The sequence below is a fragment of the Paracoccus jiaweipingae genome (assembly GCF_044335505.1).
GTDB lineage: Bacteria > Pseudomonadota > Alphaproteobacteria > Rhodobacterales > Rhodobacteraceae > Paracoccus.
In genome coordinates, this window is record NZ_JBISBS010000002.1 from 449,991 (window position 1) to 507,661 (window position 57,671).

Genomic DNA, 57,671 nt, shown 5'->3' on the forward strand with positions numbered 1-57,671 from the left:
CCCGCGCCCAAGGCGCGCGACCCGCGCAGCCGCGCCGTGGCGGGCCGCGCCCGTGCCATTGCCGATGGTGCCGCCACCATTGCCCGCGATGGCCGCGACGATTGCCTGCGCCCCTGAACCGGGGCTGCAATCGTGGCCACCAGCGGTTGAAACCGGTCGCGCAGGCGCGTATCACCGCCCCCATTCCCAAGCATGGTTACGGATATGAACACGCCCCCGGTTACCCGTCTTTACCACGTTCCGCTGTCGCCCTATTGCCGCAAGGTGCGGCTGGTGCTGGCCGAAAAGAAGATCGAGGTCGAGCTGGTCGAGGACCGGTTCTGGGAATCGAATGCCGAACTGTATCGCCGCAACCCGGCGGGCAAGCTGCCGGTGCTGCGCCATGACGGGCGGCTGATGGGCGAAAGTCAGGCGATCTGTGAGTATCTGGACGAAACCGTCCCGGACCCGTCGCTGGTGCCCGCCAGCCCCGCCGACCGATACGAAATGCGCCGCCTGTGCGCGTGGTTCGACGACAAGTTCAACGCCGAGGTCACCCGCCCCATCATGTATGAACGGGTGTGGAAAAAGGTGATGAAGGCGGGCTATCCCGATGCGCAGATGGTCAAGTCGGGCCTGCGGGCGATCAAGTATCACATCGACTATCTGACATCGCTGCTGGAACAGCGCCGCTGGCTGGCCGGGTCCAGCCTGAGCCTTGCCGATTTCACCGCTGCGGCGCATTTTTCCTGTCTGGATTATATCTCGGACGTGGACTGGGACCGCAGCCATACGCTGCGCGACTGGTATGCGACGGTCAAGTCGCGCCCGGCTTTCCGCAGCCTGCTGGCCGATCAGGTGCCGGGGATTCCACCGGCGCGCCATTATGCCGTGCTTGACTTCTGACGCCGCGACGGCGGCCGGTCCGCAGGGTATTTGGGCAACGAAGAAAACCCTGCTGGCGGATCGCGCCAGATTCGAGGGCTTTGCCAAGATGGGCGTGACCACGCCCGGTTCAGTGCCCCAGATCGCCGCGCGGCTGGCGGATTATGTCGCCAGGGAACGGCATGGCCAGATGGCGTGGATGGCCGAGCGGATGCACTGGCGCGGCGATCCGTCGGCGCTGTGGCCGCAGGCGCGGGCGGTGATCATGCTGGCCGAGCCATACACCCCCCGCCATGACCCGCGCGCAGTGCTGGCCCATCCCGATCGCGGGGCAATCAGCGTTTACGCACAGGGGCGCGATTACCACGATCTGGTGAAAAAGCGGCTCAAGCGGCTGGGGCGGTGGTTTCTGGAAACCCAGGCGCCGGACGAAGAAATCAAGGTTTTCGTCGACACCGCGCCGGTGATGGAAAAGCCTTTGGCGCAGGCAGCGGGGCTGGGGTGGCAGGGCAAGCATACCAACCTGTTGGGGCGCGATCTGGGGTCGTGGTTCTTTCTGGGGTCGATCTTTACCACCGCGCCGCTTCCCCCCGACCACCCCGAGCCTGACCGCTGCGGGTCGTGCCGCGCCTGTCTGGATGCCTGCCCGACCGATGCCTTCCCGGCGCCGTTCCAGCTGGATGCGCGGCGCTGCATTTCCTATCTGACGATCGAGCATCACGGCCCGGTGCCGCTGGAATTGCGCGAACGTATGGGCAATCACATCTTTGGCTGCGACGATTGTCTGGCCGCCTGCCCGTGGAACAAATTCGCGCAGGCCGCGCATGAAATGCGGTATCTGGCCGATGACCCCACCGCGCCCTTGCTGGCGGAACTGGCGGCGCTGGATGACGCGGCTTTCCGGGCGCGCTTTGCCGGCACGCCGGTCAAGCGGCTGGGGCGGGACCGGTTCATCCGCAACGTGTTATATGCAATCGGCAACAGCGGCCTGACCGCACTGCGCCCCGTCGCGCTGGGGCTGACTGACGACCCCGACCCGACTGTGGCCGAGGCGGCGCAATGGGCGGCGGCGCGGCTGGCCTAGGCCGGGTCGTCAAAGCCGAACATGACGTAATCGCGCAGATAAGCCTCGCGCGCGGCTTTGATCAGTGACGGGTCGGACAGGAAGGCGGGAAAGACCTCGGGGGTGTAGCCCGCGGCCACATCGCCGGACAGGCCGGCACTTTCGGCCAGCCAGCCCAGATCGCGGGACAGCGCGCCTTCGCGCAGCACCATATCGGGGGACGAGAAGCGGCCAAAGCCGGAAATGATCTCGGACTGGCTGGCCCAGATTGGGTGGACGGGCAGCGTTGTCTGGCCGTGCAGGTTGCGTTTCAGAAAATCCAGAAAGGCCAGAAACAGCCCCGCATGGTCACCGTCGGTCAGCCTGAACAGCGCCGCATCGGGCGGCAACGGCACCCGGTGGACATCACGCAGGGTCTGGCGCAGATCGGCACCGCGCGGGGCGGCCAGCATCTGGCCATAGGCGGCCCAGGCCCGGCGCAGCGGGTGGCGCAGGACGGTAAAGCTGCGGTGGTTGGGGTGGTCGCGCTTCCACTGGCGCAGGCGGTTCTGGGTCAGCCCGCTATCGGTGTTGCCAAGCCCCTGCAACCAGCGCCGCACCGCCGCGTCGGGACCGCCGCGCACCGGCATGAACAGCAGGCCGGCGCCGGCCTCGGTCGTCAGGTAAGAGGGCACGGCAGGCCCGCGCGCGGGTTCGAAACCGGGAATACGGCCCAGATCGAACGGGTCCAGCTGGGACAGATCGGCGCACATCTGGTCGTAATTGGCGACCTTTTCCGCCATCTGGCGCGGGTTTTGCGGCACCTGATCGCTGGCCGGTTCGACCCGGTCCAGATCGGTGCGCCCCAGCCAGTGCAGCAGCCCGGTCATCACCCCGCCATCACGCAGATCGTCATAGGACAGCCAGAAGGCCGACTGGCCGCTGGTTTGCAGCCGGTGCTGGATGCGGGCCAGAAAGGCGGCGTTATCGTCCAGCGTCTGGCGAAATTCGGCGCCGTCATAGGTGATGGCCGCGGGTTTGGGGACCTCGGTCTCGTTCAGTTTCCACTGGTTGGTTTCCCATGCCAGCCGGGTCGAGACATAGCTGTCCAGCGGGTTGCGCGTCAGCACGATCTTGGCGCAGTCGCGGTCATCCATGATCGCATCGAACACCCGCGGGTCGTGGTCAAAGAAATAGCGGAACCCCGGCAAATGGTTGGGCTTGTCAAAGATCGCCGCCAACAGCCGCTGCGGGTCGGCATCGCGTTCGGCGCGGGTCACGCCCTTCAGTTCGTCCTTGTCGGGCCAGCCCATCATATAGGGGTTGAACGCCTCGCCAAAGCAGGTGACGCGGCGCACCGCGTTCAGCGTCGCCTCAAGCAGGTTCGACCCGGTGCGCATCCCCGCAAAGATGACAAAGCGCGAAAAACCCATCACATGCCCCGAAATTCATCTGTCATATCAAGCGGCAGATTACCCATGGTCCGGGGATAAAGGCCAGCATTGCGCAATTTCTGGACGAAACGTCCCAGCCCGTGCAGGTCGCGCATCGGCGGCAGGTCATGGGTGTAAAGCTGGCGATGCGGATCCAGCAGTTCCAGCATGGTATTGGTGTGTTCCAGCGGGTCTGACAGAAATTCCGCCAGCGTCCAGACCGTCAGCCGCGCCTTGACCCAGACGGAGCGCAGGATCTTGACCTGCGCGGCCTCGGCGCGTTCCAGCCGGGCGGCCATGCGGCGGATGTCGTCAAAGGGCATTCCCGACCCCATCAGCGGCACCATCCACGCCCCGGTGATCACCACCATCGTGGCGTTCGGGTCTGTGCAGGTGAACCAGTTCAGGTCCTGCATGTCACGCGGCGAATACTGGAACACCACGGTCCGGCTGCTGCTGCGGATCAGCGAGGTCAGAAACCCCTGCGGGTCCATATCGCGCAGCGCCGCCGAATTGGTCAGCGCACCGGGGCCAACACGGGTGCGGCCCAGAAATTCGACCCGGTCACGGGCCAGAATATGCCCATGCACGTCGTAATCGACCTGTTCCCACAGCCAGTCCTCGAACCCGTCAAACAAGTCAGAAAAGCCCTGTACGATGCCGTAACGGGCGCTGGTCTTGCCGTTTTCGCAATCCTTCCGGGGAAAGCGGCTTTGCATATACAGGCCCGGACGGCCAAGCTGGCGGCGGGTCACGGCCTGGTCGATCAGCGCGTCGATACGCAGCGGGTCGGGTTCGCGCAGCGGGTCCTGGCCGTCAGGCGTGGGGGCCGGAAATTCCAGATACAGCCCCACCGCCCTGGGCCAGATCTTGCGGGCGATGAAGCAGCCCGAATCACGCAGCATATCGGCGTGATCATCGTAAAACGTATAGGGCTTGCCCTGCATGTCGAATTTGGACACCGTCAGCGACCGGCTTTCGATATTGACCGAATGGCGGCGGGCCAGCGTCTGGAAATAGCTTTCATCCGCGATCCATGAATGGCGGAAGAAGCGGTCATGGGCGGCCCGGTCCGGGTCGTCCAGAATTGCGGATAAGGTGCGCCGCGTCAGGCACCACCATTGCGACCCGATATGGGGATAGATGCCGTCAGGCCGCCGCCGCCGCACCCGCAGCGCGCGTTGCAGGTCAACCAGCCGGTCGAATGACCGGCGATACTTGCGAAATGACAGCGGAAAGTAATAGCGGAAACGTTCCTTTCCCAGCCCGCCGATGATCCAGTCCGAGGCCTCGGTCGAAACGCTTTGAATGAAGTCGCGGTCGCGGTGCTTGTCCAGATAGGCGCACAGTTCCGGGACCGGGCGCAGCGGCAGGCATGACCCCGACACAAGGCAGACATGGGTCACATCGTCGAAATGGCCCAGCAGCGCGGTCGCGGCGTCCTGCGTGGCCTGCACCAGCGAAAACATCCCCCATTCACAGGAATGCCGGCGGGTAAAGATCAGGTCGGCACAGTCGGACAGATCCTGTTGCAGTTGGGCGGCCTCGGCCGGGGATACCTTGGCATCGACATGGATCGCCACCGCCGCGCCGCCGTCATGCCAGATCCGCGCCAGATGCGCGGCCAGCCCCAGCTGGTCATGGCACAGCAGGATGATACCCAGACGCACGGGGGCCGCTTGTGTCATGCCCAGTTCCCCATCGACATCAGCCCGACATCCTGAAAATCGCGCCAGTCCCCGACCTCGCGCGAGGTTTCGCACCACAGGTCCAGATCGGCATCCTTCAGGCCGCTGTGATAGGCGGTATATTCGCGGCTTTCGGCATAATGCTGGCGCCGGTCCAGTTCCTCGGCGGCCTTGTCGATAAAGGTCGACAGGAACTTGGTGTGCAGCAACAGCCCAGAAGCCTTTTCGCCCCCGGCCTCGTCATAGACCAGATTCAGCGAGCGTGGCAGCAGCATATGGGTCGAACTGACATAGGTATAGTTCCGCTGCCAGCGCACCAGCGGGATCTTGTTCAGCGCCGGCGCATTCTCGGGCTGGTCGGCAAAGAAGGCGCGGGCCCGCGGGCCGCCCTGAATCCACAGATTCCCCAGCCGGCCATTCTTGCGGATGGTGTAATTGGCGGGGTCATACCACCGCGCGATCTCGAACGGGTTCTGACCCTCGGCATAGGGCTGCTGGCCGATCGGGCCCTTGGGATAGACATCCAGCAGCATCGCCGGAAAGGACCGCGCGGCGGAATTGTCCAGCCAGTCGGTCAGCGCCCGCAGGGGGCGGCGGTCGCAATGCGGATAGATGAAAAATTCGTCGGGATCGACGGTCAGGCACCAATGCCCGCTGCCGTGGCGAAACAGCAGCCAGTTCAGCCAATCCATGCCGAACCGCGATTTTTTATAGCTGGCCTGCGTGAACCACAGCGACACATCGGGCTGCGCCGCCAGCCACCCGCCCGACCCGTCATCAGATCCGTTATCGACCACCAGAAAATGGTCGATGCCCATTTCGCGATAATAATCAAAGAAATAAGGCAGGCGGATACGTTCGTTGTGCAGGGTGACAAAGCATAAAAGCGCCCCCTTGCCGATCAGCCGGGTGCGGTCCTGGACCGACATCAGCGCCTGCCGGCGATTGATGGCACGCCCCAGCAGCCATTGCCGATGCGCCCGCAGTCGCAGCAGGTTGCGATCTCGCGCCAGCCAGCCCGCCATGGTCAGCCCCCATGCCCGGACCGCGCCTGCCTTTGCCGCGCGATGTGACGGCGCGCTGTGGCAAAGTGGTCAGACCATTGCGGCAACGGTATGATTTGCAATCTTTTCATCCCCTTTGCCGCGCAGTTTATCACCTCGTCTTCCCAAATGCACGACAGGTCTGCCGACAAATAAAGCGCATGATCGCCCAGAATTTCGCGCCCCGAGGGCAGCGGCGCGGCCAGCACAGGCACGCCGCGGGCCGCGGCCTCGGCCATGGGCAGGCCAAACCCCTCGGCATGGCTTGGCATCAGCAGGGCGTGGCACCCCTCAAGCAGGGCAGCGACGGCGCCATCACCAAGGCCCGACAGTTCCTGCACAGCCGAATCAGCGGGCAGCGCGTCCAGCCGGGCAAAGACATCGCGGTTCATCCAGCCCCGCCGCCCGACGATGAACAGGCGCGGCATCCGGTCGGCAGGCAGGCGCTGCGACAGGCCCTGCCAGACATCCAGCAACAGCGCGTGATTCTTGCGTGGCTCAATCGTGCCAAGGGTGACGAAATAGGGCCGCGACAGGTCCAGACCCGCAGGCAGGTCCTGCGGCGCCGGGGGGCACAGGCGAATGCCGATGGGGGCGGCATGAACCGGCGCTGCCTGCGGCAGGTCCAGCCGCCGCCGCGCCGCCAGCACGCAATCGCGGCTGTGGCCCGACACCGTCAGCACCAGATCCGCCCGGCGCATGGCGGTGACAAAGCGGTTCTGGAAATTGCGGCGCTGGTCGGGGCGGGTGAATTGCGGGTAATCCAGCGGGATGGTGTCGTGGATCAGCACCGCGCGCAGCAGCCCCGGCACCCGCCCCAGCCGCCGCCACAGCCAGTCGCGCAGATTGGCGTGGCCAAGGTTCAGATATACCCCGCCCCGCAAATGCCGTCGCAAAAACCGCAGCAGCCCCTGCCCGTCACGCCCGCCCCATGCAACCGCCTGTTGCCGCAGCAAACTGTCTGCGCGTCGGCGCGGGTCGTTACGCGTTGGGCCGCGTCGCCGCAACCGGGCCAGCAACGGTCCCAGAACAGGCCCCAGGACCGGCACAGGCACAGGCTCCAGCCCACGCAGATCGCCCGCCGCCCAACGCAGAATCTGTGACCCGGCGGACCCCGGCAACAGCAATTGCCGCCCGCCGCTGCGACACAGCAGCCACAGCCGCCCCGGCGCAACCGCAACCAGATGCGCCAGCCATTCGGCCTCAACCCGGTCAATGCCGGTCAGCGGGCCTTGCCCCAGACGCGACAGCAAGCGGCTGACATCCAGCAGGATCGGCCACGGCCAGTCGGCATCCGCTGTCGGAGCCGGGGCGACCGCCCCTGCCCGCGCCCCAGCCTCAGCCGGCATAACCGCCGGTCTGGTGCCAGCGCCAGGCGTCACCGATCATCTGTTTCAGGGTCGACCGCCGCGGCTGCCAGCCCAGATCGGCCATGGCGCGCGCACTGCCCGAGACCAGCCGCACGGCATCGCCGGGGCGGCGCGGGCCTTCGGTCAGGGGGACAGGGCGGTTGGTGCTGGCGCGGGCGGCCTCGATCACCTCGCGGACGGAAAAGCCGTCGCCGGTGCCAAGGCAGAACACATCCACCCCGCCATCCGCCGCGACCTTGCCGTCGCGCAGCCATTGCAGCCCCAGCAGATGCGCATCGACCAGGTCCATGACATGGACATAGTCGCGGATGCAGGTGCCATCCGGCGTCGGATAGTCGGTGCCGTGAATGGTCAGCGCCGGGCGCCGCCCCTCGACCGCGTCCAGAATCAGCGGGATCAGATGGGTTTCAGGCCGATGAAATTCCCCCACCTGCGCATCCGGGTCGGCCCCGGCGACATTGAAATAGCGGAAAATCACGCTGCGCAGACCGTCGCTGGCGGCGAAATCGGCCAGCATATCCTCGATCGCGCGCTTGCTGGCGCCATAGGCGTTCAGCGGCGTCTGCGGGGTGTGTTCGTCCAGCACCACCCCGTCATGGTCGCCATAGGTCGCGCAGGTCGAGGAAAACACGAAATCGCGCACCCCGGCGGCCAGCGTGGCCTCGATCAGCGACAGGCTGGCGCAGACATTGCCGCGCCAGTATTTGCCGGGCTGCGTCATTGCCTCGCCCACCTGGCTGAGGGCGGCGAAATGCATCACCGCAACCGGGCGGTGGCGCGCGAAGACCGCGTCCAGACGGTCGCGATCCATCAGGTCGCCCTGTTCAAAAGGGCCGAACTGAACCGCCTCGCGCCAGCCGGTGCACAGGTTGTCATAGGTGACCGGGACAAAGCCCTCGCCCGCCAGAACCTTGCAGGCATGGGACCCGATATAACCCGCGCCCCCGGTGACCAGAACCGCCTGCGCCATGGCTTATTGCGCCGCGTTGCGCATGGCCACGACCTGCGCCAGATAATCGGCGAATTCGTCGCGCAGATCGTCGCGGGCCAGACCATAGGCCACGGTCGCCTGCAAGAACCCCGCTTTCGAGCCGCAATCATAGCGCTGGCCACGGAACCGCAGGCCGAACACGTCGCGCCCGGCGGCAATGTCATCGGCAATCGCGTCGGTCAGCTGAATTTCGCCACCCGACCCCTGACGCAGCTTGTTGAGGTTCTGCATCACCGTCGGCGCCAGAATATAGCGCCCGATCACCGCCAGATTGGACGGCGCGGTCCCCGGCGCGGGTTTTTCGACCATGCCCTTGGCGCGGACGATGGCGCCCATATCCTCGGCCACGTCCAGCACGCCATAGGCGCTGGCTTTTTCGGGGGCGACCTCCATCGTGGCGACCATGCTGCCGCCGGTGTCCTGATGCGCCTCGATCATCTGTTGCAGACAGGGCGGTTCGCCCATGATCACGTCATCGGTCAGGATCACGGCAAAGGATTCGTCCTGGTTGATCAGGCGGCGCGCACACCACACGGCGTGACCCAGCCCCAGCGCCTTGTGCTGGCGGATATAGGCGATGGCCCCCGATTCCATATTGGTCTGGCGCAGGACATCCAGCAGGTCGTCCTTGCCCTGCTGGCGCAGATTGGCCTCCAGCTCGTGGGCGTGGTCGAAATAATCCTCGAGCGCGCCTTTCCCGCGCGAGGTGACGAAGATGAATTCCTTGATCCCTGCGGCGCGGGCCTCGTCGATCGCGTATTGGATCAGCGGGCGGTCGACCAGTGTCATGATCTCTTTCGGGATGCTTTTGGTGGCCGGCAGGAAACGCGTTCCCAGACCGGCAACCGGGAAAATCGCTTTGGTGACTTTGCGCTGCATGGATGCAAACCTTTCACTTACAAACGGCTTTGCGGCTGGGGCCGCATATATACCGACCCGGCCAAGAGGCAAATACTTATTCAGTTTTTGGTGTAAACTTCGTGAATCGCGTGTGGCTGTGCCAGCGCTGTGGCCGGCAGGTCGCTGATGCCGTTTTCCCCTCTCAATTGCACCGCCTCGGCGGCAATCAGGGCGTGAAACGTTGCGGCGCGGCGAAAAGTTGCAGCCGCGTCCCGCGCCGTCGCGCCCCAAAGGCCGCCCTGACGTTCCCACCAGCCGCCGGGCGTCAGGCGCTGGCGATGCGGCACCACCGAAGGGCTGAGCAGAATCACGCTGACGCGGATGCCCTGCGCCACCAGCGCCGCCGCCTGCCGCCGCAGCGCCGGGGCCTGCCACAGCCAGCCTTGCAGCACGGTATGGCCGCGGAACCGCCCCCGCAGGGGCCGAAAGCCGGGGGGCGGACCGAAGGCCCGGTCCGGGGCGGTCAGCGGCACCGCGCGCCCCGCCACCAGCCCGGCCTGAAGCGACCGCATCGCCCCGGCAACGGCGCATGGCCCCAGCCGCCCGGCCAGCATCTCACGCAGCAGGCGTCGGCGCTGTGCCGCCATGACCCAGCCGTCACTGCCGCGATGTTTGCGCGCCAGAATCGCATGGGACCGCCCGATCACGGCCAGATCCGGCGCCCCCCGCACAACAGGTCGCCCGGTGCCGGGGGCAAGCCCGTGGATCACCTGTGCCATCGGCACCACCGCCGTCAGCGCCTGCGCAAACCGGGTGGCCATGCGCAAATTCACGTCGGTTTCGTCCAGATGAAAGCGGAAATCCGGGTCAAAACCGCCAATCGCCACCAGCGCCGCGCGGCGGAAGGCGCAATTGGTGCCAATCGTGCTGACCGGCAGCGGATTGGCGCTGTGCAGTTGCGGGGCATCGCCAGTCACGGACAGCGGGCGCGGCTGGCCATCGGGACCAATTCGTTCGGCCCGGACCTGCCAGCAGATGCCGTCCGGCCCGCGTGTGAACCCCGCCGCCGACAGCACCCCTGGCCCCGCCAGCGCCGCCGCCAGCCGCGACAGCCATGTCGGTTCGGCCACGGCGTCATCGTCGATAAAGGCCACCACCCGCCCCGCCGCGCGCGACAGGCCGATATTACGGGCGCGGGAAATATTGGCGATGTCAAAGACGATCCGTCGCAGCGGCAGGTCCGGGCGGATCAGCACCGATGCGGGATCTGCAACCAGAATCACCTCGAAATCGGGGTGGTCCTGTTGGGCCAGCGATTCAAGACACAGGGCCAGATGGCCGGGCCGGTGCCGCGACACCACCACCACCGAGGCGCGCGGCACCGTGGCTTGACCCAAGGGCGCAGCCGTAGCCGTGGCCGTGGCCGTGACGCACGGCGCGGGCGGCACCGTCAGTCCAGCCCCATCGCGGCCATCATCTGTTCCAGCCGTGCCACGTCACCGGGGTTGTTCAGTTCCCAGAACTGGCGGCCACGGGCCTGCACCTCGACGCACAGGACCCGGCGGCCGCGTTCGATAAAGCGCAGCTGTTCCAGACCTTCCAGCCTTTCCAGCACCCCCTCGCCCCAGCCGGGATAGGCGGCCAGCGCCGCGGGCCGATAGGCATAGACGCCGACATGGTGAAACACCGGGCTGGGGGCGTCTGGCGCGATGTCATGACCCACAAACGGGATCACCTCTTTCGAGAAATACAGCCCCTGATGGTCATGGCCGAACACCGCCGTGGTGCCGCCCACACGCCCCGCCGCCCGGTCGGCCAGCAGGTCGGCGCGCATCGCCCCGGTGCAGCGCAGCACCGGCGTGGCGATATCTGCATCGGGGTCGGCGCGCAGCCCGGCGATCAGGTCCTCGACGAACCAGGCAGGCGTCAGCGGCGCATCGCCTTGCAGGTTCACCACGATCTGCGGCGTCAGGGACAGGTTGGCGATGGCCTCGGCCACGCGCTCGGTTCCGTTGCGGGCCTCGGGGCTGGTCATCGCGACCTCGGCGCCAAAGCCGCGCGCGTGATCCGCGATACGGTCGTCATCGGTGGCGACAATCACCCGGTCGATGCCCTGAACCGCCATCGCCGCATCCCAGCTGCGCCGGATCAGGCTGCGCGATTGCCCGGTTGCGCCGCGCAGTTCCACCAGCGGCTTGCCCGGATATCGGGTCGAGGCATAGCGGGCGGGAATGACGATCACACAGCCCATGATCACGCCTGCTGCAACAAAACGCCGGGGGCATAGGCGATGAAGAACGGGTTTTCAAAGCCCGGCTTGCCATAGGTCAGCGCGCTGTGATCGTCAAAGCGCACGACCTCGCCGCCGGCGCCGCGCAGCACGGCATCGCCCGCCGCCGTGTCCCATTCCATCGTGCGGCCAAGCCGGGGGTAAAGGTCGGCCTCGCCAGTGGCGACCAGACAGAATTTCAGCGACGACCCGGCGCTGGTCATGTCGCGCACCCCGTATTTGCCGATATAATCGTCAGTGGCCTGATCGCGGTGCGATTTCGAGGCCACCACCATCAGCGCCCGGTTGTCGGGCATGGCGTTCACGCCGATCGGCGCGGCCTCGCCGGGCTGGTCGGTGAAGGGGGCTTTTTCCTCGACCGAGCGGCCATCGGCGGTGGTATAAAACAGCCGCCCGCGCGCCGGGGCATAGACCACGCCGCGCATCGGCACCCCGTCCTGAACATAGGCGATATTGACCGTGAAATCGCCGCGACGATTGACGAATTCCTTGGTGCCATCCAGCGGATCGACGATCAGGAAGGTGCTGACCTGCTGGCCGTGACTGTCGGCCTGTTCCTCGGTCACAAGGGGAATGTCGGGAAACGCGGCGCGCAGACCGGCGGCGATCAGCGCATCGGCGGCCTCGTCAGCGGCGGTGACGGGGGAATCATCCGATTTCGACCGCACTTCGAAATCGTCGCGGCCATAGATTTCCATGATCTTTTCACCGGCTTGCAGGGCCAGACGGCGCATCTCGGCGGTCAATCGGTCGAAATCCATCGCATTTTCCTTATTCCATCGGGCAAAAGCCGGATATTATGCGGCCCAGGACCGGGGTCGTAGATTGATTGTTAACCTGTCTCTCTTATGATCGCGCAGGCCGCAAACGGCAAGCGACCTCTGGTCCGGGGAACCGGGCCGCAGCCACAAGGATGACCGCATGTTCGGCGGACGATCAAACAAGACGCTGATCGGCGCGACCTTCACGACACTGGCGCTGATCCATGTCGTGACCGTGCATAACCTGCGCAAGGCCAACCGCAGCCCGATCTGGGGCCTGCTGCAAAGCATGATGCAGGCCGCGATGATGATCCTGTTCTTTGTCGGCATGTACAGCTTTATGAAACAGCGGTCTTCGCCCATTCGCGGCGATTTCCTGATGTTTCTGATGTCAGGCGTAGCGCTGTTCATGATTCACGTCCAGACAGTGGGCGCCATGAATGCCGGCAGTTCGCTTAGCGCAATGAACAAGCACGACCCGATCAACCCTTTCATCATGATCTGCGCCAGCGCCCTGTCGGCGCTTTACACGCAGACCCTCAGCATTGCGGTCATGCTGTTTCTGTATGACACCCTGATTGGCGAGGTAAAGATCGACCAGCCGGTCCCGGCCATGGGCATGTTCATGCTGGCCTGGTTCAGCGGCATCTGCGTTGGCATGGTGTTCATGGCGGCCAAGCCATGGTGGCCCAAGGGGGTCAATGTCATCTCGATGGTGTATCGGCGCGGCAGCATGATCGCCTCGGGCAAGATGTTCGCGGCCAATTCGCTGCCGGCGATGGTGCTGCCGATGTTCAGCTGGCACCCGCTGTTTCACATCATCGACCAGAACCGGGGCTATGTGTTCATCAATTATAACCCGCATAATTCCAACCTGACCTATCCGGTCGCGCTGTCGCTGTCGCTGCTGGCCATCGGCCTGATGGCCGAATTCGTCACCCGGCGCAGCGAATCGCTAAGCTGGACGGCAGGGAAATAAGCATGATCATGGCAGGCCATCACCGCCTTGAAGGGGGCAACACCCCCACTTATATAGCTGCCGAAGCCGGTTCGGGTCGGGCGATGCCCCGCGCGGACCATCAACCAAGGGATCGGGCTGTGGGGGCCTGAACGGACCCGCCGCCCATTATATCGCCGCAAGAAAGGTTATACGCACCATGTCGAAAGTCATTGGTATCGACCTCGGGACCACCAACAGCTGCGTCGCCATCATGGATGGCAGCCAGCCCAAGGTGATCGAGAATTCGGAAGGCGCGCGCACGACGCCCTCGATCGTCGGGTTCACCGACAGCGAACGTCTGGTTGGCCAGCCCGCCAAGCGTCAGGCCGTGACCAACCCGACCAACACCGTCTTTGCCGTCAAGCGCCTGATCGGGCGGCGCACCGACGACCCCGCCGTGGAAAAAGACCGCAAGCTGGTGCCCTATTCCATCGTGGATGGCGGCAATGGCGACGCCTGGGTCGAGGTCCGGGGCGAGAAATATTCCCCCGCGCAGGTCAGCGCGATGATTCTGGGCAAGATGAAGGAAACCGCCGAAAGCTATCTCGGCGAAGAGGTGACGCAGGCCGTCATCACCGTCCCCGCCTATTTCAACGACGCACAGCGTCAGGCCACCAAGGATGCCGGCAAGATCGCCGGTCTGGACGTGCTGCGCATCATCAACGAGCCGACGGCGGCCGCGCTGGCCTATGGTCTGGACAAGAAGGAATCGAAAACCATCGCGGTCTATGACCTTGGCGGCGGCACCTTCGACATCACCATTCTGGAAATCGACGACGGCCTGTTCGAGGTGAAATCGACCAACGGGGACACGTTCCTTGGTGGTGAAGATTTCGACATGAAGATCGTCAACTATCTGGCGGACGAGTTCAAGAAAGAGCACGGCGTCGACCTGACCAAGGACAAGATGGCCCTTCAGCGCCTGAAAGAGGCGGCGGAAAAGGCCAAGATCGAGCTTTCCAGCTCGTCCCAGACCGAGATCAACCAGCCCTTCATCAGCATGGACAAGGACAGCGGCACGCCCCTGCACATGGTCGTCAAGCTGACCCGCGCCAAGCTGGAATCGCTGGTGGGCGAACTGATCAAGCGCACCATGAAACCGGTGCAAGAGGCCCTGAAAGATGCCGGCCTGTCCAAGTCCGACATTGACGAGGTCGTTCTGGTCGGCGGCATGACCCGGATGCCGAAAGTCGTGTCCGAAGTGACCGAATTCTTCGGCAAGGAACCCCACAAGGGCGTGAACCCTGACGAGGTTGTGGCGCTGGGTGCGGCCATTCAGGCCGGCGTGCTGCAAGGCGACGTCAAGGATGTCGTGCTGCTGGACGTGACCCCGCTGTCGCTGGGGATTGAAACCCTTGGCGGCGTGTTCACCCGCCTGATCGACCGCAACACCACCATCCCGACCAAGAAATCGCAGATCTTCTCGACCGCCGAGGATAACCAGAACGCCGTCACGATCCGCGTCTTCCAAGGCGAGCGCGAGATGGCCGCCGACAACAAGCTGCTGGGTCAGTTCAACCTCGAGGACATCCCCCCCGCACCGCGCGGGATGCCCCAGATCGAGGTGACGTTCGACATCGACGCCAACGGCATCGTGTCGGTCAGCGCCAAGGACAAGGGCACCGGCAAAGAACAGAACATCACCATTCAGGCCTCGGGCGGTTTGTCTGATGAGGATATCGAACGGATGGTGAAGGACGCCGAAGCCAATGCCGAGGCCGACAAAGGCCGCCGCGAACTGGTCGAGGCCCGCAATCAGGCCGAAAGCCTGATCCACACCACCCGCAAATCGCTGGAAGAGCATGGCGACAAGGTGGACGAATCGACCGTCGAGGCGATCGAACTGGCGATCGGCGCGCTGGAAGACACGCTGAAAGGCGAAGATGCCGGCAAGATCAAGGGCGGCATCCAGAACCTGATGGACGCGTCGATGAAACTGGGCGAGGCGATCTATAAGGCGCAACAGGATGGTGGCGATGCCGATGCCGCCCCCGACCACGACGCCCCGCGCGGATCGGATGACGATATCGTCGATGCCGATTTCGAGGATCTTGGCGAAGACAAGCGCAAATAAGCGCCCCACATCACCGGGCCGGTCCGCGCTGTCGTGGACCGGCCTTTTCTGTGGCGGGACCGCCCGCCAAAAGGGAACCAGATGTCAAAGCGTGACTATTATCAGATCCTGGGGGTGACGCGGGGGGCCTCGGCCGACGAAATCAAGAAAGCCTATCGCGGCAAGGCCAAGGAACTGCACCCCGACCGCAACAAGGACAACCCCGCCGCCGAGGCCGCCTTCAAAGAGGCGAACGAGGCCTATGAAGTCCTGAAAGACCCGCAAAAGAAAGCCGCTTACGACCGCTTCGGCCATGCCGCATTCGAGGGCGGCATGGGGGGCTTTGGCGGCGGTCGCGGCGGGCATCCCGGCGGCGATTTCGGATCGGCCTTTGCCGATGTGTTCGAGGACCTGTTCGGCGATTTCATGGGCCAGCGCGGTGGCAGCGGCCCGCGCTCGCGCGCTGCGCGCGGCCAGGACCTGCGCTATAACCTGCGGGTGTCGCTGGAAGACGCCTTTACCGGCATTCAGAAAACCATCACCGTCCCCGGCTCGGTGGCCTGCGAGGCCTGCAACGGTACCGGCGCCGAAGGCGCGGTCGAACCGACCACCTGTCCGACCTGTGGCGGGATGGGTAAAGTTCGGGCGCAACAGGGCTTTTTCACGGTCGAACGCACCTGCCCGACCTGTAATGGCGCCGGGCAGATCGTCAAGAACCCCTGCAAGGTCTGCGGCGGTCAGGGCCGGGTCGAGAAAGAGCGCTCTCTTTCCGTCAACATCCCCGCCGGCGTCGAAACCGGCACCCGCATCCGCCTTGCCGGCGAGGGCGAGGCCGGGATGCGCGGCGGTCCCCCCGGTGATCTGTATATCTTTATCGAGGTGCCGCAGCATCCGATCTTTATCCGCGATGGCCGGACTCTGGCTTGTCAGGTGCCGGTCGACATGGTCAAAGCCGCTCTTGGCGGCGAGGTCGAGGTGCCCACCATCGACGGCGGCCGGTCACGCGTGAAAATTCCCGCAGGCAGCCAGTCAGGCCGACAGATGCGCCTGCGCGGCAAGGGGATGCCCCCGCTGCGCCACGGCAATGCCCGCCACGCCGAAAATGGCGATATGCTGATCGAACTGCTGGTCGAAACCCCGGTGAACCTGACCAGCCGCCAAAAGGAATTGCTGCGCGAATTCAACCAGATAGAGGCTAATAACAGCCCGCAAAGCAGCGGTTTCTTCGACAAGGTCAAGCATTTCTGGGAAGGCATGACCGGCTGACACGGGCCGATTTTTTGCAGCCGCGTTAACGGTTTATTCAGGGGTCATGGGGCAGGATTGCCCTATGACACATGCGAATCACGCCTTCTCGGACATCTCGCTGCCCCTGTTTTCCGGGGGCGGCCCCGTCCTGCCCCCATCTTGTGACGAGGTTCCGTCCGATTCGGGCGGTCCGGTGCGGGTCGGCGCGCGCAAGCCGCCCTCGTATCTGGCCGATCACCGCAGCCGGTTGCGGGACCGTTTCATGCAGGGTGGCGCGGCTGCCATGCCCGACTATGAATTGCTGGAACTGGTGCTGTTTCGCGCGGTGCCACGACAGGATATGAAGCCGCTGGCCCGCCACCTGATCGAGGTTTTTGGCGACTTCAACCGGGTGCTTTCGGCCAGCCCCACCCGGCTGATGGCTGTTCCGGGCGTCGGCCCCGCCGTAATTACCGAGCTTAAAATCATCGCCGCCGCCGCGCAGCGCATGGCGCGGTCCAAGGTGATCAACCGCCCGGTTCTGTCGGGTTGGGACGCCTTGCTGGACTATTGCCACACCGCCATGGCCCATGCCGAGGTCGAGCAATTCCGGGTGCTGTTTCTGGACCGCAAGAATGTGCTGATCGCAGATGAAGAACAGGCCCGCGGCACCGTTGACCATGTGCCGGTATATCCGCGCGAAATCATCCGCCGCGCGCTGGAGCTGAATGCCAGCGCGCTGATTCTGGTCCACAACCACCCGTCGGGCGACCCCAGCCCCTCGCAACCGGATATCGAGATGACCGCCGCGATCGACCGTGCCGCACGGGTTATGGGGCTGGTCCTGCATGACCATCTTGTTCTGGGAAAGGAGGCCGAGACCAGTTTCCGCGCCCAAGGCCTGTTATAGATCGCGCATCGCGTCCCGAATGCCACGCTGCGGCTTTTTGCGCCAGCAGGTTGCACGGTGAATGCTGGACTGACAGGATTTTGATCGCTAGAACCGCACTGGCGAGGGCTGCGGGGTTTGCGGCCCGATCTGTCGTATGGCCTGCCCGTCAGGCCCGAATTGGAGAATGACCCGTGTCCCACGCAGAAGAACACGCAGGCACCCGGAGGGACTTCCTCTACTATGCCACGGCCGGGGCTGGTGCGGTGGCCGCCGGGGCCGCCGGCTGGACCCTGATCAACCAGATGAACCCGTCCGCCGATGTCCAGGCGCTGTCGTCGATCCATGTCGACATCAGCGGCGTTGAAACCGGCACCCAACTGACCGTCAAGTGGTTGGGCAAGCCCGTTTTCATCCGCCGCCGCACCGAGGCCGAGATCAACGCCGCCCGCGAGGTTCCGCTGTCGGATCTGGTCGACACCCATTCCGAGAACCCCAACAAGCCCGATACCGATGCGGCTGACCAGAACCGCTCGCTGGACGAAGCCGGCGAATGGCTGGTAATGATCGGCGTGTGCACCCATCTGGGCTGCGTGCCGATCGGTGACGGTGCCGGCGATTTCGGTGGCTGGTTCTGCCCCTGCCACGGTTCGCACTATGATACTGCTGGCCGCATTCGCAAAGGTCCGGCGCCGCAGAACCTTCACATCCCGGTCGCCGAATTCGTCGACGATAGCACCATCAAACTGGGTTGAGGAGGCGCGCAATGTCCGGTATCCCGCACGATCATTACGAACCCAAAACCCGGTTCGAACGCTGGCTTGACCGCCGCCTGCCGATTGTCGGCCTTGTCTATGACACGCTGATGATCCCGACCCCGAAAAACCTGAACTGGTGGTGGATCTGGGGCATCGTTCTGGCTTTCTGCCTTGTTCTGCAAATCGCCACCGGCATCGTGCTGGTGATGCACTATACCCCGCATGTCGATCTGGCCTTCGCCAGCGTCGAACACATCATGCGCGACGTGAACGGCGGCTATATGCTGCGCTATCTGCACGCCAACGGCGCCTCGCTGTTCTTCCTTGCCGTTTACATCCACATCTTCCGCGGCCTGTATTACGGCAGCTACAAGGCCCCGCGTGAAATCACGTGGATCGTCGGGATGCTGATTTATCTGTGCATGATGGGCACGGCCTTCATGGGCTATGTGTTGCCCTGGGGGCAGATGTCCTTCTGGGGCGCGACCGTGATCACCGGCCTGTTCGGCGCCATCCCCGGCATCGGCGAGCCGATCCAGACCTGGCTGCTTGGCGGGCCGGCGGTTGATAACGCGACGCTTAACCGCTTCTTCTCGCTGCATTATCTTCTGCCCTTCGTTATTGCCGCGCTGGTCGTGGTCCATATCTGGGCCTTCCACACCACCGGCAACAATAACCCCACCGGGATCGAGGTGCGCCGCAGCTCGAAAGAAGAGGCAGAGGCCGACACCCTGCCCTTCTGGCCCTATTTCGTCATCAAGGACCTGTTCGCGCTGGCCGTGATTCTGGTCGTCTTCTTTGCCGTCGTCGGCTTCATGCCCAACTATCTGGGCCACCCCGACAACTATATCGAGGCCAACCCGCTCTCGACCCCCGCGCATATCGTGCCGGAATGGTATTTCCTGCCCTTCTATGCCATCCTGCGCGCCTTCACCGCCGATGTCTGGGCCGTGATTCTGGTCAACAAGCTGACTTTCGGCATTATCGACGCCAAGTTCTTTGGTGTGCTGGCAATGTTCGGTGCCATTCTGGTCATGGCGCTGGTGCCGTGGCTGGATACGTCGCGCATCCGCTCGGGCCGGTTCCGTCCCCAGTTCAAATGGTGGTTCTGGCTGCTGGCCATCGACTTTGTCGTCCTGATGTGGGTTGGCGCGATGCCTGCGGAAGGGATCTATCCCTATATCGCCCTGGCTGGTGCCGCCTATTGGTTCGCCTATTTCCTCATCATTCTGCCGCTGCTTGGGATCATCGAAAAACCTGAACCCATGCCGCAAACCATCGAGGAAGACTTTAACGCGCATTACGGCCCCAAAGCCGTTGACGCCGAGTAAGGAGACGCACCAATGACCCTGAGGATCAAGACGCTCACGGCCGTTGCCGCGCTGACGCTCGGCGCTGCGGGGGCCTATGCGCAAACCAGCCAGCCCACGGACGATCAGGTGATCGTCCCGGCTGCACCGGTCGCCACGACCGATACCGCTGTCAGCGTGGAATCCGCGACCGAAGCCCGCGATCAGGCGGGTGAGGCCCCGGAAACCGAACAGCCCGCGGCAGAGGTTCCGACCGAGGCCGCGCCGGCTGAAACCGCGCCGGCACAAGAGGCCGTGACCACCGAGCCTGAAGCCGCCCCCGAGGCAGCACCTGCGCAAGAGCCTGCGCAAGCAGCAGAACCCGAAGCGACCGAACCCGCAAGCGCCCCCGAGGCCGACGCGGAACCGGTCGCCGAGGAAACCCCCGCTGCGGAGCCGGCAGCGGAACCCGCAGCGGAGGAGCCCGCGGCCGAAACCGACGCTGCTGCCATGGCCGAGCCGGAAGCCGCGCATGAAGAAGCGGCAGCCGAGGAACATGCGGCGGCCTCGCACGAGTCGCATGTCGAAGACGTGTCCTTCAGCTTCGAAGGGCCTTTTGGCACCTATGACCAGTTCCAGCTTCAGCGCGGCCTGCAAGTCTATACCGAGGTGTGCAGCGCTTGCCACGGCATGAAGCAGGTGTCGATCCGCACCCTTGGCGACAAGGGCGGGCCGGAACTGCCGGCTGATCAGGTGCGCGCTTATGCAGCACAGTTCGACATTACCGACCGCGAAACCGGCGAGGACCGTCCGCGCATTCCGACCGACAAATTCCCGACCGTGACCGGTGAGGGGATGGGGCCGGACCTGTCGCTGATGGCCAAGGCCCGCGCCGCCTTCCACGGGCCCCAGGGCACCGGTGTGAACCAATTCTTCCGCGGCATTGGCGGGCCGGAATATATTCACGCCATTCTGACCGGCTATACCGGCGAAACCAAGGAAGAGGCCGGGTCGACCTTCTATGAAAACACCGCCTTCCCCGGCGGCTGGATTCAGATGCCGCCCCCGCTGTCGGACGATCTGGTCACCTATGAGGACGGGACCGCAGCGACGCTGGACCAGGAATCCATGGACATTGCGGCCTTCCTGATGTGGGCGGCGGAACCGAAAATGATGGATCGCAAACAGGTTGGCTTTGCCAGCGTTCTGTTCCTGATCCTGCTGTCGGCGCTGCTGTATCTGACCAACAAGCGCCTGTGGTGGCCGATCAAGCACCGCCACGACTGATCGCGGTCACGACGACCACAAAACGCGCCCTTTGGGGCGCGTTTTTTATGCGCACCGGTTTGAAACGGGCGCATTTGGCGGGGCGGAAATCACACCACATGATGTGCCGGAAATTTCGCGGGCCCTCGCGCAAGCATAGCCTGAGGGCTGAGGGCTGAGGGCTGAGGGCTGAGGGCTGAGGGCTGAGGGCTGAGAAAGCCCATCCTGTTTGGCTGTCCGCTTCAACAGATCAGACGCGCCGCACCACCAAGCCGCGCCATGATTGGCCGCCATATCGACCTGCCTTGCCGCGACAGGTCACAGGCATGACTTTGCCGCCGGTCAGCAGATGAACCCGCCAGCACCTGCCCATGATCGACCGCCTGCCACCGATGGCGGGCGCGGCGCCGTCATGATGGCTGGACCGGACCGGGCCTTGATGATTTCGAACGGGTCGGACAACCTCTCGGCCCTGTCGGTCTGGACGCAAGGTCATCAACGATACGCAGGCTGAACCGCACCATTTGACCCTTGATGCCGGTTGCCGCACCCAAGCAGGCCCCGGCATCGCGGCCATTTACGGCTCTGCGCACGACCCATGTTGCAAAGGCTGTTATCGGGGGCACGCAAACGGCCATGGCAACGCAGTTTCTGAAAGTCTTTTCAACCTGCTAAAGCATAAGCAGATCAGACCACAGACATACCGAACACCCCAAGACGCCGGTCAGAATATGCGCGACGACATTGAGATAGTCTGCAACCCGAAGCGCAGGCACGCCCGGAACGGAATACTGTCCTCTGCCGGGTTCAGGAAAGTGCAGAAGCTGAGGCCGGAAAAGGCCTCCAGGGAGCGAAGGGACAGTCACAAAAACCCCATGCCGCATGGCATGGGGTGGGCTTGGAACGGCAGACAGTGCCCGGCTTACCGCGCAAAGCGGTCAGTCATAGCTGCGCTGATCCTCGATCACCTTGCCATCATTGGGCAGGCTGCCGGGCGCGACCAGTTCGATCCGGCCTTTCAGTTTCAGCGCCTCAAGGACCGAACCCTGATACAGTGCCCGGTCAGTGCCGGTGGTTTCCAGCTGCACCAGCATGGCGTCCATTTCGCCGTCGCGCTGTGCGATGACGCGGGCGCGGGTGACCTCGGGGTGGCGGGCGACCAGCGCCGCAACCTGTTCCGGGCGCACGAACATGCCCTTGATCTTGGTGGTCTGATCGGCGCGGCCCATCCACCCCTTGATGCGCATATTGGTCCGGCCACAAGGGCTGGTGCCCGGCAGCACCGCCGACAGATCGCCCGTCGCAAAGCGGATCAGCGGGTAATCGGGGTTCAGCGAGGTCACCACGACCTCGCCCACCTCGCCATCGGCCACGGGGTCGCCGGTGCCGGGGCGGACGATCTCGACGATGACGCCTTCGTCGACGATCATCCCCTCCATCGCCTCGGATTCATAGGCGATATTGCCCAGATCGGCGGTGGCATAGCATTGCCGCGTGGTGATGCCGCGATCCGCGTATTCCTGCCGCAGCGACGGGAACAGCGCCCCGCCCCCCACCGCCGCGCGGGTGATCGACAGGCGTTCGCCCATCTCGTCGGCGCGGTCCAGAATGACCTTCAGATAATCGGGCGTGCCGGCATAGACAGTGCTGCCGATATCCGCCGCAGCGCGGACCTGAAGCTCGGTCTGGCCGGTGCCGGCGGGCAGCACGGCGGCATCGACCGCGCGGGCGCCGGATTCGAACATCATCCCCGCAGGCGTCAGGTGATAGCCGAAACAGTTCTGAACGATATCGCCCCGGCCCACGCCACAGGCGAACAGGAACCGCCCCAGCCGCCACCAGTCGCCCTCGCGACGGCCCGGCTCATAGATGGGTCCGGGGCTTTGGAAAATATGGTCGAATTCGCTGGCCTTGCGGGTGGCGAAACCGCCAAAGGGCGGGTGCTTTTTCTGCGCCTCGGACAGTTCGGATTTGCGGATCACCGGCAGCGCCGCCAGCGCCGCGCGCGATGTCACCGCCTCGGCATCGACATCGCGCAGCAGCCGCGCCAGTGCCGGGGCGGTCCTGGCCCGGCCGATCGCCACCGGCAGCGCCGCCGCCAGCGCATCGGCGCGCTGATCGGCAGAGCGGGTTTCCATCTCGTCGTAATAGGCCATCGGATTACCTTGCAAAAAGTGACAATCGGGCGGTGCGGCGTCAGGCCAGCCAGCGCTTGCGGCGGCGATAGGACCGCACGTCGCGGAAGGATTTGCGGCCTTCGTCCGACATCCCCAGATAGAATTCCTTGACGTCCGGGTTCTCGCGCAGATCGCGCGCGGTGCCGTCCATCACCACCCGGCCATTTTCCAGAATATAGCCGTAATGGGCGTAACGCAGCGCGACATTGGTGTTCTGTTCGGCCAGCAGGAAGGTGGTGCCTTCGCCCTCGTTCACGGCCTTGACGATCTCGAAGATCTGTTCGACCAGCTGCGGGGCCAGACCCATGCTGGGTTCGTCCAGCAGAATGGTTTCGGGGCGGCTCATCAGGGCGCGGCCCATCGCGACCATCTGCTGTTCCCCGCCCGAGGTATAGCCCGCCTGACTTTTGCGGCGCTCTTTCAGGCGCGGAAAATATGTATACACCATTTCAAGGTCGCGCCTGACCTCGGCCCCGCCATCGCGGCGGGTATAGGCGCCGGTCAGCAGGTTTTCCTCGACCGTGAGGTGTTCGAAACAGTGGCGCCCCTCCATCACCTGAATGACGCCTTTCTTGACCAGCGTGGCGGGGTCCATGTCCTGCACCCGTTCGCCGCGATAGTTGATATTGCCCTTGGTGACCTCGCCACGTTCGGAATGCAGCAGGTTCGAGATCGCCTTCAGCGTGGTGGTCTTGCCCGCGCCGTTGCCGCCCAGCAGCGCCGTGATCCCGCCCTTGGGCACCGACAGCGACACGCCCTTCAGCACCAGAATGACGTGATTATAGATCACCTCGATATTGTTGACTTCCAACAGCGTTTCACTGTCCGGGATTTGGCTGTCCAGCATGTCTTGGCCCTTTCGCGGTGGCCCCCGGCGGCGCGAACCGCCGGGGGAAGGGGATTAGTTGCACGCGCGCGGGGTGATCCCGGCTTCCTTGGCATAGGCTTCGCTGTCCTCGGTGATCAGCGGGCCAAGCACCTCCTGGTCCGGCTCGGTGAATTCGGTGACCATGTTCCATTTCTTGGCCGCCGCATCCCATTGCTGAACGCGGGTCATGCCGGAACCGCCGTGGTTGTCGCAGGTCATCTTCACCTCGGGGCCGAAATCAGGCAGGCCCAGTTCGGCCAGACGCTCGGGGGTGATGTCCAGCGCCTCGAACCCGTCGCGCAACTGCTGAGGCGTGATCTTCGAGGTGCCCGCCAGTTCCTGCGCCTTGCGGATCGCCTCCGAGATGACCAGCGCCGCGTGCAGGCCCCGCGAATACAGGACCGAGCCGACATATTGCCCGCCCTGCGAGGCCTTGCCGGTATCAAGGACGTATTTCTTCATGTCCTCATACATCGGGTAATCCATGCCCGCGCCGTGGAAGGTAAGGGCCTTGTAACCATTGGCCTTGTCGCCCACCGGGGTCACGTCGACCTCGGATCCCGACCACCAGATGCCGATGAACTTGTCCATCGGAAAGCGCACATTGGCGGCTTCCTGAATGGCGGCCTGGTTCATCACGCCCCAGCCATACAGGATGACGTAATCGGGCTTGTCGCGGCGGATCTGCAACCACTGCGATTTCTGTTCCTGACCCGGCGCATCGACCGGGATCTCGGTCAGGGCAAAGCCGTGCTTTTTCGACAGCTCTTGCAGAGTGCGGATCGGCTCTTTGCCATAGGCGCTGTTGTGATAGACAAGCGCGATTTTCTTGCCGTTCAGGTCGCCGCCGTTTTCGTCCAGCAGGTGCTTGACCGCCACCGACGCCCCGTCCCAATAGTTGGCCGGCGCGTTGAACACCCATTCAAACACCTTGCCATCCTTGGCCGAGGTGCGGCCATAGCCCGGCGTATACAGCGGGATCTTGTCCGCGCCGATCTTGGGGATCAGCTGATAGGTGATGCCGGTCGACAGCGGGTTGTAAACCAGCGCGCCGCTGCCCTTGGTCGATTCATAGCACTCGACACCTTTTTCGGTGTTATAGGCGGTCTCGCATTCCGGCACCTGAATTTTTTCGCCACCGATGCCGCCATCGCGTTCGTTCAGCAGCGTGAACCAATCGTTAAAGCCGTCGGCATATTGGGTGCCGTTGGCGGCATAAGGCCCGGTGCGATAGCTGAGGTTCGGCACCACCAGATCGGCCATGGCGGGGGCAGCAGCCATCAGGCCAGCGGCCACAAGGGCGGTAAAGGACAGTTTCGTTTTCATGCGTGTCTCCTCCCAGGACGTTGCAATCGTAAACGGTTGACGCCGGTTTTTCCGGTTCTTGTGGTTAATGCGGGAACGGCCACAGCCGCAGCTTTTCCTTGGCCAGCGACCACAGCCGGGCCAGCCCGTGCGGTTCGACGATCAGGAAAAACACGATCAGCGCGCCCACGATCATCAGTTCGATATGCGCGGCCATATTGGTCGGCCAGCCCATGCCATCGACCAGCAGGTTCTTCAGCAGCACCGGCAGCAGCACCAGAAAAGCGGCCCCGGCAAAGCTGCCGAAAATCGACCCCAGGCCACCGATAATGACCATGAACAGGATCAGGAACGATTTGTTGATCCCGAATGCCTCGGTCACTTCAGCCGCGCCCAGATAGACGACAAAGAACAGCGCGCCCGCCACCCCGACAAAGAAGGACGACACACCAAAGGCCGTCAGCTTGGCCGTCAGCGGGTTCACCCCGATGATCTCGGCCGCGATGTCCATGTCGCGGATCGCCATCCATTTGCGACCGATGGTGCCGCGGGTCAGGTTGCGCGCAACCCAGGCCAGACCCACGGCAAAGACCAGACAGATCAGGTATTTCGCGCTGGCCGAGGTCTGTGGCCCGGTCACGATCTGACCCAGCACCGTCCGTTCGGGCGCGTTGATCTGGCCCGAGGCGGAATAGTTGTAAAACCACGGCACCTTGTTGAACAGCCAGACCAGAAAGAACTGCGCCGCCAGCGTCGCCACCGCCAGATAGAACCCCTTGATACGCAGCGATGGCAGGCCAAACAGCATTCCCACAATGGCGGTAATGCCACCGGCCAGCAGGATGTGAATGACGATATTCACCTCGGGGAAGGCGGTCGCCAGCTTATAGACGGCATAGGCCCCCACCGCCATGAAACCGCCCGTCCCAAGGCTGACCTGACCCGCATATCCGGTCAGGATGTTCAGCCCGATTGCCGCAATGGCATAGATCAGGAACGGCACGAAAACGGCATTGGCCCAGTAATCGTTGATCAGGAACGGGATGATCCCGAAGGCCACCGCCAGAACCGCATAGTAACGCCAGCGGTCGAACACGATGGGAAAGGTCTGGTTGTCGTCGCGATAGGTGGTCTTGAAATCGCCTGCTTCACGGTAAAACATCGTGATCTCTCCAATCTCAGCGCCGCGGATTCGGGTATTTAAGCAACGAAGAAGCGGGCTTCTTTGTTGTCCAAATACCCCTGTCAGGCCTGTCGAACTGCGCCATGGTCAGACCCTCTCGATGATTTTTTCGCCGAACAGGCCCTGCGGACGGAACACCAGAAAGACCAGCGCCAGCACATAGGCGAACCAGTTTTCCGTTGCGCCACCGATCAGCGGGCCAACCCAGTATTCGAACAGCTTTTCACCCATGCCAATGATCAGCCCGCCGACAATGGCACCGGGGATCGAGGTAAAGCCCCCCAGCATCAGCACCGGCAGCGCCTTCAGCGCGATCAGCGACAGGCTGAACTGGACGCCCGATTTGGTGCCCCACATGATGCCCGCGACCAGCGCGACAAAGCCCGCGATCGACCAGACCATGATCCAGATGAATTGCAGGCTGATCCCCACCGACAGCGCGGCCTGATGGTCATCGGCCACGGCGCGCATGGCACGGCCCTGCTTGGTGTATTGCGAAAACGCCACCAGCGAGGCCACCAGCGCGGCGGCAATGATCGCGGCCCAGATGTCCAGCCGGTCGATAAAGAAGCCATAGCCGAACCAGTCATTGGTCATGGTTTCCACGGTTTCGGAAATGCCCTGCGGCAGGCCCACATCCAGCGTCTTGATGTCGGCACCCCACATCACGTCGCCAAGCCCTTCAAGGAAATAGGCCAGACCGATGGTCGCCATGAACAGGATGATCGGTTCCTGACCGACCAGATGTTTCAGCACCAGCTTTTCGATCAGGATGGCCATGATCACCATCACGCCGGCGGTCAGCACGATCGCCACGATGGCGGGAAGGGTCCAGCCGAAATTCTCGATATGGGTGCCGAACATGGCGTTGATCAGATGCGCAAAGGGCACCTGACCCTGCTGGATGCCCACCAGCGTCAGCGCCGCGAACAGCGCCAGCACCCCCTGGGCATAGTTGAATACGCCAGATGCCTTGTAGATCAGGACGAAACCCAGCGCGACAAGGGCATACATGACGCCGGTCATCAGACCGTTCAGCATGACCTCGGATGAATAAAGAAGCTGCTCCATCATGCCCCCCTTTTCGGCTGGCGGTTTTGGGTCGCGTCAGTCATGGGACACCCCCAGATATGCGTCGATGACCTCTTGGTTGTTGCGCACCTCGTCGGGGGTGCCGTCACCGATCTTGCGGCCGTAATCCATCACGACCACGCGGTCGGACAGGTCCATCACCACGCCCATATCATGTTCGATCAGCGCGATTGTGGTGCCGAATTCGTCATTCACATCCAGGATAAAGCGGCACATGTCCTCTTTTTCCTCGACATTCATGCCGGCCATGGGTTCGTCCAGCAGCAACAGCTTGGGTTCGGCGGCCAGTGCGCGGGCCAGTTCCACCCGCTTTTTCAGGCCATAGGGCAGGCGCCCGACCGGGGTTTTGCGGATGTTCTGGATTTCCAGAAAGTCGATGATCTTTTCGACTTTCTCGCGATGCTCGATTTCCTCTTTCTCGGCCGCGCCCCACCACAGGGCCTGGCTGAAAATGCCGGATTTCATCATCGTCAGGCGACCGGTCATGATGTTGTCCAGCACCGACATGCCGTCAAACAGTGCGATGTTCTGGAAGGTGCGGGCGATGCCCAGACGCGCGACCTGATAGGGGCGCATCGGGCCGCGCGGATAGCCCTTATAGATCACGCGCCCCTCGGTCGGGGTGTAAAAGCCCGAAATCACGTTCAGCATCGAGGATTTGCCAGCCCCGTTCGGCCCGATAATGGCGCGGATCTCGCCATCGCGGATGTCAAAGCTGATATCCTTGATCGCCACCACGCCGCCGAAACGCAGGGTGATGTTTTGCAATTCCATCAGCACCCCGCCGATCTGGCGGCCATCGGCGGTCACATAGCCTTCGGCTGCGGGATCATAGCTCATGCCGCCACCTCTTGTTTTGCGGGGGGAAAGGTCGGCGCGTCCTCGATGCGGACCGTGGCCTTGATGGCGCCCTTGCGACCGTCCTCATAGGTGACTTCGGTCTCGGTATAGACGCTGTCGGCACCGTTATAGAGGCCGTCGATCAGATCTGCGAATTTCTCGGCGATCACCGGGCGGCGCACCTTGCGGGTCCGGGTCATTTCGCCGTCATCGGCATCCAGTTCCTTGTGCAGCACAAGGAAACGGTGGATCTGACAGCCCGACAGCATCGGGTCTTGCGCGACGGACCGGTTCACCTCTTCGACATGCTCGCGGATGGCCTGATAGACCTGCGGATGCGCGGCCAGTTCCTGATAGCTGGCATAGGCGATGTTGTTCCGCTCGGCCCAGTTTCCGACCGCTTGCAGGTCGATATTGATGAACGCGGTGCAGGTGTCGCGGCCATTGCCGAACACCACGGCCTCAAGGATGTTGGGATAGAATTTCAGCTTGTTTTCCACATATTTCGGGGCGAACAGGCTGCCATCGGCCATTTTGCCGACATCCTTGGCACGGTCGATAATGCGCAGATGGCCGGTATCGGGTTCAAAGAACCCGGCATCGCCGGTCGCCACCCAGCCCTCGGCATCCTTGGTCGAGGCGGTGCTTTCGGCGTTTTTGTAATATTCGACGAAACTGCCGGGGCTGCGATACAACACCTCGCCATTATCCGCGATCTTGATTTCCACGCCCGGACTGGCGACGCCGACCGTGTCGGACCGGACCTGACCGTCGGGCTGTTGGGCGATGAACACCGATGCCTCGGTCTGGCCGTAAAGCTGTTTCAGGTTGATCCCAAGGCTGCGATAAAAGTCGAAAATCTCGGGTCCGATGGCCTCGCCGGCGGTATAGCCGACGCGGATGCGGCCAAAGCCCAGCGTGTCCTTCAGCGGGCCGTAAATGAACAGCTTGCCAAGGTTATAGCGCAGCTTGTCCACCACCGTGACCGGACGACGGTCCAGCATGGCGGTGCCAATGCGGCGGGCCAGCTTCATGTAATGTCTGAACAGCCATTGCTTGAACCTGCCCGCATCTTCCATGCGGATCATCACATTGGTCAGCTGCCCTTCGAACACCCGCGGCGGGGCAAAGAAATAGGTCGGCCCGATCTCTCGCAGGTCGGTCATCATGGTTTCGGGGCTTTCGGGGCAATTGACCGTAAAGCCGTTCCACATTGCCTGTGCGACCGAAAAGATGAAATCGCCCACCCATGCCATCGGCAGATAGGCCAGAACCTCGTCCGTGTGGTTCAGACCGTCAAATTCCGAGGTGGCGCGGGCGGTTTCGATGATATTGCGGTTCGACAGCACCACGCCCTTGGGCTTGCCGGTGGTGCCGCTGGTATACAGCATGACGCAGGTGTCGTCGTAACCGCGCGCGGCGGTGCGGGCGTCCAGTTCCCGGCCAAGGCGCTGTTCGGCGGCGCGACCCTCGGACTGGACATGTTCCAGCGCGTTCATATGACCATGGTCATATTTCCGCATCCCGCGCTTGTCGGTATAGATGATCTGTTCGATCGCAGGCGCGCGGTCACCGACCTCAAGCACCTTGTCGACCTGTTCCTGATCGCCGCATACGACGAAACGCGCGCCGCAGTGATCCAGCACATAGGCCATCTCGTCCGCGACGGCGTCCTGATACAGCGGCACCGGCACGGCACCGCACATCTGCGCGGCCACCATCGACCAGTAATGCGCCGGGCGATTGCGCCCGATGATCGCCACATAATCGCCGGGGCGCACCCCCAGCACCAGAAAGCCCAAAGCCAGATCGCGGATTTCGCGTGCTGCCTGTGACCATGTCCAGCTTTGCCAGATGCCGAACTCTTTCTCGCGATAGGCGGGTTGGTTGCCATATCGCTGAACGTTCCGCGCCAGCAGCGCCGGAATGGATTGCAGGCCGGCATCGCCGGTCGGCTGTATCACCATCTCTCCTCCCTCCCGGTCCGCTGCGGGACCGTCCTCGTGTCGGTGCGGCTCCTCACTTCCGCACTGACGGGAATCACTGTTGCGGCTGATTCTTGCCACGGTTTTGCGGAAATCCAACCAAATGTTACAGGCTTTCCCCCGGCCCCACGGGATGCTAGCCAAATATCGGGGAAGGAAGGGAAAACCATGTCAGCAGCGGAATATCACGCCGAACTGACGCGGTCGGGGCTGAACCTGATCGCGCAGGCGATTTCGATTTTCGATGCCGATCTGCGGCTGGCGGTGTGCAACCAGCCCTATCGCGACCTGTTCGACCTGCCGCCCGAACTGACCCGGCCCGGCGCCAGCTTTCAGGACACGGTGCGCCATCTGGTGCTGCGCGGCGAATACGGTACCCAGACCGACCCGGACCGCGCCGTGCAGCTGCGCGTCGAACAGGCCCGCACCTTTCAGCCGCATTACATCGAACGCGTGCGCCCCAATGGCCGCATCATCTCGGTCGAGGGGGCGCCGCTGGCGCAGGGCGGCTGGGTCGCCGTCTATACCGACATCACCGAGATCCGCGAACACGAGGAAATGCTGCGCCTGCGCGCATCCGAGGCCAGCGCGCAGGTGCTGCGCCATGCCGAACGTCTGGCCGCCGCCAACCGCCAGCTGGCCGCCACCAACGCCGCCCTGTCCGAGGCACAGCGCACCGCCAGCGCGTCCGAGGCCCGCACCCGCCGCATCACCGGCATGGTGCCCGCCCATATCGCGCATATGGACCGCGATTACCGCTATACCTTCTCGAACCGCCAGATCAGCACGGTGTTCCCCGCCGCCGGGCGCGACATTATCGGCATGACCGGAAAGGCGGCGCTGGGGGCCGAAACCTTTGCCCGCATCCGCCCGCATATGGACGCCGCCATCGCCGGCCAGCCGCAGGTGTTCGAGATCACCGACGCGCCTTCGGGGCGGCGGGTGCGCATCGCGCTGACCCCCGATGGCACCGGCGGCGGCGTCTATATCCTGTCCACCGATGTCACCGCCGAGGTGCAGGCCCGCGAAACCGTCGCACAGGCCGGGCGCCGGGCGCTGGCGGCGCAGCTGACCAACGGGCTTGCGCATGATTTCGGCAATCTGCTGACCATTATTCTGGGACTGCAAAGCCGCCTCAGGGCGGCTGACCTGCCCGACGCGGCGGCCAGCGATGTCGAGGCGACGCTGGCCGCTGCCCGTCGCGGGGCGGCGCTGCTGGACCAGATCACCGGCATGACCACCCCGCGCGACGGCTTCAGCCAGCCCACCGACCCGGCGACGCTGCTGCGCGATCTGGCGCTGATGGCGCGGCCCTCGCTGGGGGCGGATGTGGTGCTGACGCTTCAGATGGACCTGCGCGGCCAGCCGCTGTTGCTGGATGGCGGCGGCTTGCAGGATGCGGTGCTGAACCTGCTGCTGAACGCCCGTGATGCAATGCAGGGCTGTGGGCGCATCACCCTGTCGGCGCGCGAACAGGGTGACTGGCTGGACCTGACGGTGCAGGACAGCGGCCCCGGCTTCCCGCCCGAGGCGCTGGACCAGGCGATCCAGCCGTTTTTCACCACCAAGGGCGCGGCAGGCAGCGGGCTGGGGCTGGCGATGGTCTATGATCTGGTCAAGACGGCGGGCGGGTCGCTGCGGCTGGACAACACGGCGCAGGGCGCGCGGGTGCGGCTGCGCCTGCCGCGCCGGGTGGTGCGCCCGCGGCTGGTCCTGCTGGTCGAGGACGACCCCGAAATCCGCGCCCATACCCGCCAGATGCTGACCGGCATGGGCCATGCCGTGATCGAGGCCGCATCGCTGGCCGAGGCTCAGGGCCTGACCGACCTGCCCGGCCTGTCCGCGATCCTCAGCGATCTGCAACTGGGGGACGGGCTGGGGCGCGATCTGGCGGCGGCGGGGCTGCCGATGCTGCTGATGACCGCGCTGCCCCCCGGCGCCCCCGAACGCCAGGGCGCCCCCTGCCCGGTGCTGACCAAACCTTTCGACGCCAGCCTGCTGGCCGCGCATTTACAGGATCTGCCCGATGACCACTGACGCCCCCCTGATCGCGATTCTGGATGACGAGGCCCAGATCCGGCGCCTGCTGGCCGATGCGCTGGAAAGCGCCGGGTTCCGCACCGTCAGCTTTGGCCGCGCCACCGAATTCGAGGCCGGGCTGCGCCGCGTCACCCCCGATGCGGTGCTGATCGACCTTGGCCTGCCTGACCGCGACGGGCTGGCGCTGGTCAACAGGCTGGCAACCGAATCGGGGGCGGCAGTGATCATCATTTCGGGGCGGGCACAGGTTCAGGACCGCGTCACCGGGCTGGAACTGGGGGCCGATGATTACATCACCAAGCCCTTCGACCCGGCCGAGGTCGTCGCCCGCATCCGCGCCCGCCTGCGCCGCCCGGCCGGGAACGGCGCCGCCAGGACCGGCGGCATTGCCCGCTTTGCCGGCTGGCAGGCCGATTTCGACCGCTATGCCCTGACCGCCCCCGATGGCGAGGACACCCCCCTCAGCCATGCCGAGGCTGAAATGCTGCGCCTGTTCCTTGACGCCCCGCGCCGTCTGATCACCCGCATCCAGATGCAGGAAAGCCTTGGCGGTTCGGGCGGCGAGGCCTTTGACCGCGCCATGGATGTGCGCATTTCACGGCTGCGCACCAAGCTGCGCGAAGACCCCAAGAATCCGCGCCTGATCAAGACCATCTATGGCGCCGGCTATATCTTTCTGGCCGAGGTCGACTGGCCCTGACCCGGCGTCCGCCTTGCCTTGCCGCGCCGCCGCCCTAATCTGGCGCGACACGGGAAGAGGAGGCCCCCATGCTTGGCAAGATGATGCACCAGCCGCTGTCGATCGGCAGCCTGATCGACCATGCCGACCGCTATCACCACCAGACCCAGATCGTGTCCGCCGTGACCGAAGGCGGGTTCGAGCGCACCACATGGGGGGGCGTGGCGGAAAATGCCCGGCGGCTGGCATCGGCGCTGATGGCGCGGGGCATGGAACAGGGCGACCGCATCGCGACGCTGGCCTGGAACAACCGCCGCCATCTGGAACTGTATTTCGGCATCGCAGGCGCGGGCATGGTCTGTCACACCATCAACCCCCGGCTGGCGCCCGAACAGCTGGCCTTTATTGTCAATGATGCCAGCGACAGGTTTTTGTTCCTTGAAACCAGTTTCGTGCCGCTGATCGCGGCGCTGCGCGACCAGTTGCCGACGCTGCGCGGGGTGGTGCTGATGGCCCCGCGCGACGCGGCGCTGGCCGAACAGATCCCCGGCCTGCTGTTCTATGACGACCTGCTGGCCGAGGGCGAGGCCGGTTTTACATGGCCCGCCATCGACGAAACCGCGCCGTCCAGCCTGTGCTATACCTCGGGGACGACCGGCAACCCCAAGGGGGTGCTTTACACCCACCGTTCGACCATCCTGCACGCGATGGCCGCGAACCAGCCCGACGGGTTCGGCATTTCCGCCGCCGACAGCGTGATGCCGGTGGTGCCGATGTTTCATGTCAACGCCTGGGGCACCCCTTACATGGCCGCGATGACCGGCGCGCGGCTGGTGATGCCCGGCCCGCGGCTGGACGGCGAAAGCCTTGCACGCCTGATCGACGACGAACAGGTCACCGTGTCCTGCGGGGTGCCGACCATCTGGATGGGGCTGCTGGACGGGCTGCGCAAGACCGGGTCCAAAGCGGCCTCGATGACGCGCACGGTGGTGGGCGGATCGGCGCTGCCGCCCTCGATGGCGACGATCTTCCGGCAGGATTACGGGGTCGAGCTGGTCCATGCCTGGGGCATGACCGAAACCAGCCCGCTTGGCACCGTCAACCGCCCGCTGCAAAAGCACATGGACCTGCCCCCCGAGGACCGCGACACGCTGGCCCGCGCCCAGGGGCGGCCCCTGTTCGGGGTCCAGTTGCGGCTGGTCGATGCCGAAGGCCACCTGATCCCCGATGACGGCCAGACGCAGGGCGAATTGCAGATCCGCGGCCACTGGGTCGTCGACCACTATTTCGGGCAGGAAAAGACCGCGCTGACCTATGACGGCTGGTTCGATACCGGCGATATCGCGACCATCGACCCGGATGGCTATATGGTCATTCGCGACCGGTCCAAGGATATTATCAAATCGGGCGGGGAATGGATCTCGACCGTCGATCTGGAAAACATCGCCATCGCGCATCCCAGGGTTGCGAATGCCGCCGCCATCGCCGCCCGGCATCCGAAATGGGATGAACGCCCGGTGCTGATCGTCCAGCGCCGGCCCCAGTCGGGCCTGACCGAGGCCGACCTGCTGGCCTTTTACGACGGCAAGGTTCCGACATGGCAGGTGCCCGACAAGGTGATCTTTGTCGAAACGCTGCCGCTTGGCGCCACCGGCAAGGTGGTCAAGGCCGACCTGCGCCGCCAGTATGGCGATGTGCTGTGGCCCGCTGACGGTGCCTGACCTTCATCCTGGCCCAAATATCCCCGCCGGAGGCTGACCCCGCCGCCCCGGCGGGGTCAATCGCCTAACCTTTCAGCCGCTCATAGGCCGCCAGCGCCCGCGCCCGCCCCTCGGCCAGCGCCATGACGGGCTGCGCGGGACGGGCCAGCGGGTCAGGCCAGCTTTGCGGCACGGCGGCGGCAAAATCGCGCGCCCCTTCGCCCCGCAGCCAGTGGTCACGATAGCGGGTTTTGGTGTCGAATTTATCGGCCTGCGTGTCGGGGTTGAAAATGCGAAAGAACGGCGCCGCATCCGGGCCGCTGCCCGCCACCCATTGCCAGTTCATCGCATTGCTGGCCGGGTCCCAGTCGGTCAGCGTATCGGCAAACCACGCCAGCCCGACGCGCCAGTCCACCAGCAAATGCTTGGTCAGATAGCTGGCAACAATCATCCGCACCCGGTTATGCATCCGCCCGGTGGCGTAAAGCTCGCGCATCCCGGCATCGACCATGTCGATCCCTGTCTGCGCCCGCTGCCATGCCTGCGCGGCCCTGGCGCCCTCGCCACTGTCACCGCCGCGCCACGGGAAACGCGCCCAATCGGGGTTCCACGCGCTGCGGTCCATATCCGGGCTGTGAAACCACAAATCGCGGGCGAAATCGCGCCATGCCAGTTCCGACAAGAATGCCTCGGCGCCGCGATTGCCGCGCTGCATGGCCCCGCGCGCGGCGTGCCAGACCTGCCGGGCGCTGATTTCGCCCACCGCCAGCGCATCCGACAGGCCCGAGGTGCCCTGCCGCTTGTCAGGCCGGTTGCGATCCTCGGGATAGGCGGTCAGGGCCGCGTCCAGAAATTCGGCCAGCCGTTCGGCGGCGGCTGCCTCGCCCACGGTGTGATGGCGCCCCAGCACCCCGGCCCCGCGCCGCATCGCACGGCCAAGCCCCCAATCCGCCGCATCCAGCCCCGCCGGCAGGTCGGGGCAGGTCAGCGGCGCAGGCGCGGGCAGCGGCGCGGCAATGTCATGGCCGCGCAGGTTTTTCCAGAATGGCGTGAATTTGCGATAGGCGGTGCCCTGCCCGGTCAGCACCCGCCCCGGCGGCAACAGCCAGTTGCCGCCATGCACAACCAGCGACACCCCGGCAGCGCGCAGCGCGTCCACCGTGTCGTCACCGACGTGAAAGAACGGCAGGCCGCTGTTCAGATGCACCTGATCGGCGCCGGTTTCGCGCGCCAGACCGGCCAGCACCTGCGCGGGCGATCCGCGCCGCACCACCAGCCTTGCGTGACGGCGGCGCAGGTCGGCATCCAGCACCGCCATCGACTGTGCCAGACGCCAGCCTGCGGCGGCCCCCAAGGCCGCGCAGGCATCGTCCAGAACAAAGACCGGGACCACCCGGCCCCGGCCCGCTGCGGCGCACAGCGCCGGGTTGTCGGCCAGCCGCAGATCGCGGCCAGCCCACCAGATCGAAACCGGCTCAGGCATCGCCGGCGTCGGTGTCCCAGCCGCTGATGGCCTTGCTGTCCATGAACTCCTCAAGGCCCATGATGCCGCCCTCGCGCGCGCGCCCCGAGGCCTTGACCCCGCCAAACGCCGAACCGCGACCACGGCCGACGCCGTTGGTTTCCACCATGCCGGACCGCAGGGCGCGGGCAACGCGGTTGCGGCGCGCGCCGTCCTGGGTCTGGACGTAATTGGTCAGGCCATAGATGGTGTCATTGGCGATGGCGATGGCCTCTTCCTCGGTGTCGAAGGGGATGATCGACAGCACCGGGCCGAAGATCTCCTGCCGGGCGATGGTCATGTCGTTATTGACATCGGCAAACACCGTCGGGCGGACGTAATAGCCACGGTTGACGCCCTCGGGCAGGCCGGTGCCACCGGCGACCAGCCGCGCGCCCTCGTCAATGCCTTTCTGGATCAGGTCCTGAATCTTGTCCCACTGGGTCTTGCTGACCACCGGGCCGATATGGCGGCCGCTGTCATGGGCGCTGGCAACGGCGGTCTTGTTGGCGACCTCGGCTGCGGTTTCGACCGCCTTGTCATAGACCGCGCGCTGCACCAGCATCCGGGTCGGCGCGTTGCAGGACTGGCCGCTGTTGTAAAAGCAATGCCGCGCCCCGCGCACCACCGCCTTTTCATCGGCATCGGCAAAGATCAGGTTGGCGCCCTTGCCACCCAGTTCCAGCACCACTTTCTTGACCGTATCGGCCGCCGCCTTGGTGATGGCGATGCCCGCGCGGGTCGAACCCGTGAACGACACCATATCCACGTCGGGATGCACAGACAGCTGGGTGCCCACACCCGCGCCATCGCCGTTGACAAGGTTGAACACCCCGGCGGGCAGACCGGCCTCGTCAATGATTTCGGCAAAGACCATCGAGGACAGCGGCGCGATCTCGGACGGTTTCAGCACCACCGTGTCACCGGCCAGCAGCGCCGGAATGACCTTCAGCGTGACCTGATTCATCGGCCAGTTCCACGGCGTGATCGCCGCCACCACGCCGACCGGTTCCCACGACACCATGCTGGTCGGGGCGTGATCGCCAAGCGGGCGAACAAATTCGAAATCGCGGAAGGTGTCGATAAAGGTTTCGATGTGGAAACTGCCCGACCCGGCCTGATCGCCCTGCGACATATCGGTCGGGGCACCCATTTCATTGGTGATCGCCCAGGCCACATCGTCATTGCGCCGCTTATAGATGTCGAGGATCTTTTCGACATAGGCCAGACGCTGTTCCGGCGGGGTTTTCGACCAGCTGGCAAAGGCCCGTTTGGCGGCGGCAACCGCCTTGTCGGTATCGGCCTGCCCCCCGACCGAGATCACGGCCACCGGCTCCTCGGTCGAGGGGTCGATCACCTCAAGGTCGTTGGGGGTGGCGGGGTCGACCCATTCGCCGTCGATATAGAACTTGCGCTTGTCCAGCAGATCGCTCATGCCGTGGTCCTTTCCTGTTCGATCCATCACAACCCGCCAACCCGGATTGCGGTTTCGCATCAGCCTGTCACCGCGCGCCTGCCGTCGCAAGGCCGAAACCTTCGTCAGATCGACCGATCGGTCAGTCATTTTAACATGCCGATCCGCCCTTTCATTCTGCGCGCAAGCGCCTATCTTCTGCCCTGACCTTATCCACAGAAAGGCACCACCATGGCATTGCGCATCAACGATACCGCCCCCGATTTCACCGCCGACAGCTCGGAAGGGGAACTGAAGCTGCATGATTTCATCGGCGACAGCTATGCGATCATCTTCAGCCACCCCAAGGATTTCACCCCGGTCTGCACGACCGAGTTCGGTGCCGTGGCGCAACTGGCCCCGGAATTCGAAAAGCGCAACACCAAGGTGATCGGCGTGTCCGTCGACAGCGCCGAGGAACACCGCAAATGGAAAGCCGATATCGAGGCCTTTGCCGGCAAACCGGCCAATTTCCCGATTATCGACGATACCTCGCTGGCGGTTGCCAAAGCCTATGACATGCTGCCCGCCGAGGCCTATCTGCCCGATGGCCGCACCCCCGCCGACAGCGCCACCGTGCGCACCGTGTTCATCATCGGTCCCGACAAGAAGGTGCGCCTGATGATGACCTATCCGATGTCGGTGGGCCGCAATTTCGCGGAAATCCTGCGGGCGCTGGACGCGGTTCAGGCCACCGACGGGGTGCCGATTGCGACCCCCGCCAACTGGCTGCCCGGTCAGGACGTGATCGCCGCCATGTCGCTGGACGACGCGCAGGCCGAGGCCAAATTCGGCAAGGTCGACAAAAAGCTGCCCTATCTGCGCTTTGTCAAAGACCCCAAGGCCTGATCCGGCCTTGGCGCGATCCGACCGGCCGCTGTCGCGCAAGCTGATCCGTCTGGGGGCGCTGGCCCTTGGGCGGTCGCGCGCGCACAGGCAGGATGTCTGGCCGGGGCTGCGCATCGACAAGAAATCGGGCCGCGTCACCTGGCGCGGCCACGAATTGCTGACCCTGCGCAAAGCCGCCGATCTGGTCCCGCATGGCAGGGATATGATCGCGGTTGTCGGGTCGGGGCCTTCGCTGAAATCGCAGCGCGTGCAGGCGCTGGGGGATGACACCGCCATTTTGTGCAACGGCGCGGCGACGCTGTGCGACCGGCTGCGACCGCTGGCCGTCGCGGTCGAGGATGAGCGATTTGTCTTTCGCCATCACCCCATGCTGGCCGCCCTGCCGCGCGATGTGCCGCTGTTGCTGTCGCCCGCCGCGTTGCGGGCATGGGCCGAACGGGGCCGCGCGCCCTTGCAGGACCGCGCCGTGGCGCTGATCGACAATCTGGCCAAGCCGGTGAACCTGCCGCGCCGGGCGCTGTCGGACCCGGCCCTGTCGCCGGTGCTGGTGCGCAAGGCCGGTGCGGCGCTGTCGGTTGACCCCGATGCGGGCGTGGTCATTACCGGCACGGTCGCCTTTTCCGCGCTGCAATTCGCGCTGGCGGCGATGCCGGGGCGCATCCTGCTGGCCGGGATCGACCTGAGTAATGACAGCCAGCCGCGTTTTTATGAGGGCGCGGACAGCACCGCGCCATCCGGGCTGTCGGCGGGGCTGGACCGCATTCTGGCCGGTTTCGCGCTGGCCCGTGACATGGCCGACAAGCGCGGCATCGGGCTGGCCTGCGCCTCGGGCGTCTCGGCGCTGCGGGGGCTTGGAATACCCTATGATAACAGTCTAGATGACTGAACCACAGCCCCGAAGGCCCCTATGCACAGCACCAACCCCCAGACCGCCCCGCAGATCGTCTATGTCACCGACCGCGGCCTGATCCGGCCCACGCTGATCTCGGCCTGGAGCTTGCTGCGCCATATCTCGGTCGCGCCGGACATTCATATCTGGGGCGATGGCCTGACCGAGGATGACTGGTCCGGGGTTGCCCGCGTCATCGCCAGCCGCCCCGACGCGAAACTGCACCGGCTGGACCTTGGCGCTGACGATATGGCCGGGGCCAGGCGGCTGTCCGACCACATCTCGGCGGCGGCGATGGGGCGGCTGCATATCCCGGCCAAGTTGGGCGGGCGGGTGCTGTATATCGACGGTGACACCATCGTGACCGGCGATGTGGCGCCGCTGTTTGACATCGACATGCGGGGCCAGCCGCTGGCAGCGGTGCGCGATTACGTCGTCGCGAAATGGCAGGCGCGCGGCGATCTGGACAAGCCGCGCATCCGTCCCCGCGTGGCCGAACTGCGCCGGCTGATGGGCGATGATATCAGCGGCTATTTCAATTCGGGGGTGCTGTTGCTGGATTGCGACGCGATCCGGGCGGAACCGGCGCTGCTGGCGGCGATGGGCGATGTGGCGCGGGCCTCGGCCTGTCCGTGGGGCGATCAGGACCACCTGAACAATGTCTTTGCCGGGCGGGTGCATCACCTGAACGCGGCATGGAACGATTCCTGGGGCCGCACCCCGCGCCAGCGCCGCTTCAGCGCCGCCATTGGCGGCACGGGCGATGAAACGGCAAAGCGCCCCTCGGCCATCGTGCATTTCCACGGGCCGAAAAAGCCGTGGAAAGCCCCGCGCCGCGATTTATGGAGCCAGCGCGCCCGCGCCGCGTGGCGCTATCGCCGCGACATGGCGGATTTTTTGAAAGCCTTCCCCGACTTGCAGCCCTGATCGCGGCGCGGCCTACAGCTCGGCGCGGATGAAGCGACCGTCAAAGATGGGGGTGGCGGCGGGCAGGCCGGTCTGGGCCATATCGCCCCCGGCAAAGGCCCCCTGCGCCATACCCGCCGCCAGATGCTGCGCGATGGTCGCGCGCCGCTGGTGCCAGTCGTGCCGCTGGCGGCGTTCCTTGGACAGGCGCAGCCCGGCGCGTGACAGCGCCCGGCGCAGCCCGTATTTCAGCCGCCGGAACCCGGATATCCCGGCATCACGGCGATAGGCATCCGGGTCGAACCCGGCCTGTTGCAGCGCCTGATCGAACGCCAGCGTAAAGCGCCGCGAGATCGCGGAACGCCACCCCGAGGGCAGCCCATACCACGGCTTTTCATATTGGCTGAAATGCAGAAAGGCGGGGTTCACGCAATCGGACAGGCCGCAGATCATCATCGGCGCCTGACAATTCATCTGTGGGGTCAATTCGACCCAATTGCCGTCGAAAACGTGGTTCAGAAAATCCTGATCGTAACGTGTGACCGTCGGATGGGTGGCGAAATAGGCCGGCATCCGGGCGGCGAAATCTATGCCCGTCCAGATCTGCGGGTCGATCACCAGCACGCCCGAATTGAAATAGCGCCCCGAGCGGACCGAAATATCGGCCAGCCAGTCGGCGCGTTCGCCCCGGACATCGGGCGGCGGACAGTCCAGCACCCCGCAATCGCAGACCGCCCCCAGCCCCGAAGGCAGCGGCACATCCCAGATCGCCGGCAGCGCGCGCTGCGCATGAATATCGGCATCCAGATAGATCAGCCGCCGATAGCCCGACAGCACGAAAGGCGCGAAAATGCGCAGGTAAACGATGTTCGGCCATGCCGTGCTGCCGGGCAATCCGGCGGGCAGGAACGGCAGCAAACGGTCATAGTGATAGTGAATCAGCGGCGCGTCCTGCGCCTGACGGATACGGGCCGAAGGGTCGCGACGTTCGACAAAGATATGCACCTGTGTCTGCCACAAACTGGCGATGCGCAGGGCCTGTGCGGTGGCAATATCGGCCAGTCTTTCGTCAACGACAAAGAAAAACGCGTTCATTTGCGGCATATTCCGTCGTAAAAACCGCCCCCGGAAAATCCGGGGGCGGGTCGTATTGCAAGACGATTATTCGTCTTCTTTTTTCTCGACGATCTCTTCGCCGGTGTCCTGATCGACCATTTTCATGCCAAGGCGGACCTTGCCACGGTCGTCAAAGCCCAACAGCTTGACCTTGACCTCCTGGCCCTCTTTCAGGACTTCGTTCGGGTGGCCAAGACGCTTGTTGGCGATCTGGGACACATGAACCAGACCGTCGCGCTTGCCGAAGAAGTTCACGAAAGCACCGAAATCGACCAGCTTGACGACCTTGCCGGTATAGACCTTGCCTTCTTCCGGCTCGGCCACGATCGAATAGATCATGTCGTAAGCCTTCTTGATGGAATCGGCGTTGGCCGAGGCAATCTTGATCACCCCGTCATCGTTGATGTCGACTTTCGCACCCGAGGTTTCCACGATCTCGCGGATGACCTTGCCGCCCGAACCGATCACTTCACGGATCTTGTCGGTCGGGATGGTCATGGTTTCGATACGCGGGGCGTGGGCGCTGAACTCGGACCGGCCGGCGGACAGGGCTTTGTTCATCTCGCCAAGGATGTGCAGGCGGCCGTCTTTGGCCTGTGCCAGCGCCTGCTCCATGATGGCGGGGGTGATGCCCTGAACCTTGATGTCCATTTGCAGGCTGGTGATGCCGTTTTCGGTCCCCGCAACCTTGAAGTCCATGTCGCCCAGGTGATCTTCGTCACCCAGAATGTCGGTCAGCACGGCCCAGTTGTCCTGATCTTCCAGAACCAGACCCATGGCGACACCGGCCACCGGCGCCTTCAGCGGCACACCGGCATCCATCATCGACAGCGACCCACCGCAGACCGACGCCATGCTGGACGAGCCGTTCGATTCGGTGATCTCGGACACCACGCGGATGGTATAGGGAAAGTCAGTCGCCGCAGGCAGAACGGCTTGCAGCGCGCGCCATGCCAGTTTGCCGTGACCGATTTCGCGTCGACCGGGCGAACCCACGCGGCCAACCTCGCCAACCGAATAGGGCGGGAAGTTGTAATGCAGCAGGAAGTTCGAGCGCGAATTGCCGTGCAGCGCGTCGATGATCTGTTCATCATCGCCGGTGCCAAGGGTGGTCACGACCAGCGCCTGAGTTTCACCACGGGTGAACAGTGCCGAACCATGGGTGCGCGGCAGGAAGCTGACCTGGCTTTCGATGGGGCGCACGGTCTTGTTGTCGCGACCGTCAATGCGGGCACCACCACGGATGATGTCACCGCGCAGAATGCCCGATTCCAGCTTTTTCAGCGCCGAACCAAGGTTCGCATCGGCCAGTTCATCCTCGGTCAGGCCGGCCTTGATCTTTTCCTGGGCGGCCTCGATCGCGTCGCGACGCTCGCCCTTGTCGCGCAGGGCATAGGCGGCGCGCATATCGGCCTCGCCCAGATCTTTGACGCGGGCAAACAGGGTCGAATAGTCGGGCGAGCGGAAGTCGAACGGCTCTTTCGCGGCGGCCTCGGCAAGGTCGATGATCAGGTCAATGACCGGCTGCATCTGTTCGTGGCCGAACTTGACCGCACCCAGCATTTCCTCTTCCGTCAGCTCGTAAGCCTCGGATTCGACCATCATCACGGCATCTTTGGTGCCGGCAACGACCAGATCAAGGCGCTGTTCGGGGTTGTTGCGCAGGTGGTCCATGTCCTGAACCTCGGGGTTCAGCACATATTCGCCATCGACGAAACCGACGCGGGCGGCACCGATCGGCCCCATGAAGGGCACGCCGGAAATGGTCAGCGCGGCGCTGGCGGCGATCATTGCGACGATGTCGGGGTCATTGACCAGATCGTGCGACAGCACGGTGCACATCACCAGAACTTCGTTTTTGAAGCCGGGGGCGAACAGCGGGCGGCAGGGGCGGTCGATCAGACGCGCGGTCAGCGTCTCTTTTTCCGACGGGCGTGCCTCGCGCTTGAAAAAGCCGCCGGGGATCTTGCCCGCGGCATAGTATTTTTCCTGATAATGAACCGTCAGCGGGAAGAAGTCCTGCCCCGGCTTGGGTTCCTTGGCAAAGGTCACGTTGGCCATGACGCTGGTTTCCCCCAGCGTCGCAATGACCGAACCATCGGCCTGACGGGCCACTTTGCCGGTTTCCAGCGTCAGCGTGTCCTGACCCCACTGGATGGATTTTTTCACTTCGTCGAACATACGTCTATCCTAACTCGCCGGGGGCCCTCCCCCGGACGGGTGTGCGGCGCGCGGGCCCCATTGCCCGGCATCCGAAAGAGAAACGCGCCCCACCGGGGGGCGCGTTCCGAAATCAGCGGCGCAGACCCAGCTTCGCGATCAGGTCGGTATAGCGGGCCTCTTCCTTGCGCTTGAGATAGTCCAGCAGCTTGCGGCGCTGTGCCACCAACTTCAGCAGACCACGGCGCGAGTGGTTGTCTTTTTTGTGGGTCTTGAAATGCTCGGTCAGGGTCGCAATACGCGAGGACAGGATCGCAACCTGCACCTCGGGCGAACCGGTGTCGCCTTCTTTGGTGGCGAACTCTTTCATGACGCGATTCTTTTCTTCGACAGTAATCGACATCGGGGACTCCTTTCACAAACAAAGGGTTATGGCGCAGGCCGGGATGTCGTCCAGCACAGGCCCATGGAGAAGTGCTGCACGCGCGGAACGCGGGCAGATGGGGGCATATAGGGGAAACCGGCCCTGAAGGGAAGGGGTTTCACGGCAAGGCCGTTATTGCGGTGCCTCGGTGGTGATGCCGATATCGGCCAGCGTCAGATCGGCGGCATCATACAACCGCGCCACCAATTGACCGCCGACGAACAGGTTGGCGGTGCCATCGGCGTCATGGGTCAGCATCAGCGGCTGATCGGCCTGATCGGCGGGCAGCAGGACAAACACGCTGTCCTGCGTGGCATCGTAATCGGTAACCACGGCCACGCCCTCGCCTTCGGGGGTCAGGTAAAAGCGGTCGGCCCCGTCCTGCCCCTCGGCGAAATCGCCGCCGGTCAGCACCAGCCGGTCATCGCCTTCGCCGCCATGCAGATAGGTCTGCCCCCCGGCCCCGCCGATCAGCAAATCATCACCGCCGCCGCCGCCCAGGGTGTCGCTGCCCGGCCCGGTTCCGGCCCGCAGGGTGTCGTCGCCTTCGCCGCCATCCAGATGGTCGCTGCCGGTGCCGCCATCAAGGTAATCGTCGCCCGCGCCACCGATCAGCGTGTCATTGCCGGACCGGCCCATCAGGGTGTCATTGCCGCCCTCGCCCTCAAGCCGGTCATCGCCGCGCCCGCCATCCAGATAGTCATGGCCATGTGCGCCAAAATCGTCATCGCCATTCAGCCAGTCATTGCCGTCCCCGCCCTCAAGCAGGTCATTGCCCAGCCCCCCGGACAGGGCGTCATCGCCGCACAGCCCCAGAATGGTGTCATTGCCTGCATGGCCGCGCAGCCAGTCACCGCCGCCCGTGCCGCGCACCGCCTCGCCGGTGACGGCAGGGGGCAGGTCGGGCGCACCGCCGTCGCCCGCGCCACCGTCGCCAGTGCCACCGTCGCCGGTGCCGCCGCCCCCCGCGCCATCCGCGCCGGGGTCTGGCTGGGGGTCATCCACATGGCCGGTTTCATCGGGCAGATCGGTCAGGCAATCCGCATCCGGGTCATCATCGGCGCCGAACAGGGATTCGGCGGCAATACCGACAAGCAATGTTCCGAAAACTGTCATCAGAATCAGCATGACATCCCCACAAGCGCAACAGGCCCACAAGGCGCAACAGGCGCCACCGGGACCAGTCTAACAAATCCGTTTCCGGCAACGAACCTCTAAATTACCAATAGGTTAACGCCACAGCGCCGGCTGCTGTGCATAGGCCACATAAAGCGGGTGCCGGGGGTGCCCGTCACGGGTCAGCCCCAGATGCACCAGCCGGTGCCCGTGCCCGCGCAGCATTGCCGCCACCTGCGGCCCCCGGCCCAGATGCGCGCCATGCACGCCCCAGGCACAGATCACCTGATCGGCCCATGCCGCTGCCTGCATGATCGCGTCATCATTGCCCGGACCAACGGGGTCGGCCTGTGCCCGCATGTCGCGCGGGTCAGTGGCCCGCCAACCGAACAGATTGGCCACCCGCAGACCCTGAAACCCCAGCACCCGCGCGCGACGCTCGCAACGGGCGATGGTGGGGTCATTGCGAAGCTCATCCGCGGTCGAGGGGTTCAGCATCACGAAGCTGACCCGCGGCCCCGCCCCTCATTCGCGCCGCAGGTCATAGCGATAACCGCCACAATCGGAATATGTCACCACCGACCGCATCCCCGCTGCCTGATGCTGACGCACAATCATCGCATCCCTTTCCGTGCCCGTCCGGAAACGAAAAAACCCGCAGCCGGGGCCACGGGTCGTTTCAGTCACAAAGACCTTGCCGGATCAGCCCTGGCGGGCCTTGAAGCGGCGGTTGGTCTTGTTGATCACATAGATCCGGCCCTTGCGGCGCACGACCTGACAGTCACGGTGACGCTGCTTGAGCGAGCGGAGCGAGTTGCGAACCTTCATCGGTCTTCTCCTCTACGCGGCGCCTCGCGCGCCTTGGGGAAACTGAAATACCCCCGGCCCATGTCCGGGGGCGGCAAAAGAATGGTGGGCGGTACTGGGATCGAACCAGTGGCCACTACGATGTCAACGTAGTGCTCTACCGCTGAGCTAACCGCCCGTCCGTCACGAAACCGACCATGTCTGGCCGCACCCCGCTTCGGTTCGCAGGTCTATATAGCCCCCTTTTGCGGGTTGCAAGTCCCCCCGGCGCCGTTCAACAGTGATTTTATCGCAAAAAATCGCCGCAAGGCCCGCCGGATGGACCACCCGCCCCCGATTTTCGACCTGACCGTGCCCGATGACTGGACGGGAATCATCCTTGGCTCGCCGCATTCGGGGCGCGATTTTCCCGACGATTTTCTGGCCGGCACCGCCCTGCCCCGGCACCTGTTGCGCAGTTCCGAGGACGCCTTGCTGGACCATCTGGCCGCTGCCGCGCCGGGGCTGGGGATGGCGCTGCTGACGGCGCGGGTCTCGCGCAGCGTGGTCGACCTGAACCGCGCCGAATCAGAACTGGACCCGAATCTGGTCGATGGCGTTCCCCGCCGCCCGCTGGGGATGCGGGTGCAGGCCGGGTTGGGGGTGCTGCCCCGGATCGTCGGGGCCGGGCGGCCCATCCACCCCGCGGGGTTCCGCCTGACACGCGATCAGGCGCAGGACCGGCTGGCCCGATACTGGCACCCCTATCACCGCGCGCTGGCCGGGCTGATGGACCGCGCCCGCGCGCGGTTTGGCACCGCGCTGCTGATCGACCTGCATTCCATGCCGCACGAGGCGCTGGCCCAGACCCGTCCGCCCCTGCCTGACGTGGTGATCGGCAACCGCCACGGCCTGTCGGCGGCGGCACGGTTCAGCGATGCGGTGCAGACCGCGCTGGAATCGCAGGGCTTTCGCGCCGCCCGCAACACCCCGTTTTCCGGCGCCCATATCGCCAGCGCCCATGGCGACCCGCGGCGCGGGCGGCATGTCATTCAACTGGAATTCGACCGGCGGCTTTACCTTGACGACAGCGGCCTGCAACCCGGCCCCGGCTATGCCGGTTTTGCGGCGCGTCTGAACGGGTTTTTCGCCGCCCTGCGGGCCATCGCACCCGCCGGGGCGCAGGAAAGATTGCAGGGCGGAATCGCGGCGGAATAGGTCAGGCGATCTGGGCCAGAATGGCCTGCGCGGCGGCACGCGGATCGGCGGCATCGCGGATCGGGCGGCCCACCACGATGTGATCGGCCCCGGCGGCCAGCGCGGCCTGCGGCGTCTCGACCCGTTTCTGATCGCCCATCGCGGCACCGGCAGGGCGCACACCGGGGGTCACGATCAGCTTGCCCCCGGCCTGCGGCAGGGCACGGATGGCGGCGGCCTCGCGCGGGCTGGCAATGACGCCATGCGCCCCGGCCTCGAAGGCGCGCGCCGCGCGCTCGACCACCAGATCGGCCACATCGCCCTCGCGGATCAGCGCCGCGTCCAGATCGGCCCGGTCAAGCGAGGTCAGCACCGTCACCGCCAGAATTTTCATCCCCGAACCGCCCACGCCTTCACGCGCTGCGCGCACCACATGCGGGTCGCCGTGAACGGTCAGGAAATCAAGGTCATACTGCGCCAGCCCGCGCACGGCGGCCTCGACCGTGGCGCCGATATCGAACAGCTTCATATCCAGAAAAATGCGCTTTTCATGCACCTGCTTCAGCTCGTTCGCCAGGGCCAGCCCGCCACCGGTCAGCATCCCCAGCCCGATCTTGTAGAAGCCCACCGAATCGCCAAGCGTCCGCACCAGTTCCAGCCCTTGCAGCGCATTGGGCACGTCCAGCGCCATGATCAGACGGTCGTCCATCGGTTTTCTCCTTGCTGATTCACCTTATGTTTACGGATGGTGGTGTAAGGGTTGAAGACGAATCGGAACAGCCGCAATCTGCACAGGGTATTCAGGCAGGGATTTTCCAATGGACCAGCTTCCTTTCACGCTGTCGGGCGGCAATGCCACCCTGATCACCCTTGCGGTGGTGCTGCTGATCGCGGTGATGATGGCGGTGCGCATTGTGCCGCAATCGGAAAAATATGTGGTCGAACGCTTTGGCAGGCTGCGTGCCGTGCTGGGGCCGGGGATCAATTTCATCGTTCCGTTCATCGACACGGTGCGGCACCGCATTTCCATTCTGGAACGGCAGTTGCCGACCAGCAGTCAGGACGCAATCACCGCCGATAACGTGCTGGTTCAGGTGGAAACCAGCGTGTTTTACCGCATTCTGGAACCTGAAAAGACCGTTTACCGTATCCGCGACGTCGATGCCGCGATCGCCACCACCGTGGCTGGCATCGTGCGCTCGGAAATCGGGATGATGGAACTGGATCAGGTCCAGTCCAACCGCGCGCGGCTGATCGAACGTATCCGCGAATCGCTGGCCAATGTCGTCGATGACTGGGGGATAGAGGTGACGCGCGCCGAAATTCTGGACGTGAACCTTGATGACGCGACCCGCGCCGCGATGCTGCAACAGCTGAACGCCGAACGCGCACGCCGCGCCCAGGTGACCGAGGCCGAGGGCAAGCGCCGCGCCGTCGAACTGGCCGCCGATGGCGAGCTGTATGCCGCCGAACAACAGGCCAAGGCCCGCCGCGTCCTGGCCGAGGCCGAGGCCGCCGCAACCGCCGTCATTGCCAATGCCATCCGCGAGGGCGGGATCGAAGGCGCCCGCTATCAGGTGGCGATGAAACAGGTCGAGGCCATGACCCGGCTGGCCGATGGTCAGGGCAAACAGACCATCGTCCTGCCCGCCGCCCTGACCGAGGCCTTCGGTGATGCCTTTACCCTGCTGAAAGGGCGGCAATCATGATCTGGTCCGACGGCTGGCTGTGGCTGATCGCCGGGCTGGTGCTGGCCGGGCTGGAATTGCTGCTGCCCGGTTATGTCTTTCTGGGTCTGGCGCTGGCGGTCGCGACCATGGGTCTGGCGCTTTTGCTGGGGCTGTGGGTCTGGGGCCTGCCATCGGCGCTGGTTGCGACCACCCTGCTCTCCGCCGCGATCTGGCTGTTGCTGCGCTGGATGATGGGGGTGCAGCGCGGACAGGTCCGGCTGTGGGATCGCGACATCAACGACAATTAGGCCCACGCCGATATGCCCCGCGACCCGGATGATTTCATCGGCACCAAGATCGTCGCCACGCTGGGGGATTGCCTGCTGACCTTCCTGCGCGACGATCTGCCGCATATCCCGTTTCCGAACCGCTGGGACCTGCCCGGTGGTGGCCGCGAGGGTCGCGAAAGCGCTGAAACCTGCGCGCTGCGTGAACTGCACGAGGAATTCGGCCTTGCCCTGCCCGCCATCCGTCTGCTGAGCCGCCATTACTTCCCGGCAACCGAAGAACCGCAGGAAATCGCGGTAATGTTCACGCTGGCCCTGCGCCCCCATGACCTGCGCCGCATCCGCTTTGGCGACGAGGGCCAGCACTGGCGGCTGATGCCGGTTGCCGACTATGTCCGCCACCCCCATGCCGTCGGCCCGTTCCGCGACCGCGTTCGGGTCTGTCTTGGCCTGCCTGACCCCGGTTTTGCCGGGGAACCGCAGGCTTGAAACGGGGTTCCGTCATACCCACCTTGGCACCAAGACCCGGACCGGGCCGTGCCAGATTTGGGCGGTCCAAAAACCGGGGGCTATGAGAGGAGTATGACCGATGAACATGGAAAAGTTCACGGAACGGTCGCGCGGCTTTTTGCAGGCAGCGCAGACCATTGCCATCCGCGAGGAACAGCAGCGGGTGGTTCCCGAACATCTGCTGAAGGCGCTGCTTGACGACGATCAGGGCTTTGCCGCCAATCTGATCGCCCGCGCCGGGGGCGACGCCGCCGCCGTTCTGGCCGCCGCTGACAAGGCCGTGGCAAAACTGCCCAAGGTTTCGGGCGGCGACGGGCAGGTCTATATCGACCCGTCCATGGTCCGCGTGCTGGACGAGGCCGAAAAGCTGGCCAAAAAAGCGGGCGACAGCTATGTCCCCGCCGAACGCATCCTGACCGCGCTGGCCGTGGTGAACACCAATGCCCGCGACGCGCTGGTCGCCGGTGACGTGACCGCGCAAAAGCTGAACGCGGCGATTAACGACATCCGCAAGGGCCGCACCGCCGATTCCGCCTCGTCCGAGGACACGATGGAGGCGCTGTCCAAATATGCCCGCGACCTGACCGAGGCTGCCGAGGACGGCAAGATCGACCCGATCATTGGCCGGGACGAGGAAATTCGCCGCGCCATGCAGGTCCTGTCGCGCCGCACCAAGAACAACCCGGTCCTGATCGGGGAACCCGGCGTCGGCAAAACCGCCATCGCCGAGGGGCTGGCCCTGCGCATCGTCGACGGCGATGTGCCTGAAAGCCTGCGCAACAAGCGCCTGATGGCGCTGGACATGGGCGCGCTGGTCGCCGGGGCGAAATACCGGGGCGAATTCGAAGAGCGGCTGAAAGCCATCCTGAAAGAGATCGAATCCGCCGCTGGCGAGATCATCCTGTTCATCGACGAGCTTCACGTCCTTGTTGGCGCCGGCAAAACCGATGGCGCGATGGACGCGGCCAACCTGATCAAACCGGCGCTGGCGCGGGGCGAGTTGCATTGCGTCGGCGCCACCACGCTGGACGAATACCGCAAATATATCGAAAAGGACGCCGCCCTTGCCCGCCGCTTCCAGCCCGTGATGGTCGAGGAGCCGACGGTCGAGGACACGATCAGCATCCTGCGCGGCATCAAGGAAAAATACGAGCTGCACCACGGCGTGCGCATTTCCGACGCGGCGCTGGTCGCGGCGGCCACGCTGTCGAACCGCTATATCACCGACCGCTTCCTGCCCGACAAAGCCATCGACCTTGTGGACGAGGCCGCATCCCGCCTGCGGATGGAGGTCGACAGCAAGCCCGAGGAACTGGACGCGCTGGACCGCCAGATCCTGCAAATGCAGATCGAAGCCGAGGCGCTGAAGAAAGAGGATGACGCCGCCAGCAAGGACCGGCTGGACCGGCTGGAAAAGGATCTGTCCGACCTTCAGGAACGCAGCGCCGGCATGACCGCGCGCTGGCAGGCCGAACGGGACAAGCTGGAAGGTGCGCGCGGGCTGAAGGAACAGCTGGACCGCGCCCGCGCCGAGCTGGACCAAGCCAAGCGCGAGGGGAATCTGGCCCGCGCGGGCGAGCTGTCCTATGGCATCATCCCCGGCCTTGAAAAGCAACTGGCCGAGGCCGAGGGCAGCGATGCCCCCGATGACGGCCTGATGGTCGAAGAGGCCGTGCGCCCCGAACAGATCGCCGAGGTCGTCGAACGCTGGACCGGCATCCCCACCAGCAAAATGCTGGAGGGTGAGCGCGAGAAGCTGTTGAAAATGGAAGAGGAAATCGGCAAGCGCGTCATCGGCCAGGCCGAGGCCGTCACCGCCGTATCCAACGCCGTCCGCCGCGCCCGCGCCGGTCTGAACGACGAAAACCGCCCCTTGGGGTCGTTCCTGTTCCTTGGCCCGACCGGCGTCGGCAAAACCGAGCTGACCAAGGCCATCGCGGAATACATGTTCGACGACGATCAGGCGATGGTGCGCATCGACATGTCCGAATTCATGGAAAAGCACAGTGTCGCGCGGCTGATCGGCGCGCCTCCGGGCTATGTCGGGTATGATGAGGGTGGTGTGCTGACCGAGGCCGTGCGCCGGCGCCCCTATCAGGTGATCCTGTTCGACGAGGTTGAAAAGGCGCATCCCGACGTGTTCAACGTTCTGTTGCAGGTGCTGGATGACGGGCAGTTGACCGATGGTCAGGGCCGCACCGTCGATTTCAAGCAGACGCTGATCGTGCTGACCTCGAACCTTGGGTCGCAGGCGCTGTCGACACTGCCCGAGGGGGCCGACAGCGGGCAGGCGCGGGATCAGGTCATGGACGCCGTGCGCGCCCATTTCCGCCCCGAATTCCTGAACCGTCTGGACGAGATCATCATTTTCCACCGCCTCAGCCGTCAGAATATGGACGGGATCGTCAATATCCAGCTTGGCCGACTTGAGCACCGTCTGGCGGCGCGCAAGATCACGCTGGATCTGGATGAAGCGGCGCGTAAATGGCTGGCCGATGAGGGCTATGACCCCGTCTTCGGGGCCCGCCCGCTGAAACGGGTGATCCAGCGCAGCCTGCAAGACCCGCTGGCCGAATTGCTGTTGTCGGGCGAGGTTCTGGACGGCCAGACCGTCAGGGTGACCGCGAATGACGACGGGCTGATGGTTGGCAACCGCCTTGGCACGGCTGGCCACAGGCTGGGCTCGGCGGGCGATGGCGGCGCGCAAATGCCGCATCCGCTGCACTGACCCTTCGGTCCATGACCCTGAACGCGAAACCCCGGCCAATGGCCGGGGTTTTCCTATTGCGGCGGACTGACCGTCAGGCCCGGTCATCATCCGCGCCTTGCGGTGGCCTGACCCCGTAAACCACGCAATACAGCGCCGGGACAAAAACCAGCGTGATCAGCGTTCCCGCGATGATCCCGCCCATCATGGCAAAGGCCATGGGCCCCCAGAACACCTGCCGCGAGATCGGGATCAGCGCCAGCGACGCCGCCGCCGCCGTCAGCAAAATCGGGCGGGCGCGGCTGTCCGAGGCCTCGAACACGGCGTGCCAGCGGTCGCGACCCTTGTCGATCAGGTTCTGCACCTCGTGCACCAGAATGACCGAGTTTCGGATCAGGATGCCGATCAGCGCCAGCACCCCCAGAATGGCCACAAAGCCCATCGGCACGCGGAAGGGCACCAGCACCGCAACCACCCCGATCAGCCCCAGCGGCGCGGCCATGAACACGATGAAAGACAGGCGGAACGACTGCATCTGGGCCATGACCAGCACCGCCATGATCAGGATCATCACCGGCACCACCGCCGCAATCGGCGCCTGACTTTCGCCCGAGCTTTCGACCGTGCCGCCAATCACCACCCGCACATCCGGTGGCAGAGTCGCGACATAATCGGCCACCCGGTCCGACAGGGCGGTGACCAGCGTCGCGGGTTGGTCCTTGCTGGCGATGGCCGCCTTGACCGTCACCGTGGGCAGGCCGTCACGCTGAATCACCAGCGGCGGTTCGGTGCCGAAATCCAGCCGCGCAAGGCTGGCCAGCGGAATCGGGGTGCCGGTCGGCGTGGCCAGCTGCATATTGCGGATCGTGTCCAGCGATTGCCGGTCGGCCTGATCGCCGCGCGCCACGACATTGACCAGAAAGATGCCATCGCGCAGCTGCGTCACCGTCTTGCCCGAGAACATCGCAGACAAGGCCCCGGCAATATCGGTGCTGGTGATGCCCAATTGCCGCGCCTTGTCCTGATCAATCTGTAACCGGACCACGCGGGCCGGTTCGTTCCAGTCCAGCGCAATGTCGCGCAGACGCGATTCACTGGCCAGAACCGCCGCCAGTCCGCGCGCCGCATCACGGGCCTGATCGGGGTCGGGCGCGCTGACGCGGTATTGCACCGGCTTGCCCACCGGCGGCCCGATCTCAAGGTTCTTGATATAGAAATCGACACCCGGAAACCGGGTCCGCGCGACCTTGTCCAGCTTGGCCTTCAGCCGTTCGCGTGCGGCGATATCGGGGGTCTGGATCACGATCTGGCCCATATGCGGGCCGGCGGTCGGCACATCCATTGCCAGAATAAAGCGCGGCGCCCCCCGACCGACATAAGAGGTCCAGAACAGCGCGTCCTTATCGCCTTTCAGATGCGCCTCGAACCGGTCCATATCGGCACGGGTCTTGGCGATGCTGGCATTCTGACGTTCGCCGACATCGACGATAATCTCGGTCCGGTCCGAGGTCGGGAAGAATTGCTGCTCGACAAAGCGCATTCCCCACAGCGACAGGACGAAAATCGCCATCGTCACCACGACCGTGACCCATTTGAACCGCATCGCCGCGCGCAGCAGCCGGTGGAACAGGCCGCGCAGGCGACCGACGTGCCCCTCAGCATGTTGTTTCATGCTGCGGGGCAGGAAGGTTACCCCCAGAATCGGGGCGAACAGCACCGCCACGATCCACGACACCACCAGCGACACGGCGATGACCACGAATAACGAAAAGGTAAATTCGCCTGCGGCCGAGCTGTTCAGCCCGATGGGGATGAACCCCGCCACCGTGACCAGTGTGCCGGTCAGCATCGGAAAGGCGATCGAGGTCCAGGCGTAACTGGCGGCCTCGGACAGGTTTTCACCCAGTTCCAGCCGCGAAATCATCGTCTCGATCGCGATCATGGCGTCATCGACCAGCAGCCCCAGCGCAATGATCAGCGCCCCCAGCGAGATCCGCTGCAAGGTGATGCCATACCAGTCCAGCACCACGAAGGTGATGGCCAGAACCAGCGGGATGGTCAGCGTCACCACCAGACCGGCGCGCAGGCCCAGACTGATAAAGCTGACGATCAGCACGATGATCACCGCCTCGGCCAGCGCCTGCACGAAATGGCCGACCGCGTCGTCGACGACATGCGGCTGGTCAGCGACCTTGTGCATCTGGATGCCCACCGGCAGGTCGGCGGCAATGCGCGCCATCAGCGCGTCCAGTTCAGCGCCGAATTCCAGAATATTGCCGCCGGACCGCATCCCGATCTGCAACCCCAGCGCATCCTGCCCCTGAAAGCGGAACAGGCTGTCGGGGGGGTCCTCGTATCCGCGGCGGATGCTGGCCACATCGGCCACGTTAAAGAACCGGTCACCGATGCGCAGGTTCACGGCGGCGATGGATTGCACATCGTCGAACTGGCCACCGACGCGCACCAGCACCCGTTCCGGTCCGGCCTGCACCACGCCGGATGCCGAAATGGCGTTTTGCGTGGCAAGTGTGCTCATCACCTGTTGCTGGTTCAGCCCCAGCGCCGCCAGCCGGGCCGAGGAAAATTCAAGGTAAATCTCCTCTTTGCGTTCCCCGATCAGGCCGGTTTTGCCGGCGGCGGGCAGCGCTTGCACCTGTTTGCGAATGGCCTCGACCCGGTCACGCAATTCACGATGGGTAAAGCCGTCAGCGGTGAAGGCATAGATATTGCCGAACACGTCACCGAAATTGTCGTTGAACTGGAAACCGGCGAATTCCTGCGGAAATTCGGGCCGGATATCGTTCATCATGAAGCGGACGCGCTTCCAGATCTCGGGGACCTGGGGGCCGCGGATGGTCGGCAGCAGCTCGACATAGGTGATGGACCGGCCCGGCATCACCACGGATCGGGTGTATTTCAGCTCGTCCAGTTCCTCGAGTTTTTTTTCAATGCGGGTGGTGACCTGATCCAGCGTTTCCTCGACCGTGGCACCGGGCAGTGCGGCGCCGATCACCATCACCTTGATGGTGAAATTCGGGTCTTCCTCGCGCCCAAGATTGTTATAGCTGATAAAGCCCGCGATCATCGACACGATCAGCAGGAACCAGACGAAACTGCGGTGGCGCAGCGACCAGTCGGACAGGTTGAACGAATTCACGGGGCCACCTTTCGTCCGACCGGCTGGCCGGGTTCAAGCGAATGAATGCCGCGGATCACCACCTCGTCGCCGGGGACCAGCCCGGACATGATGGCGATGCGGGCGCCGATCTGGACCCCGGTTTCGACCCGGCGCAGGTCAACCGTGGCAGCATCGCCCTGACGGGCGACGACCCAGACCTGCGCGCCGTCGGGGTCGTGGCGCAGGGCCTCGACCGGCAGGGTCAGCGCGGGTTTTTCGCCCTGCGCCGGGCGGGCGCGGATCAGCGCCCCCAGACGAAAGGCATCGGGGCGCGACAGTTTCAGATGCACGCGCCGGGTGCGGGTGGCGGCATCGGCCAGCGGGTCGATCTGGCGCACCGTGGCGGGCACCCCATCGGTGGCGCCCGCGTCGGAAAACACGATGAACCCCGCACCCGCGGGGACCGAGGCCAGCGCCGCCTCGGGCAGGTCGATCACCGCCTCGCGTTCGTCATTGCCCGACAGGCGCAACACCGGCTCGCCGGCGCTGACCACGGCACCGGGGTTTTTGAACACCTGACTGACGATGCCGTCAAAGGGGGCGGTCATGCGGGCAAACCCCGCCGCATCCTGCGCGCGCACCAGTTGCGACGCGGCCTGGTCGGCGGCGGCCTGCGCGCTGGCCAGCCCCTGTTCGGCGGCCTCAAGCTGCGCGGTCGAGGCCACGTTGCGGCTGGCCAGACGCCGGGTGCGGTCCGCCGTGCTGCGCGCGGTTTCCAGCTGGACACGGGCGGCCTGTGCGGCGGCCTCGGCGGCGCGGACATCGGCTTGCAGATCGTCGGGGTTCAGTTCGGCCAGAACATCGCCCGCCGCCACCACATCCCCGATATCGACCGGGCGCAGCACCATCCGGCCAAGGGTCTGAAACCCCAGCGCGACCTCGGTCCGGGCGGCAATCACACCGGGGACCGAACGGGCATAGGCGTCGGTATCGGCCACCACCTCGGACACGATGGGGTGGGGCGGGCCGGGCGGCGGGGCGGATTTTTCCTGCGCCCACGGCCAGTCAAAGGCATGGGCCGCCGGCGCGACAGCCAGCAGGACCAGCAGGGCAAGCCCGGTCAGGGTGACGAAAAGCTGCCTCATTGCGTTTGCGCCCTTTCCACCTTGCGACCCGGATACAGCATTTGCGAGCCATCGGTGACCACCAGCTGACCGGGCCGGACGCCCGATTTCAGCACCAGATCGCCGGTGGTAAACCGCTCGATCACGACGGGCACCAGATCGACGGTCGATTCCGCACCGACCACCCAGACCGCCGGCTGGTCCCCCAGCGCGGACAGCGCCGTCCACGGCACTGACATGCCCTGCCCGACCGGGTAATGCACCGTGCCGCTGACCGCCGCCCCCAGCAACCGGGCCTCGGTCGGGTGGCCGTCGATGACGGCTGTGACCGTGACCGACCCGGTATTGGGGTTCACCAGCGGCGCGATTTCGGTGACATGGCCGGTCATCGCGGGGGCGTCGATGCCAATGGGTTCCAGCGTCACCTTTGCGCCCATGGCGCTGTTCAGGCGGGGGGAATCGGGGGTCTGGAACACGGCCTCAAGCCCGTTCATCTGGGCCAGCGACAGCACCACCTGCGCGGCGCCGACGATCTGGCCGGGGTCAAGGTTGCGCTGGGTCACCACCGCATCGGCAGGCGCGGTCAGCGTGGTGTCGTCGACGGCGCGCTGTGCCTGCCCGACCGCGCTTTCGGCGCGTTCCACCCCGCCCTGTGCCGCGCTGAGGCGGTCATTGGCCGCGTCGCGTGCCGCCCGCGTGCCGACGCCGCGCGCCAGCATCGCACTGGCCCGTTCCGCCGCCTGCGTCGCCTGTTGCAGGCTGGCCTGCGCCGAGGCCAGCGCCGCCTGCGCCACCCGCAGCGCCTGATCCTGTTGCAGCGAATCGACCCGTGCCAGCGGCTGGCCGGCGCTGACCTGATCGCCGGCGCTGACCAGCACCTCGGTCACCTTGCCGCCCTGACGAAAGCCCAGATCGACGCTGTCGCGGGCCTCGATCGTGCCGGTCAGCGTGGAATCGAAGGTCAGCGGCTTGCGCGCCACCTCGACCATGTTCACGGCCAGCACGCCATCGGCGCGGGCGGCAGCGGCACAGCATATCAGGATCAGGACAGCGGGGCGCAACATCTGCATTCTCCGGCAATTCGGGGTGTTTGTGCGCCAATCCGCCGTGAAAGAAAACCCTTTCCGTGGGGTTATGCCTGACGAAGCGTTAACGCGCGCCCTGACCCGGCGGCAGCCGCGACAG

General features: G+C 64.7%; 49 protein-coding genes, 1 tRNA gene and 1 pseudogene (2 of these 51 cut by a window edge). 21 read left to right on the plus strand and 30 right to left on the minus strand.

Translation table 11 applies throughout. From position 1 onward, the window contains the following. From mtgA to queG, 3 genes are all read left to right on the plus strand, one after another. Positions 1-117: the end of a monofunctional biosynthetic peptidoglycan transglycosylase gene (gene mtgA / locus ACFXP9_RS05615; RefSeq protein ID WP_397206587.1), read on the plus strand. It extends 615 nt beyond the left edge of the window; the window shows 117 of its 732 coding nt (coding positions 616-732); the start codon falls outside the window, past its left edge; its stop codon occupies positions 115-117. A gap of 87 nt (positions 118-204) precedes the next feature. Next, positions 205-885, plus strand: coding sequence for an FtsZ-binding protein FzlA (gene fzlA, locus ACFXP9_RS05620; RefSeq protein ID WP_397206589.1), 681 nt, complete (start codon positions 205-207; stop codon positions 883-885). Further along, positions 866-1,948, plus strand: a complete 1,083-nt coding sequence (gene queG / locus ACFXP9_RS05625) for a tRNA epoxyqueuosine(34) reductase QueG (RefSeq protein ID WP_397206591.1) — start codon at positions 866-868, stop codon at positions 1,946-1,948. The genes fzlA and queG overlap by 20 nt, the downstream gene beginning before the upstream one ends. On the opposite strand, the gene ACFXP9_RS05630 is transcribed toward queG, so the two are convergent. From ACFXP9_RS05630 to cysQ, 9 genes are all read right to left on the minus strand, one after another. Next, the gene (locus ACFXP9_RS05630) at positions 1,945-3,339 is read right to left on the minus strand and encodes a hypothetical protein (RefSeq protein ID WP_397210037.1); all 1,395 of its coding nucleotides are present in this window, start codon (positions 3,337-3,339) and stop codon (positions 1,945-1,947) included. The two genes, queG and ACFXP9_RS05630, sit on opposite strands and share 4 nt — an antisense overlap. Continuing rightward, complete coding sequence (locus ACFXP9_RS05635) at positions 3,339-5,027, minus strand: DUF5927 domain-containing protein (RefSeq protein WP_397210039.1); 1,689 nt, start codon at positions 5,025-5,027, stop codon at positions 3,339-3,341. The genes ACFXP9_RS05630 and ACFXP9_RS05635 overlap by 1 nt, the downstream gene beginning before the upstream one ends. Then, positions 5,024-6,052 (minus strand): glycosyltransferase family 2 protein, encoded by a 1,029-nt coding sequence (locus tag ACFXP9_RS05640; protein WP_397210041.1) that lies wholly within the window; start codon positions 6,050-6,052, stop codon positions 5,024-5,026. Before ACFXP9_RS05640 ends, ACFXP9_RS05635 begins: the two co-directional genes overlap by 4 nt. 2 nt (positions 6,053-6,054) lie before the next feature. After that, positions 6,055-7,419: a glycosyltransferase family 4 protein gene (locus ACFXP9_RS05645; RefSeq protein WP_397206599.1), complete on the minus strand. Its 1,365-nt coding sequence runs from the start codon at positions 7,417-7,419 to the stop codon at positions 6,055-6,057. Further along, positions 7,409-8,410: a UDP-glucose 4-epimerase GalE gene (gene galE, locus ACFXP9_RS05650; protein ID WP_397206601.1), complete on the minus strand. Its 1,002-nt coding sequence runs from the start codon at positions 8,408-8,410 to the stop codon at positions 7,409-7,411. The genes ACFXP9_RS05645 and galE overlap by 11 nt, the downstream gene beginning before the upstream one ends. Before the next feature lie 3 nt (positions 8,411-8,413). Then, the gene (locus ACFXP9_RS05655) at positions 8,414-9,310 is read right to left on the minus strand and encodes a UTP--glucose-1-phosphate uridylyltransferase (RefSeq protein WP_397206603.1); all 897 of its coding nucleotides are present in this window, start codon (positions 9,308-9,310) and stop codon (positions 8,414-8,416) included. 80 nt (positions 9,311-9,390) lie between these two features. After that, a complete protein-coding gene (locus ACFXP9_RS05660; protein WP_397206605.1) occupies positions 9,391-10,668 on the minus strand; it encodes a glycosyltransferase family 2 protein in 1,278 nt (425 codons plus the stop codon). A gap of 53 nt (positions 10,669-10,721) precedes the next feature. After that, the gene (locus tag ACFXP9_RS05665; protein WP_397206607.1) at positions 10,722-11,522 is read right to left on the minus strand and encodes a 3-deoxy-manno-octulosonate cytidylyltransferase; all 801 of its coding nucleotides are present in this window, start codon (positions 11,520-11,522) and stop codon (positions 10,722-10,724) included. 2 nt (positions 11,523-11,524) lie between these two features. Continuing rightward, positions 11,525-12,322, minus strand: a complete 798-nt coding sequence (gene cysQ, locus ACFXP9_RS05670) for a 3'(2'),5'-bisphosphate nucleotidase CysQ (protein WP_397206609.1) — start codon at positions 12,320-12,322, stop codon at positions 11,525-11,527. 160 nt (positions 12,323-12,482) lie between these two features. On the opposite strand from cysQ, the gene ACFXP9_RS05675 reads away from it, so the two are divergent. From ACFXP9_RS05675 to ACFXP9_RS05705, 7 genes are all read left to right on the plus strand, one after another. After that, on the plus strand, positions 12,483-13,301 hold the full coding sequence (locus ACFXP9_RS05675) for an ABC transporter permease (protein ID WP_397206611.1): 819 nt from the start codon (positions 12,483-12,485) through the stop codon (positions 13,299-13,301). A gap of 178 nt (positions 13,302-13,479) precedes the next feature. Continuing rightward, the gene (gene dnaK / locus ACFXP9_RS05680; protein WP_397206613.1) at positions 13,480-15,396 is read left to right on the plus strand and encodes a molecular chaperone DnaK; all 1,917 of its coding nucleotides are present in this window, start codon (positions 13,480-13,482) and stop codon (positions 15,394-15,396) included. A gap of 81 nt (positions 15,397-15,477) precedes the next feature. Next, positions 15,478-16,641, plus strand: a complete 1,164-nt coding sequence (gene dnaJ, locus ACFXP9_RS05685; RefSeq protein WP_397206615.1) for a molecular chaperone DnaJ — start codon at positions 15,478-15,480, stop codon at positions 16,639-16,641. 64 nt (positions 16,642-16,705) lie between these two features. Continuing rightward, positions 16,706-17,512, plus strand: coding sequence for a RadC family protein (gene radC, locus ACFXP9_RS05690; protein ID WP_397206617.1), 807 nt, complete (start codon positions 16,706-16,708; stop codon positions 17,510-17,512). Positions 17,513-17,685: 173 nt separating this feature from the next. Beyond that, the gene (gene petA / locus ACFXP9_RS05695) at positions 17,686-18,246 is read left to right on the plus strand and encodes a ubiquinol-cytochrome c reductase iron-sulfur subunit (protein WP_397206619.1); all 561 of its coding nucleotides are present in this window, start codon (positions 17,686-17,688) and stop codon (positions 18,244-18,246) included. A gap of 11 nt (positions 18,247-18,257) precedes the next feature. Next, a complete protein-coding gene (gene petB / locus ACFXP9_RS05700) occupies positions 18,258-19,580 on the plus strand; it encodes a cytochrome b (RefSeq protein ID WP_397206621.1) in 1,323 nt (440 codons plus the stop codon). A gap of 12 nt (positions 19,581-19,592) precedes the next feature. Beyond that, a complete protein-coding gene (locus ACFXP9_RS05705; protein WP_397206623.1) occupies positions 19,593-20,825 on the plus strand; it encodes a cytochrome c1 in 1,233 nt (410 codons plus the stop codon). A 917-nt stretch (positions 20,826-21,742) separates the two neighbouring features. Here the strand turns inward: ACFXP9_RS05705 and ACFXP9_RS05710 are convergent. From ACFXP9_RS05710 to ACFXP9_RS05740, 7 genes are all read right to left on the minus strand, one after another. Next, a complete protein-coding gene (locus ACFXP9_RS05710) occupies positions 21,743-22,960 on the minus strand; it encodes a phenylacetate--CoA ligase family protein (protein ID WP_397208939.1) in 1,218 nt (405 codons plus the stop codon). A 40-nt stretch (positions 22,961-23,000) separates the two neighbouring features. Beyond that, positions 23,001-23,828, minus strand: coding sequence for an ABC transporter ATP-binding protein (locus ACFXP9_RS05715; protein ID WP_397208940.1), 828 nt, complete (start codon positions 23,826-23,828; stop codon positions 23,001-23,003). Between the two features lie 54 nt (positions 23,829-23,882). Next, positions 23,883-25,175, minus strand: a complete 1,293-nt coding sequence (locus ACFXP9_RS05720; protein WP_397208941.1) for an ABC transporter substrate-binding protein — start codon at positions 25,173-25,175, stop codon at positions 23,883-23,885. A 64-nt stretch (positions 25,176-25,239) separates the two neighbouring features. Next, positions 25,240-26,316: a branched-chain amino acid ABC transporter permease gene (locus ACFXP9_RS05725; RefSeq protein WP_397208942.1), complete on the minus strand. Its 1,077-nt coding sequence runs from the start codon at positions 26,314-26,316 to the stop codon at positions 25,240-25,242. Positions 26,317-26,424: 108 nt separating this feature from the next. Further along, positions 26,425-27,411: a branched-chain amino acid ABC transporter permease gene (locus tag ACFXP9_RS05730; RefSeq protein ID WP_397208943.1), complete on the minus strand. Its 987-nt coding sequence runs from the start codon at positions 27,409-27,411 to the stop codon at positions 26,425-26,427. Positions 27,412-27,444: 33 nt separating this feature from the next. After that, positions 27,445-28,269 carry an ABC transporter ATP-binding protein gene (locus ACFXP9_RS05735; RefSeq protein WP_397208944.1) on the minus strand — a complete coding sequence of 275 codons (825 nt, stop codon included), beginning with the start codon at positions 28,267-28,269 and terminating at the stop codon, positions 27,445-27,447. Continuing rightward, positions 28,266-30,236, minus strand: a complete 1,971-nt coding sequence (locus ACFXP9_RS05740; protein WP_397208945.1) for an AMP-binding protein — start codon at positions 30,234-30,236, stop codon at positions 28,266-28,268. The genes ACFXP9_RS05735 and ACFXP9_RS05740 overlap by 4 nt, the downstream gene beginning before the upstream one ends. Before the next feature lie 186 nt (positions 30,237-30,422). Here ACFXP9_RS05740 and ACFXP9_RS05745 point away from each other — a divergent pair, with 186 nt between their 5' ends. From ACFXP9_RS05745 to ACFXP9_RS05755, 3 genes are all read left to right on the plus strand, one after another. Further along, positions 30,423-32,291, plus strand: a complete 1,869-nt coding sequence (locus tag ACFXP9_RS05745) for a PAS-domain containing protein (protein ID WP_397208946.1) — start codon at positions 30,423-30,425, stop codon at positions 32,289-32,291. After that, on the plus strand, positions 32,281-32,994 hold the full coding sequence (locus ACFXP9_RS05750) for a response regulator transcription factor (RefSeq protein ID WP_397208947.1): 714 nt from the start codon (positions 32,281-32,283) through the stop codon (positions 32,992-32,994). Before ACFXP9_RS05745 ends, ACFXP9_RS05750 begins: the two co-directional genes overlap by 11 nt. Before the next feature lie 68 nt (positions 32,995-33,062). Beyond that, the gene (locus tag ACFXP9_RS05755; protein WP_397208948.1) at positions 33,063-34,694 is read left to right on the plus strand and encodes a long-chain-fatty-acid--CoA ligase; all 1,632 of its coding nucleotides are present in this window, start codon (positions 33,063-33,065) and stop codon (positions 34,692-34,694) included. Between the two features lie 64 nt (positions 34,695-34,758). Here the strand turns inward: ACFXP9_RS05755 and ACFXP9_RS05760 are convergent, their stop codons facing one another. Then, on the minus strand, positions 34,759-36,156 hold the full coding sequence (locus ACFXP9_RS05760) for a cryptochrome/photolyase family protein (RefSeq protein WP_397208949.1): 1,398 nt from the start codon (positions 36,154-36,156) through the stop codon (positions 34,759-34,761). Continuing rightward, positions 36,149-37,609, minus strand: a complete 1,461-nt coding sequence (locus tag ACFXP9_RS05765) for an aldehyde dehydrogenase family protein (protein ID WP_397208950.1) — start codon at positions 37,607-37,609, stop codon at positions 36,149-36,151. Before ACFXP9_RS05765 ends, ACFXP9_RS05760 begins: the two co-directional genes overlap by 8 nt. 210 nt (positions 37,610-37,819) lie before the next feature. On the opposite strand from ACFXP9_RS05765, the gene ACFXP9_RS05770 reads away from it, so the two are divergent. The 3 genes from ACFXP9_RS05770 to ACFXP9_RS05780 are packed head-to-tail and all read left to right on the plus strand — an operon-like array spanning position 37,820 to position 40,292. Then, positions 37,820-38,476, plus strand: coding sequence for a peroxiredoxin (locus ACFXP9_RS05770; protein WP_397208951.1), 657 nt, complete (start codon positions 37,820-37,822; stop codon positions 38,474-38,476). Between the two features lie 7 nt (positions 38,477-38,483). Further along, positions 38,484-39,362, plus strand: coding sequence for a glycosyl transferase (locus ACFXP9_RS05775; protein ID WP_397208952.1), 879 nt, complete (start codon positions 38,484-38,486; stop codon positions 39,360-39,362). Between the two features lie 21 nt (positions 39,363-39,383). Further along, positions 39,384-40,292, plus strand: coding sequence for a glycosyltransferase family 8 protein (locus ACFXP9_RS05780; RefSeq protein WP_397208953.1), 909 nt, complete (start codon positions 39,384-39,386; stop codon positions 40,290-40,292). Positions 40,293-40,304: 12 nt separating this feature from the next. On the opposite strand, the gene ACFXP9_RS05785 is transcribed toward ACFXP9_RS05780, so the two are convergent. From ACFXP9_RS05785 to ACFXP9_RS05815, 7 genes and pseudogenes are all read right to left on the minus strand, one after another. Then, the gene (locus ACFXP9_RS05785; RefSeq protein WP_397208954.1) at positions 40,305-41,366 is read right to left on the minus strand and encodes a glycosyltransferase; all 1,062 of its coding nucleotides are present in this window, start codon (positions 41,364-41,366) and stop codon (positions 40,305-40,307) included. 66 nt (positions 41,367-41,432) lie between these two features. Then, positions 41,433-43,568: a polyribonucleotide nucleotidyltransferase gene (gene pnp / locus ACFXP9_RS05790; protein ID WP_397208955.1), complete on the minus strand. Its 2,136-nt coding sequence runs from the start codon at positions 43,566-43,568 to the stop codon at positions 41,433-41,435. Between the two features lie 112 nt (positions 43,569-43,680). Then, on the minus strand, positions 43,681-43,950 hold the full coding sequence (gene rpsO / locus ACFXP9_RS05795; protein WP_397208956.1) for a 30S ribosomal protein S15: 270 nt from the start codon (positions 43,948-43,950) through the stop codon (positions 43,681-43,683). A gap of 153 nt (positions 43,951-44,103) precedes the next feature. Continuing rightward, on the minus strand, positions 44,104-45,087 hold the full coding sequence (locus ACFXP9_RS05800; RefSeq protein ID WP_397210043.1) for a calcium-binding protein: 984 nt from the start codon (positions 45,085-45,087) through the stop codon (positions 44,104-44,106). 114 nt (positions 45,088-45,201) lie between these two features. Continuing rightward, a pseudogene (locus ACFXP9_RS05805) lies at positions 45,202-45,591 on the minus strand (DUF1643 domain-containing protein); the annotation flags it as partial. Positions 45,592-45,789: 198 nt separating this feature from the next. Then, positions 45,790-45,915 carry a type B 50S ribosomal protein L36 gene (gene ykgO / locus ACFXP9_RS05810; protein WP_397208959.1) on the minus strand — a complete coding sequence of 42 codons (126 nt, stop codon included), beginning with the start codon at positions 45,913-45,915 and terminating at the stop codon, positions 45,790-45,792. 82 nt (positions 45,916-45,997) lie between these two features. Continuing rightward, a tRNA-Val gene (locus ACFXP9_RS05815) sits at positions 45,998-46,072 on the minus strand. A 140-nt stretch (positions 46,073-46,212) separates the two neighbouring features. Between ACFXP9_RS05815 and ACFXP9_RS05820 the strand changes: the two genes are divergently transcribed. Continuing rightward, positions 46,213-47,091: an N-formylglutamate amidohydrolase gene (locus ACFXP9_RS05820; RefSeq protein WP_397208960.1), complete on the plus strand. Its 879-nt coding sequence runs from the start codon at positions 46,213-46,215 to the stop codon at positions 47,089-47,091. Between the two features lies 1 nt (position 47,092). On the opposite strand, the gene pyrF is transcribed toward ACFXP9_RS05820, so the two are convergent. Continuing rightward, positions 47,093-47,779: an orotidine-5'-phosphate decarboxylase gene (gene pyrF, locus ACFXP9_RS05825; protein ID WP_397208961.1), complete on the minus strand. Its 687-nt coding sequence runs from the start codon at positions 47,777-47,779 to the stop codon at positions 47,093-47,095. Between the two features lie 109 nt (positions 47,780-47,888). On the opposite strand from pyrF, the gene ACFXP9_RS05830 reads away from it, so the two are divergent. From ACFXP9_RS05830 to clpB, 4 genes are all read left to right on the plus strand, one after another. Next, on the plus strand, positions 47,889-48,779 hold the full coding sequence (locus ACFXP9_RS05830; protein WP_397208962.1) for an SPFH domain-containing protein: 891 nt from the start codon (positions 47,889-47,891) through the stop codon (positions 48,777-48,779). Further along, the gene (locus ACFXP9_RS05835) at positions 48,776-49,048 is read left to right on the plus strand and encodes a hypothetical protein (protein WP_397208963.1); all 273 of its coding nucleotides are present in this window, start codon (positions 48,776-48,778) and stop codon (positions 49,046-49,048) included. Before ACFXP9_RS05830 ends, ACFXP9_RS05835 begins: the two co-directional genes overlap by 4 nt. A gap of 12 nt (positions 49,049-49,060) precedes the next feature. Next, entirely contained in the window at positions 49,061-49,516 is a 456-nt protein-coding gene (locus tag ACFXP9_RS05840) for an NUDIX domain-containing protein (RefSeq protein ID WP_397208965.1), read from the plus strand. A gap of 100 nt (positions 49,517-49,616) precedes the next feature. Further along, positions 49,617-52,265: an ATP-dependent chaperone ClpB gene (clpB, locus tag ACFXP9_RS05845; RefSeq protein ID WP_397208966.1), complete on the plus strand. Its 2,649-nt coding sequence runs from the start codon at positions 49,617-49,619 to the stop codon at positions 52,263-52,265. Between the two features lie 73 nt (positions 52,266-52,338). Here the strand turns inward: clpB and ACFXP9_RS05850 are convergent, their stop codons facing one another. The 4 genes from ACFXP9_RS05850 to ACFXP9_RS05865 form a co-directional block, all read right to left on the minus strand. Further along, positions 52,339-55,401, minus strand: a complete 3,063-nt coding sequence (locus ACFXP9_RS05850; protein WP_397208967.1) for an efflux RND transporter permease subunit — start codon at positions 55,399-55,401, stop codon at positions 52,339-52,341. After that, the gene (locus ACFXP9_RS05855; RefSeq protein WP_397208968.1) at positions 55,398-56,507 is read right to left on the minus strand and encodes an efflux RND transporter periplasmic adaptor subunit; all 1,110 of its coding nucleotides are present in this window, start codon (positions 56,505-56,507) and stop codon (positions 55,398-55,400) included. Before ACFXP9_RS05855 ends, ACFXP9_RS05850 begins: the two co-directional genes overlap by 4 nt. After that, positions 56,504-57,550 carry an efflux RND transporter periplasmic adaptor subunit gene (locus tag ACFXP9_RS05860; protein ID WP_397208969.1) on the minus strand — a complete coding sequence of 349 codons (1,047 nt, stop codon included), beginning with the start codon at positions 57,548-57,550 and terminating at the stop codon, positions 56,504-56,506. Before ACFXP9_RS05860 ends, ACFXP9_RS05855 begins: the two co-directional genes overlap by 4 nt. A gap of 85 nt (positions 57,551-57,635) precedes the next feature. Continuing rightward, positions 57,636-57,671: the final stretch of a DMT family transporter gene (locus ACFXP9_RS05865; protein WP_397208970.1), read on the minus strand. The gene runs 849 nt beyond the window's last position; only the last 36 of its 885 coding nucleotides appear in the window; its start codon lies beyond the right edge, outside the window; it ends in the stop codon at positions 57,636-57,638.

Coding starts and splice junctions, on each gene's coding strand:
- ACFXP9_RS05655 (WP_397206603.1), bottom strand. CDS start 9,310: ATGCAGCGCAAAGTCACCAAAGCGATTTTCCCGGTTGCCGGTCTGGGA.
- ACFXP9_RS05855 (WP_397208968.1), bottom strand. CDS start 56,507: ATGAGGCAGCTTTTCGTCACCCTGACCGGGCTTGCCCTGCTGGTCCTG.
- ACFXP9_RS05835 (WP_397208963.1), top strand. CDS start 48,776: ATGATCTGGTCCGACGGCTGGCTGTGGCTGATCGCCGGGCTGGTGCTG.
- ACFXP9_RS05755 (WP_397208948.1), top strand. CDS start 33,063: ATGCTTGGCAAGATGATGCACCAGCCGCTGTCGATCGGCAGCCTGATC.
- rpsO (WP_397208956.1), bottom strand. CDS start 43,950: ATGTCGATTACTGTCGAAGAAAAGAATCGCGTCATGAAAGAGTTCGCC.
- ACFXP9_RS05640 (WP_397210041.1), bottom strand. CDS start 6,052: ATGGCGGGCTGGCTGGCGCGAGATCGCAACCTGCTGCGACTGCGGGCG.
- ACFXP9_RS05780 (WP_397208953.1), top strand. CDS start 39,384: ATGCACAGCACCAACCCCCAGACCGCCCCGCAGATCGTCTATGTCACC.
- ACFXP9_RS05635 (WP_397210039.1), bottom strand. CDS start 5,027: ATGACACAAGCGGCCCCCGTGCGTCTGGGTATCATCCTGCTGTGCCAT.
- ACFXP9_RS05820 (WP_397208960.1), top strand. CDS start 46,213: ATGGACCACCCGCCCCCGATTTTCGACCTGACCGTGCCCGATGACTGG.
- galE (WP_397206601.1), bottom strand. CDS start 8,410: ATGGCGCAGGCGGTTCTGGTCACCGGGGGCGCGGGTTATATCGGGTCC.
- ykgO (WP_397208959.1), bottom strand. CDS start 45,915: ATGAAGGTTCGCAACTCGCTCCGCTCGCTCAAGCAGCGTCACCGTGAC.
- ACFXP9_RS05710 (WP_397208939.1), bottom strand. CDS start 22,960: ATGGCCTATTACGACGAGATGGAAACCCGCTCTGCCGATCAGCGCGCC.
- ACFXP9_RS05735 (WP_397208944.1), bottom strand. CDS start 28,269: ATGAGCTATGATCCCGCAGCCGAAGGCTATGTGACCGCCGATGGCCGC.
- petB (WP_397206621.1), top strand. CDS start 18,258: ATGTCCGGTATCCCGCACGATCATTACGAACCCAAAACCCGGTTCGAA.
- ACFXP9_RS05860 (WP_397208969.1), bottom strand. CDS start 57,550: ATGTTGCGCCCCGCTGTCCTGATCCTGATATGCTGTGCCGCTGCCGCC.
- ACFXP9_RS05705 (WP_397206623.1), top strand. CDS start 19,593: ATGACCCTGAGGATCAAGACGCTCACGGCCGTTGCCGCGCTGACGCTC.
- ACFXP9_RS05630 (WP_397210037.1), bottom strand. CDS start 3,339: ATGGGTTTTTCGCGCTTTGTCATCTTTGCGGGGATGCGCACCGGGTCG.
- ACFXP9_RS05830 (WP_397208962.1), top strand. CDS start 47,889: ATGGACCAGCTTCCTTTCACGCTGTCGGGCGGCAATGCCACCCTGATC.
- ACFXP9_RS05750 (WP_397208947.1), top strand. CDS start 32,281: ATGACCACTGACGCCCCCCTGATCGCGATTCTGGATGACGAGGCCCAG.
- clpB (WP_397208966.1), top strand. CDS start 49,617: ATGAACATGGAAAAGTTCACGGAACGGTCGCGCGGCTTTTTGCAGGCA.
- queG (WP_397206591.1), top strand. CDS start 866: ATGCCGTGCTTGACTTCTGACGCCGCGACGGCGGCCGGTCCGCAGGGT.
- ACFXP9_RS05720 (WP_397208941.1), bottom strand. CDS start 25,175: ATGAAAACGAAACTGTCCTTTACCGCCCTTGTGGCCGCTGGCCTGATG.
- ACFXP9_RS05675 (WP_397206611.1), top strand. CDS start 12,483: ATGTTCGGCGGACGATCAAACAAGACGCTGATCGGCGCGACCTTCACG.
- ACFXP9_RS05740 (WP_397208945.1), bottom strand. CDS start 30,236: ATGGTGATACAGCCGACCGGCGATGCCGGCCTGCAATCCATTCCGGCG.
- pnp (WP_397208955.1), bottom strand. CDS start 43,568: ATGTTCGACGAAGTGAAAAAATCCATCCAGTGGGGTCAGGACACGCTG.
- ACFXP9_RS05785 (WP_397208954.1), bottom strand. CDS start 41,366: ATGAACGCGTTTTTCTTTGTCGTTGACGAAAGACTGGCCGATATTGCC.
- ACFXP9_RS05760 (WP_397208949.1), bottom strand. CDS start 36,156: ATGCCTGAGCCGGTTTCGATCTGGTGGGCTGGCCGCGATCTGCGGCTG.
- radC (WP_397206617.1), top strand. CDS start 16,706: ATGACACATGCGAATCACGCCTTCTCGGACATCTCGCTGCCCCTGTTT.
- ACFXP9_RS05645 (WP_397206599.1), bottom strand. CDS start 7,419: ATGCCGGCTGAGGCTGGGGCGCGGGCAGGGGCGGTCGCCCCGGCTCCG.
- pyrF (WP_397208961.1), bottom strand. CDS start 47,779: ATGGACGACCGTCTGATCATGGCGCTGGACGTGCCCAATGCGCTGCAA.
- cysQ (WP_397206609.1), bottom strand. CDS start 12,322: ATGGATTTCGACCGATTGACCGCCGAGATGCGCCGTCTGGCCCTGCAA.
- ACFXP9_RS05840 (WP_397208965.1), top strand. CDS start 49,061: ATGCCCCGCGACCCGGATGATTTCATCGGCACCAAGATCGTCGCCACG.
- fzlA (WP_397206589.1), top strand. CDS start 205: ATGAACACGCCCCCGGTTACCCGTCTTTACCACGTTCCGCTGTCGCCC.
- ACFXP9_RS05725 (WP_397208942.1), bottom strand. CDS start 26,316: ATGTTTTACCGTGAAGCAGGCGATTTCAAGACCACCTATCGCGACGAC.
- dnaJ (WP_397206615.1), top strand. CDS start 15,478: ATGTCAAAGCGTGACTATTATCAGATCCTGGGGGTGACGCGGGGGGCC.
- ACFXP9_RS05665 (WP_397206607.1), bottom strand. CDS start 11,522: ATGGGCTGTGTGATCGTCATTCCCGCCCGCTATGCCTCGACCCGATAT.
- dnaK (WP_397206613.1), top strand. CDS start 13,480: ATGTCGAAAGTCATTGGTATCGACCTCGGGACCACCAACAGCTGCGTC.
- ACFXP9_RS05715 (WP_397208940.1), bottom strand. CDS start 23,828: ATGCTGGACAGCCAAATCCCGGACAGTGAAACGCTGTTGGAAGTCAAC.
- ACFXP9_RS05730 (WP_397208943.1), bottom strand. CDS start 27,411: ATGATGGAGCAGCTTCTTTATTCATCCGAGGTCATGCTGAACGGTCTG.
- ACFXP9_RS05745 (WP_397208946.1), top strand. CDS start 30,423: ATGTCAGCAGCGGAATATCACGCCGAACTGACGCGGTCGGGGCTGAAC.
- ACFXP9_RS05770 (WP_397208951.1), top strand. CDS start 37,820: ATGGCATTGCGCATCAACGATACCGCCCCCGATTTCACCGCCGACAGC.
- ACFXP9_RS05800 (WP_397210043.1), bottom strand. CDS start 45,087: ATGACAGTTTTCGGAACATTGCTTGTCGGTATTGCCGCCGAATCCCTG.
- ACFXP9_RS05765 (WP_397208950.1), bottom strand. CDS start 37,609: ATGAGCGATCTGCTGGACAAGCGCAAGTTCTATATCGACGGCGAATGG.